Annotated in this window: 36 protein-coding genes, 2 pseudogenes and 1 riboswitch (1 of these 39 only partly in view); of the genes and pseudogenes, 25 read left to right on the top strand and 13 right to left on the bottom strand. The window is 60.3% G+C overall.

Annotated features, from left to right (window positions below; all coding sequences use genetic code 11):
* Positions 1 to 22: 22 nt before the first annotated feature.
* Entirely contained in the window at positions 23 to 1,486 is a 1,464-nt protein-coding gene (locus tag GFER_RS04525; RefSeq protein WP_040096438.1) for an FG-GAP repeat domain-containing protein, read from the bottom strand.
* A 359-nt stretch (positions 1,487 to 1,845) separates the two neighbouring features.
* Between GFER_RS04525 and GFER_RS04520 the strand changes: the two genes are divergently transcribed.
* From GFER_RS04520 to GFER_RS04475, 8 genes are all read left to right on the top strand, one after another.
* Entirely contained in the window at positions 1,846 to 2,871 is a 1,026-nt protein-coding gene (locus GFER_RS04520) for an ethylbenzene dehydrogenase-related protein (RefSeq protein WP_139172211.1), read from the top strand.
* Positions 2,872 to 3,125: 254 nt separating this feature from the next.
* Positions 3,126 to 3,866, top strand: coding sequence for a carboxypeptidase-like regulatory domain-containing protein (locus tag GFER_RS04515; RefSeq protein ID WP_040096436.1), 741 nt, complete (start codon positions 3,126 to 3,128; stop codon positions 3,864 to 3,866).
* On the top strand, positions 3,866 to 4,765 hold the full coding sequence (locus GFER_RS17480; RefSeq protein ID WP_052445956.1) for a HEAT repeat domain-containing protein: 900 nt from the start codon (positions 3,866 to 3,868) through the stop codon (positions 4,763 to 4,765). The genes GFER_RS04515 and GFER_RS17480 overlap by 1 nt, the downstream gene beginning before the upstream one ends.
* A 46-nt stretch (positions 4,766 to 4,811) precedes the next feature.
* Positions 4,812 to 6,314: a 4Fe-4S binding protein gene (locus tag GFER_RS04505; RefSeq protein WP_040096435.1), complete on the top strand. Its 1,503-nt coding sequence runs from the start codon at positions 4,812 to 4,814 to the stop codon at positions 6,312 to 6,314.
* Between the two features lie 5 nt (positions 6,315 to 6,319).
* Complete coding sequence (locus GFER_RS04500) at positions 6,320 to 7,636, top strand: hypothetical protein (protein ID WP_139172212.1); 1,317 nt, start codon at positions 6,320 to 6,322, stop codon at positions 7,634 to 7,636.
* Positions 7,637 to 7,660: 24 nt separating this feature from the next.
* Positions 7,661 to 8,146, top strand: coding sequence for a c-type cytochrome (locus GFER_RS04495; RefSeq protein ID WP_052445955.1), 486 nt, complete (start codon positions 7,661 to 7,663; stop codon positions 8,144 to 8,146).
* 153 nt (positions 8,147 to 8,299) lie between these two features.
* Entirely contained in the window at positions 8,300 to 10,834 is a 2,535-nt protein-coding gene (locus GFER_RS04490) for a fused MFS/spermidine synthase (RefSeq protein WP_040096433.1), read from the top strand.
* Positions 10,835 to 11,157: 323 nt separating this feature from the next.
* Entirely contained in the window at positions 11,158 to 14,241 is a 3,084-nt protein-coding gene (locus GFER_RS04475) for a galactose-binding domain-containing protein (protein ID WP_052445954.1), read from the top strand.
* A 383-nt stretch (positions 14,242 to 14,624) separates the two neighbouring features.
* Here the strand turns inward: GFER_RS04475 and GFER_RS04470 are convergent, their stop codons facing one another.
* The 3 genes and pseudogenes from GFER_RS04470 to GFER_RS19575 all read right to left on the bottom strand — a co-directional run.
* Positions 14,625 to 19,100, bottom strand: coding sequence for a hypothetical protein (locus tag GFER_RS04470; protein ID WP_152611414.1), 4,476 nt, complete (start codon positions 19,098 to 19,100; stop codon positions 14,625 to 14,627).
* Positions 19,078 to 19,497, bottom strand: a complete 420-nt coding sequence (locus tag GFER_RS19870; protein ID WP_327050331.1) for a fibronectin type III domain-containing protein — start codon at positions 19,495 to 19,497, stop codon at positions 19,078 to 19,080. The genes GFER_RS04470 and GFER_RS19870 overlap by 23 nt, the downstream gene beginning before the upstream one ends.
* A 1,192-nt stretch (positions 19,498 to 20,689) precedes the next feature.
* Positions 20,690 to 22,606, bottom strand: a pseudogene (locus GFER_RS19575) (cytochrome c3 family protein); the annotation flags it as partial.
* Between the two features lie 586 nt (positions 22,607 to 23,192).
* On the opposite strand from GFER_RS19575, the gene GFER_RS04455 reads away from it, so the two are divergent.
* From GFER_RS04455 to GFER_RS04445, 3 genes are all read left to right on the top strand, one after another.
* A complete protein-coding gene (locus GFER_RS04455; RefSeq protein WP_040096418.1) occupies positions 23,193 to 23,798 on the top strand; it encodes a trimeric intracellular cation channel family protein in 606 nt (201 codons plus the stop codon).
* Between the two features lie 169 nt (positions 23,799 to 23,967).
* Positions 23,968 to 25,047, top strand: coding sequence for a hypothetical protein (locus tag GFER_RS04450; protein WP_040096415.1), 1,080 nt, complete (start codon positions 23,968 to 23,970; stop codon positions 25,045 to 25,047).
* A 221-nt stretch (positions 25,048 to 25,268) separates the two neighbouring features.
* Entirely contained in the window at positions 25,269 to 27,533 is a 2,265-nt protein-coding gene (locus GFER_RS04445; protein WP_139172033.1) for a GspE/PulE family protein, read from the top strand.
* 55 nt (positions 27,534 to 27,588) lie between these two features.
* Here the strand turns inward: GFER_RS04445 and proC are convergent, their stop codons facing one another.
* Positions 27,589 to 28,398 carry a pyrroline-5-carboxylate reductase gene (gene proC / locus GFER_RS04440; protein ID WP_040096413.1) on the bottom strand — a complete coding sequence of 270 codons (810 nt, stop codon included), beginning with the start codon at positions 28,396 to 28,398 and terminating at the stop codon, positions 27,589 to 27,591.
* Between the two features lie 203 nt (positions 28,399 to 28,601).
* On the opposite strand from proC, the gene GFER_RS04435 reads away from it, so the two are divergent.
* From GFER_RS04435 to GFER_RS04400, 8 genes are all read left to right on the top strand, one after another.
* Positions 28,602 to 29,069, top strand: coding sequence for a pyruvoyl-dependent arginine decarboxylase (locus GFER_RS04435; protein WP_040096410.1), 468 nt, complete (start codon positions 28,602 to 28,604; stop codon positions 29,067 to 29,069).
* An 86-nt stretch (positions 29,070 to 29,155) separates the two neighbouring features.
* Positions 29,156 to 29,983, top strand: a complete 828-nt coding sequence (locus GFER_RS04430; RefSeq protein WP_040096407.1) for a mechanosensitive ion channel family protein — start codon at positions 29,156 to 29,158, stop codon at positions 29,981 to 29,983.
* Positions 29,984 to 30,035: 52 nt separating this feature from the next.
* Entirely contained in the window at positions 30,036 to 31,958 is a 1,923-nt protein-coding gene (gene speA, locus GFER_RS04425) for a biosynthetic arginine decarboxylase (RefSeq protein WP_040096405.1), read from the top strand.
* A gap of 139 nt (positions 31,959 to 32,097) precedes the next feature.
* Positions 32,098 to 32,676 carry a TetR/AcrR family transcriptional regulator gene (locus tag GFER_RS04420; protein WP_040096403.1) on the top strand — a complete coding sequence of 193 codons (579 nt, stop codon included), beginning with the start codon at positions 32,098 to 32,100 and terminating at the stop codon, positions 32,674 to 32,676.
* Between the two features lie 44 nt (positions 32,677 to 32,720).
* Positions 32,721 to 34,286, top strand: coding sequence for a TolC family protein (locus tag GFER_RS04415; protein ID WP_040096401.1), 1,566 nt, complete (start codon positions 32,721 to 32,723; stop codon positions 34,284 to 34,286).
* Positions 34,273 to 35,379: an efflux RND transporter periplasmic adaptor subunit gene (locus GFER_RS04410; protein WP_040096398.1), complete on the top strand. Its 1,107-nt coding sequence runs from the start codon at positions 34,273 to 34,275 to the stop codon at positions 35,377 to 35,379. The genes GFER_RS04415 and GFER_RS04410 overlap by 14 nt, the downstream gene beginning before the upstream one ends.
* A gap of 11 nt (positions 35,380 to 35,390) precedes the next feature.
* Positions 35,391 to 38,519 carry an efflux RND transporter permease subunit gene (locus tag GFER_RS04405; RefSeq protein WP_052445953.1) on the top strand — a complete coding sequence of 1,043 codons (3,129 nt, stop codon included), beginning with the start codon at positions 35,391 to 35,393 and terminating at the stop codon, positions 38,517 to 38,519.
* Between the two features lie 164 nt (positions 38,520 to 38,683).
* Positions 38,684 to 39,451, top strand: coding sequence for a porin family protein (locus GFER_RS04400; protein WP_052445952.1), 768 nt, complete (start codon positions 38,684 to 38,686; stop codon positions 39,449 to 39,451).
* Positions 39,452 to 39,513: 62 nt separating this feature from the next.
* Here the strand turns inward: GFER_RS04400 and GFER_RS04395 are convergent, their stop codons facing one another.
* Positions 39,514 to 40,482, bottom strand: a complete 969-nt coding sequence (locus GFER_RS04395; protein ID WP_040096396.1) for a transposase — start codon at positions 40,480 to 40,482, stop codon at positions 39,514 to 39,516.
* 138 nt (positions 40,483 to 40,620) lie between these two features.
* On the opposite strand from GFER_RS04395, the gene GFER_RS17475 reads away from it, so the two are divergent.
* The 3 genes from GFER_RS17475 to GFER_RS04380 are packed head-to-tail and all read left to right on the top strand — an operon-like array spanning position 40,621 to position 44,439.
* Positions 40,621 to 42,651, top strand: a complete 2,031-nt coding sequence (locus GFER_RS17475; protein WP_052445951.1) for an ATP-binding protein — start codon at positions 40,621 to 40,623, stop codon at positions 42,649 to 42,651.
* Positions 42,644 to 43,060 (top strand): response regulator, encoded by a 417-nt coding sequence (locus GFER_RS04385; RefSeq protein WP_052445950.1) that lies wholly within the window; start codon positions 42,644 to 42,646, stop codon positions 43,058 to 43,060. Before GFER_RS17475 ends, GFER_RS04385 begins: the two co-directional genes overlap by 8 nt.
* Positions 43,057 to 44,439: a sigma-54-dependent transcriptional regulator gene (locus GFER_RS04380; protein WP_052445949.1), complete on the top strand. Its 1,383-nt coding sequence runs from the start codon at positions 43,057 to 43,059 to the stop codon at positions 44,437 to 44,439. The genes GFER_RS04385 and GFER_RS04380 overlap by 4 nt, the downstream gene beginning before the upstream one ends.
* 116 nt (positions 44,440 to 44,555) lie before the next feature.
* On the opposite strand, the gene GFER_RS04375 is transcribed toward GFER_RS04380, so the two are convergent.
* On the bottom strand, positions 44,556 to 44,966 hold the full coding sequence (locus GFER_RS04375; protein WP_040096394.1) for an HI0074 family nucleotidyltransferase substrate-binding subunit: 411 nt from the start codon (positions 44,964 to 44,966) through the stop codon (positions 44,556 to 44,558).
* Positions 44,926 to 45,264 (bottom strand): type VII toxin-antitoxin system MntA family adenylyltransferase antitoxin, encoded by a 339-nt coding sequence (mntA, locus tag GFER_RS04370; protein WP_052445948.1) that lies wholly within the window; start codon positions 45,262 to 45,264, stop codon positions 44,926 to 44,928. The genes GFER_RS04375 and mntA overlap by 41 nt, the downstream gene beginning before the upstream one ends.
* 837 nt (positions 45,265 to 46,101) lie before the next feature.
* Between mntA and GFER_RS04365 the strand changes: the two genes are divergently transcribed.
* The gene (locus tag GFER_RS04365; protein ID WP_040096392.1) at positions 46,102 to 48,354 is read left to right on the top strand and encodes an OmcA/MtrC family decaheme c-type cytochrome; all 2,253 of its coding nucleotides are present in this window, start codon (positions 46,102 to 46,104) and stop codon (positions 48,352 to 48,354) included.
* Between the two features lie 727 nt (positions 48,355 to 49,081).
* On the opposite strand, the gene GFER_RS04360 is transcribed toward GFER_RS04365, so the two are convergent.
* The 5 genes from GFER_RS04360 to GFER_RS04330 form a co-directional block, all read right to left on the bottom strand.
* Positions 49,082 to 51,391 carry a hypothetical protein gene (locus tag GFER_RS04360; protein WP_040096389.1) on the bottom strand — a complete coding sequence of 770 codons (2,310 nt, stop codon included), beginning with the start codon at positions 51,389 to 51,391 and terminating at the stop codon, positions 49,082 to 49,084.
* Between the two features lie 38 nt (positions 51,392 to 51,429).
* Positions 51,430 to 52,434, bottom strand: a complete 1,005-nt coding sequence (locus GFER_RS17470) for a cytochrome c3 family protein (RefSeq protein WP_459542341.1) — start codon at positions 52,432 to 52,434, stop codon at positions 51,430 to 51,432.
* 317 nt (positions 52,435 to 52,751) lie between these two features.
* Positions 52,752 to 53,108 (bottom strand): hypothetical protein, encoded by a 357-nt coding sequence (locus tag GFER_RS04350; protein ID WP_040096386.1) that lies wholly within the window; start codon positions 53,106 to 53,108, stop codon positions 52,752 to 52,754.
* Positions 53,109 to 54,595: 1,487 nt separating this feature from the next.
* Positions 54,596 to 55,243, bottom strand: a complete 648-nt coding sequence (locus GFER_RS04335; protein ID WP_074669503.1) for a response regulator — start codon at positions 55,241 to 55,243, stop codon at positions 54,596 to 54,598.
* Position 55,244: 1 nt separating this feature from the next.
* Complete coding sequence (locus tag GFER_RS04330; protein WP_040096378.1) at positions 55,245 to 56,660, bottom strand: sensor histidine kinase; 1,416 nt, start codon at positions 56,658 to 56,660, stop codon at positions 55,245 to 55,247.
* Between the two features lie 142 nt (positions 56,661 to 56,802).
* Between GFER_RS04330 and GFER_RS04325 the strand changes: the two are divergent.
* Positions 56,803 to 57,198 (top strand): annotated as a pseudogene (locus tag GFER_RS04325) (winged helix-turn-helix domain-containing protein); the annotation flags it as partial.
* A 106-nt stretch (positions 57,199 to 57,304) separates the two neighbouring features.
* Positions 57,305 to 57,439, top strand: a riboswitch (SAM riboswitch).
* 103 nt (positions 57,440 to 57,542) lie between these two features.
* Positions 57,543 to 57,671, top strand: the beginning of a protein-coding gene (locus GFER_RS04320; RefSeq protein ID WP_040096376.1) for a trans-sulfuration enzyme family protein. 1,023 nt of this gene lie beyond the right edge of the window; the window shows 129 of its 1,152 coding nt (coding positions 1-129); its start codon is at positions 57,543 to 57,545; its stop codon lies off the right edge, out of view.

The following is a 57,671-nucleotide window of genomic DNA, read 5'->3' as shown; positions in this document are numbered from 1 at the left end:
ATGCCTCGCCCCTACAATCCCGTCATTGCGGTTCAACAATCTCCAGCACCTGCCCCGTTTTCACACCGTTTTTACGCACTTCGACGCCGCTCGGGAAACGCACCAACAGATCGTAACCGCGTCGTCCGTCGAGGCCGAAATGGGCGAGATTGGGCTCCTGGGCGCAAAAGCCGGTGGCGGAGCGCATTTCGCGCATGGCAATCAATTGACCCGAATCCGGGTCCAGAATTTTGACACGGGCACCATAGGCATCACGATTGGACTGGGTACCGGTGAGCTTGACCTTGAGCCAGTCGGCATTTTTCATCTGGTTTTCGAACAGGCGGTTGGGTGCGCCCCAGTTGACCACGTAGAGATCGAGAGCCCCGTTGTTGTTGACGTCGGCGAAAGCGGTGCCCTTGGTGCGCACGGTTTCGCACTTGACCACCGGCAGATCCTCGGCCACGTTGACCAGGTGACCCGCGCCGTCGTTGAGATAGAGCTGATTGGCCAACTTGCAGTCGCCCTCGTAGAGGTCGAGCAGGCCGTTGTGATTCACGTCGCCGAAAGTCGGCCCCTTGCCCCAGCCCTCGCCGCTACCTGTGAGTTGCGCGGAGGCATCGCGGAAAGTGCCGTCGCCGTTGTTCAAGTAGAGGCGGTTGCCGCCGACGTAGTTCGACACGAACAGATCGAGGGAGCCGTTATTGTTAATATCGGCAAAGGCCGCGCCCAGGCCCCAGTGAGGATCGGCGACCCCGGCCTCGCGCGAGCGCTCGGTGAAAGTACCGTCGCCGTTGTTGATATACAGGCGATTGGGCTCCCCCGCCGGATAACGGCCATTGACCACGTAGAGATCCTGCAGGCCGTTGTTGTTGACGTCGCCCCAGATGGCCATCCAACTCCAGCCGCGATCACCGACGCCGGCCTGATCCGTGACCTCGGTGAAGGTGCCGTCGCCGTTGTTGCGAAACAGCACATTCCTGGCACCTACGCCGTAATTGGCGCAGTAAATGTCGAGGAAACCGTCGTTGTCGAAATCGACAAAGGACGCCCCGTAGGTAAAAGCCCTGAGGCCGACACCGGCCTGCTCGGTGACATCGCTGAAGGTGCCGTCGCAGTTGCCCTTGAACAGGCGGTTGGCCTCGATATCGTGGCGCCCGCCGGTGGCCAGGTAGAGATCGACGCAGCCGTCGTTGTCGAAATCGCCGAACACGCTGCCCATGGTGAAACCGGGATGGTCGATGCCGGGTCCGGCCTGGGCGGTAAAGTCGGTGAAGGTGCCGTCGCCGTTGTTGAGATAAAGCTTGTTGGCACCGCCCTTGTTGGACACATAGAGGTCCATGTAGCCGTTATTGTTGACATCGGCAAAGGCCACGCCCTTGCCCAGACCCTCGTCGGCGACCCCGGCGAATTCGGAGACATCGGCAAAATCAGCCGCCCCCGCCGTTCCCAAGCCGCCCATGAGCAGAATCCCGACCATTGCCGCCTGTTTCAATCCTTTGAACATGATCACTCCTCTTAAAACGAGAAATCCCGTGAAATCACCACATGCGGCGGAAAAGTCCGGCCTTTTTGCCGGGCGGCAAAATCGCCCGCGCGCCGCATCAACCGTCCCAACCGTCCAGAGACCGGCAACGCCGGATCGTCCACCGCCAAGCGATTGGCCTGCAATCATGAAAATCATGCAATATCTGCACCCATTTCTGCGCGTGCTTCAGAAAAGATAACCGCCGCCTTGAGGTCAAAATACCGACACGCGCCGTAACGAAACCCGGAGCCTACCCCGCAACCGGGCATGGTACGTTCTTTGCTTTTCCAGGCTATTCGGAAAGAGAAGTCGAATTTTCCCTTAGACAGGACAAGACCTTGACCCGATGCATGTGGATAGCGGCGGCATTCCTGCTGATTGCGACGGCTTTGAACGGCTGCCGCGAGATTCCCGCCGATCGCCTCTACGCCCTCAAACTGGCGCAGCCGCCGTCGGACGCCGATTGGCAGCGCGCCCTGCCGCGCCAGGTGCAGGTCAAGGGCGGGCGCCTGCATGAACTGCGCGGCCAGATGAACCTCGACGAGGATACGGTGCATGCCTCCACGCCTTCGTGCCATCACGGCGCTTTGCCGCCGGCGCCGATCAGCGTCGACATGCGCGCCTTCTACACCGAAACCGACCTCTACCTGCGCCTGTCCTGGCCCGACGCCACCCGCGACGATCGTCTCATGCAATGGCGCTTCGACGGCGAAATCTGGCACAACGAAGGCGGTCAGGAGGACGGTCTGGGCCTGCTGTGGGCCGAGCGCCAAGATTTTCCGCGCTTTACCTGCGCCCAGGCCTGTCACCTCGCCGACTTCGCCGTTAGCGGCGCGGCCTTTCACGCCAGAAATCTCATGCGCCTGCGGGAAGAAGGCCCCTGGCTCGATCTCTGGCGCTGGCGCGCCGATCTCAGCGCGCGCCACGGCTTCGCTGATGATCTATGGCTCGATGCCCAGGGCATGCATCCCGATATTCCGGGCGAACTCTATCGGGAAAATTCCCGCGCCGCCCAGTCTCCGGCTGCGGGTCTGGAGCCCTTTGCCCCGGGAGATCAACCCCTGCGCGACGGCGACGGAAGACCGGCCTCGGGATTTCGCCCGCCCGGCAGCACCGCTCCCGGTTATCTGACCGAACGCCCGCGCGGCGGCCGCGCCGATGTCAGCGCCCGGAGCTCTCACGAAGGGGGACGCTGGACGCTGATTCTACGGCGCGCCCTGGATACGGGCGATCCCCGCGACATCGTTTTTCGCCCCGGCGACCCCCTGGGCACGGCTTTCGGCCTGGCCATCATGGATCACACCCCCGTCGATCATTATGCATCGACCTTGGAGGAGATCCTGGTGCTGCTGCCGGGGGAGTGAAAGTCGAGCCGCCATTTTTTCACCGCAGAGAACGCCGAGAGCGCAAAGAAATGCCATTGAGAAAGACTATATTTGCAATTATTCAGCAGTCGCCGCCGACCGTACCGCAGGGTGCGGCGGTTGAGTGCTGCGGCAAATGTTTGAGCCACAGGCGAGTTTTTGCCGCACACGATGCCGCCGCACCCTGCGGTGCAAGCTAAACAGTTACATATATTTTTGACTTTTTCACGCACCCCTAACCATGGATTGACGACATGTCCAGACTTCTGATTCTGATGGTCCTGCTTTTCGTTCTGCCCCTCGGCGGTTGCTCCGAAACCTCCACACCGGCCGGGGAAGATGGCCTGACGCGCATCGAAGGTCAGGTGGTCGCGCCCCTGGAGGGCGCCTATCTCTACGTTTATCGCCAGGGCATGGATCTGCACGGTCCGGCGTTTGCCGTCTCGCGGGCCACGGCCGAGGACGGTCGCTTCGAGTTGAGTCTGCCCGAGGGCGATTACATGGCGGTGGTGCGCAAGCGCCAGAACGGCGAGACCTCCGGCCCGGTGGTGGCCGGCGACTATCGCAGTGAAATGATGCCCCTCAAGGTGCGTGGCGGCCATTTGAGCCTCAACGTCGAGGCGCCCGTCAAAAGCGGCGATGAACGGCTTTTGACGCAGGATCAAATTCTTGCCCGCACCGGCCTGAGCGGAGCCGTTCTCGACAGCGAGGGACGGCCCGTGGAGGGTGCGCGGGTGCATGTCTATGACCATGTGCAGATGTCCGAGCGCCCCAAGTACGTGTCGGAGAAAACCGGCCCGGACGGCCGCTACTTGATCCACCTGCCCGAGGGCGGCACCTATTATCTCGCCGCCCGCGATAAATTCGGCGGCCCGCCGCAACTCGGCGATCTCTACGGGCGCTACGACCAGGGCACCATCGAGCCTTCAGCGGTGGTTCTCGAGGACGGCCGGCTTCTGGAAAACATCGACATTCGAGTGACCAAGGTCTGGTGATGAACAGCTTGCGAACAGGATTTTACCTGCTGACCCTGCTCCTCGTGCTAGGTTGCGGTCCGAGCGGCCCCATCGATCTTCCCGATCTCGAAGGGCGGGCACGCGGCGGCGATGCGGCAGCCATTGAACGCCTGGTCGGCCTGCTTGGCGATCCGGCCCTGGCCGACCGCGTCTACCCGGTGCTCATCGAAATCGGCGCCCCGGCGGCGTCGGCCCTGCTCGCCCAAGTCGACACCCGCGATGCCCGGCGCCGCGAGTATGTCATCGCCGCCTTGGGCACCCTGCGCGTCACCCAAGCCACGGCGCCCATCGCCGCGGTGCTTGCCGACCGGGCTTTGGAGCGACGTTACGTCGCCGCCCGCGCCCTGGGAGAAATCGGCGAACGGGCGGGAATTGCACCCCTTATCGCCGCCCTGGACGATCCCAACGACGAGGTCCGCCGCAACGCGGTGCGCGCCCTGATCCGTTTTCACCGAAATGCCGTCATGCCCCTGGTCCAAGCCCTGCCCGATGCCTCGCCGCAGGCCGCAGGCGGCATGATCCGCGCGCTGGGCGACATCGGCGACGAGCGCGCCTTCGCGGCTCTCAAAACCCAGGCCGAAGGGCCCAACCGCGCCGATGCCCTGCTCGCCCTCGGTCGCTTGCGCGATGCGCGGGCCGAAGATATTTTGCTGGCCGGACTCGTGGATTCCGACTGGCAGGTGCGCCTGAGCGCCGCCACGGCTCTGGGGCCTGTCGGAAGTCCCGCTGCCGCCGAAGCCCTGCGCAAAAACCTGGACGATGAGGTGGTTGCAGTACGGGTTTGGGCGGCGCGCAGCTTGGAAATGATTACCGGCACCCCGCAGCTTTACCGCAACGCGCGCGGCGAGATGGTGCCGCCGGAAAATCTGTACCGGTGAGCAGGAGAGTGGCTTTTGTCAACCTTATGAACGGTAGTTGGGACGGATGCTGAAGAACGTTTTTCATATACCGCTGCTCGGGCGGGTGCTGCGCTCGGCCTGGTTTTGGCGGATGCTGCGTTTGCTGTGCCTGGTCGTGCTGCTGGTGATGATCGCAGCGGGATGGCACCATCGCGACATCCCCGGCGTGAGCGTTCCCGACCCGCTCATGTACACCAATCTGGCCTCTCACCTGTTCTGGGTGTGGTGGATCATGGGCGTGGTCTTCGTGGCGCTGCTGTTCGGGCGGCTGTGGTGCGCCGTCTGCCCCCTGGGCTGGCTCAACGGACTGGCGACCCGCTTCGGCTTTTATCGCACCCTGCCCGCCTGGCTCAACAACTTCATCCCCGTCACCCTGGCGTTGCTGGGTGTGCAGTTGGCGGTGTATTTTCTTGCCGTTCATCGTTTTCCCGACTTGACCGCGCGCCTGCTGGCCCTGATGCTGATCCTGGCGGTGGCTTGCGGTCTGGTGTTTCGCGGCCATGCCTTCTGTCGTCTGCTGTGCCCGGCCGGAGCGGTGTTCGGTCTCTACGCGCGCATCGCTCCCTGGCAACTGCGCGTGGGCGATCAGAGCGCCTGTGCCGCCTGCACGGATCAGAACTGTATCTCCGACGGCCGCGTCTGGCGGCGCCTGGCCCTGGGACCGGCGGTACTCTACTGGCACGGACGGCGCAAGGGCTGCCCCGTCGATCTGGTGCCGGCGCAAATGACCGACAGCGCATCCTGCACCCTGTGTCTGCATTGCGCGCACAATTGCGGCAACGACAACCTGGTCATGGGCCGCCGCCCCTGGCCGGGCGATCTTGGCCGCGGCCGCCTGTCACCCTCGGAGACTCTGTTTTTCCTGGTGCTGCTCGGCCTGCTGACGGTCAATTTCACCAAGGTCTATCCCGACCTGCGGCACCTTTTGTGGGCCGCGCCCGAACAGGCCGCAGCGCTGCTCGGCTGGCAGAGCGCCGGCTTTTACCTGCTTGCCGCGCCCTGGGCGGCGTTGCTGCTGCCCCTGCTGCTACTGCTGCCGGGGTATCTCGTGTGGCACCTCGCCGAACTGCGGGTGGCGGCCGCGCCGCCTCCGCAAACCGGCGAGGCCCTGCCCGAGCCACCGACCGGGCCCGGTTTCTGGAACCGCCTCGGGCATCTCGCCTTGCCTCTAGTGCCGCTGCTGCTCACCGTGCACCTGATTCTGGCGGTGGTCAAAATCAACGCCAAGGGCGCCTTTTTGCCCCTCGCCCTGCGCGACCCAAGCGGGGTAAAAAGCTATCTCGCCATGAATACGATGCATACGGTGCCGACACCCGGCCTCTTCATCTCCCTCGACGTCCTCAAATGGCTGGTGGCCGTGCTGCTCGCCCTCGGCGCAGCGGTGAGCGTCCTGAGCATCCGTCCCTGCCTCGCCGCCCTGCCCGCCGCCCTGTCGCGCCGCGGCTTTGCGGCAGGTGTCCTGACCACCCTGGCGCTGCTGGCGGGCCTTTACGGCACGACCATCCTGCGCTGGCTTTTTATTCGGTGACTCTCATGCGAACACTCATGGTCCTCTTCATCGCCCTTGCTCTGACAACCTTCGGGTGTCAGCGGGACAACGAATCAACGCCCCCGCCGGTCGCCACTTCCGCCGTGCCGGACACCGCGCATCCGGAGCCGCCACCCACCGCGCCCGAGGTTACCGATCCGTCCGCGCTGCTGGAGTTCGCCAGCCTGGCCATACCCCAATGGCGTGCCCTCAACAACGAGCAGCCGACCCTGGTGCTGATCTCCCAAGATCCCTTTCTGCAACTGATTCCAGAATCCAGGCACGAGGCGGCCGCGACCCTGGTACGCAACGGCTCTGCCGAGGAGTTGCGCCGCCATGCCGCGCCGGATCGGCCCGACCCGCATCTGCTGCCGAGCCAAGTCCTGCGGGCGGCCCTTGATGCCGGTTTTTTCTCGCGGGTGATCTGGATTTTGCCGACCAAGGAATCGCCCCAAACCCTCGATGTCGAGATTTTTCGCCGGCAGCTTTTCGATAGCGGACTCCTTGATGAACAGGAAGTACAAACCCTGGCCGCCGACCCACGCGGATTTCGCCTGACCCTCGCGGGCATCCCCTTAGAGGCCGTCGTTCCCGGGCATTTTCCGGAAATCTCCGGTCCCGTGGCGCTGCATGTGGACCTCGGTTTTTTTCAGGCGCTCTACCGCAACGAGGTTAAAAGCCCGGTGTTCGAGCTGATGCGCGAGACCCTCAGCGAATTGCCCATGGAAGACTTGGATCTGCGCGCCGCCACTCTCTCGATGGGGCAAGGCGAGGGGCGGGTGAGTGTCGACATGCGCTTTCTCGGCCATCGCCTGGCGCGCATATTCACCGAGCCAGGCATGCTCACGCGCCCGCAGCCGCGCGCCTGGCACGAACACGGCGACATTCTCTATCTGGCCACCTTCCTGGAAATGGACCGGGTTCTCGAAACGGCGCGTGAGGCGGCTGCGCGCTGGACGGACGATGCGCCCCTGCAATTCGAACTCTACCGCGCCCTGCGCACGCGCCGCGCCGGCAGCGAAGCTCTCGAGGCCCTGGCCCGCACCGTGGCTCTCGACCCCGGCTACGCCGTGGAATATCTCAACCTGGCGGCCCTGGCCCGTACGCGGGAGTTGCCCGATCAGGAACTGCGCATGCTGGAAATGGCCGCCGCCGAGGATTCGCGCAATCCCTTCCTGCCTCTGCGCATGGCCGAAGTTTATCTGGAACTGGGCAAAGCGCTTGAGGCTGCGGAGCTTCTTCGGGAGTTGGCTGACCTTCCCTGGTCGGAAGTGCACTATCCCTGGATTCCTCAATACATTGCGTCCCTAATGGAAGACTAACCATTTCGCATTAAGGAGTATCCCATGATTCGCCCTCTGTTTTTGCTTTGCACCCTGTTGGTCTTTCTCGTCGCCTGTAGCCGCGAGGAGCCCGCACCGCCGGCACCCAAAGAGGAGCCGTCCGCGGTAAAGGCACCGGAAGCGCGGCCGACACCCTCGGGTCCCATCGTGACCAACAATCCTCAGGACTTGGCCGAAATGGGCGCACGCTATTATCACCGCGCCTGCGCTCAATGCCACAACGACGGCGAGGGCGGCGCGCCGCGCCTGGGCGATGTACCCGCCTGGCAACCGCGCCTGGACAAGGGCATGCACAAGCTGGTGGAAAATGCCATCCAAGGCTACCAGGGCGAAAGCGGCCTGATGCCGGCGCGCGGCGGCAACCCGCAACTGCGCGCCGAAGCCGTGTCCCTGGCGGTGCGTTTCATGGTCGAAATGGCCCAACCGGATGAGGACGACATGGAAGATCTGGAAGAAGACGGCTGGGACGAAAATTCCGAAGAGGAATAGGCCCTGAGGGAAAAGTCCCGCAAACAATGGGATATCACCCCAACAAAAGGATTTTTTATTTTTGGGCAGATTCCGGCGTTCATTTTGCAGAGTTTCCGAGGATATTTCGGGTAATCCCGCGCGCAGTGCCTCTTAAACACCCCCGGAGCCCTCATGGAGCCGCGCCCCTGCCAAAAGTTCGTCGTCTACCTGCTCTTCGCCCTGTCGGGATTTTGTGCCCTGATCTACGAGGTGCTGTGGAGCAAATACCTCGCCCTGACCTTTGGCACCACCATCGGGGCGGTGAGTATCGTCACCGCGACCTTCATGGCGGGCCTGGCGTTGGGCAGCTATGTGTTCGGCCGCTATACCGTCGACCACGACACCAACCTGCTGCGGGTCTATGCCTGGCTTGAAGTGGCCATCGCCGGAGCTGCTCTTACCTTTGCTCCCTTGCTGATGATGGTCGAGCGGGTTTACATTTTCTGGACCCACATGCTGCCCCAGGCGCCCTGGCTCACCACCAGCGTCAATATTCTGTTCTGCGCCCTGTTGTTGTTGCCGCCGGCGATCTTCATGGGCGGCACCCTGCCGGTCATGTGCCGGCTCTTCGCCCGCAGGAAATGCGGCGGTCAGATCGGACGCCTCTACGCTCTCAACACCCTGGGGGCGACCCTGGGCACCTTCTGCGCCGCCTTTGTCCTGATTCCGGCCCTGGGACTGTCACGCACCGGCTACCTCGCCGTGGCTCTCAACCTGGCGGTGGCCGCCGCGGCGTTCGCCCTGTCGCGCCAATTCAGCACCCCGCCCAGCGCCGAATCGTCCCCGCCCCGCCATCGCGACTGGAGCCTCGACCGCAAAATCCACCGGCCGCTACTCATCGCGGTGGGCCTGGTGGGCTTTTTTACCCTCGCCTACCAGATTCTCTGGACGCGGGTGCTCATGCTGTTCCTCGGCAATACGGTCTATGCCTTTGCCCTGATGCTGTCCACCTACCTGGTCGGCGTCGCCCTGGGCGCCGCACTTTATGCCCGTCTGGTCCATCCAAACATCAATGAAAAGCGCCTGTTCTGTCTACTGACCCTGCTCATGGGCCTGGCGGTGCTGGCGAGCGCCCCCTTCTATGATCAGCTCGCCCAGGCCTTCCAGTTCGCCCATGACGTATCAGGGGATCGCTGGTGGCACCTCTCCCTGCTTTCCTATCTCATCGTCTTTGCCGTGCTGGGCCTGCCCACCCTGCTGTCCGGCGCGCTGCTGCCCGCGGCGGTGGCGATTCTCGATCCCGGCCGGCGCCACACTGGCGAGGGCGTCGGTCTGGTGGTGCTGCACGACACCCTGGGCAGCGTGTTCGGCGCCCTGGCGGCAGGCTTTGTCCTTCTGCCCCTGCTCGGTCCACTCGACAGCTTCCGCCTGCTGGCACTGGCCAATCTGGTGCTCGGCCTGTGGCTGGTGTTTCACTTCCGACTCGGCCGTCCGCTGTTGCGGATCATACCCGTCACCGCCGCGGTCCTCGCGGCAGTGCTGTTTCTGCCCCTGGAATGGGACGCCAAGCTGATGAACAGCGGAGTCTACATCTATGCGCCCAAATACCGCGCCCTGGGTGGCATGCAGGGTGCTCTGGCCGATGAAACCATCCTGGAAGTCATCAAGGGACGCGACACCACCGTGGCGGTATTCGAAAGCGCCGACGGCGGGGTGCGCTTTTTCACCGTCAACGGCAAGACCGACGGTGGCACCGGACGCGACCGTTACACCCAGACTCTCATCGGGCAGTTGCCGCTTTTCGCCCATCCCGCGCCCCGAGAAGTGCTGGTTATCGGCCTGGGTACCGGCATCACCCTGCGCGGCCTGAGCGCCCATCCCACGGAGCGCATCGACTGCGTGGAGATCTCTCCCGAGGTGGTACGGGCCGAAAAATATTTCCGCGAAGCCAACGGTCAGGTTCTGGACGATCCCAAGATCCGCCTGTTCGTTCAGGATGGCCGCAACCTCTTGCTGACGCGCGACCAGAGCTATGATGTCATCGTCTCCCAGCCTTCCAACCCCTGGCAAAGCGGCAACGCCAACCTGTTTACCCTGGACTTCTATCGCCTCGCCGCCGCGCACCTCAATGAAGGCGGCATCTTCGGCCAATGGCTGGGGCTCTACGACATGACGCCCGACAATCTGCGATTGGCGGTGCGCACCCTCATGGAAGTGTTTCCCGAGGTACAGGTCTTTCACTCGGGCGCCGACCTGATCCTCATCGCCTCGCAAACGCCCGTAGAGTTTGATTACCAGGGCATGGCGCGGCGCTTCGCCCATCCCACCCTGGCCGCCGTCATGCGAACCATCGATTTAGGCTCGCCGGGCGATCTCATCGCCGGCCACTATCTCTACGGCAGTCAATCCCTGCGCTCCTTTGCCGGCAGCGGCGCGCCCTTCAACACCGACGACCGCCCGGTGCTGGAACATGCGGCACGCTACAATCTGGGACAAAACACCCTGGGCGAATTTCAGCAGGCCAACATGCAAGGCCTGCTCGCCGCGCGCGGCAGCAATTTGCTGCCTCTCACCAACTTCGGCACCACCCCGCAAGAATTCGCCGCAGCCCTGCATGACCTGGGCGACGGCTATGCACGGGTCGGCATGACGGCGGAAGCCGAACATTTCCATCGGCGCGCCGTGGAAATTCAACGGGAGCCACCTACCAATGGGCGCGGCGGCTGACCACATTTTTTTCCTTTCATTGCCAAATCTTAACCACACCCTTCAGGGCCCGTAAAATCGCGCTAATCCTTCAACTTAGCAGACAATCCCCAGCTTTTTCGCCTTGACAAGGCGTGCCAAAACACATTAAAAAGGAGCTTGGCACATTTTCCGTGAGGCGCGCTCCCTGCCCAGGCGTTTTTTTCTGCGCGCGCCTTACGGATCACCTTTCGCACCCTCCTGTCACGCCCAACAGACATCCGTGGGAGGTTGCATGCATTGCATTCAAGGGTCGGACACCAGGGAGTTCCTCGTCGTTTCAGAAAGAAGGGAGAGTCATCGTTATGGGGGTCGTTCAGCGGGATTTCGCGCGCCTTGCGCCGGTCTTTTTCATTTGTTGTCTGGTTGCCGCACTTTTGTGCCTGCCCACTGCAAGCTGGGCATCAAGCAACGGGGGAACATCACCCATAAATTGCTCCGATTGCCACGGTCAGGACGTGGCCGAGCGCCATCATGAAACATCCTGGTTCTTTGCCGGCGAATGCTTTCGCTGCCATGAAGGCTTCGATACCGAAGGCGACTGTTCCAGTTGTCACGGCTTCGGGCTGCAGAATGTTCACCACGAAACCCCCGACGCACTGGTCGGCAACTGCATTTCCTGTCACAGCGGCGTCGGCGATCTCGGTGACTGCCTGAGCTGCCATCAGGGCAAAACCCAGAACCGCCATCATGAAATTGCCGCCGCCGGCGTGTCCTGCGTGTCCTGCCATACCACCATGTCCGCCGATACCTCCTGCCAGAGCTGCCATGCCGGCTCGGTACGCGTGCGCCATCATGATCTGGTCGACAGCCAGGGCCTCTCCTGTGCCTCCTGCCACACCAATATCGTTGTCACCACCAGCTGCCAGAGCTGCCACCAGCCGGGCACGGCGCAAGACGCTCATCACGACTATGCGGCAACACAAAATGTCAGCTGCACCAGCTGCCACACTTCGCTGCAGCCCGAGACCGGCTGCCAGAGCTGTCATGGCGCCGAATCGAATCGCGACCAGCACCATCTGCTCGCCGACACCGGGGGCTTTGATTGCGTCAGCTGCCATACCCAGATGACATCGACCAGCGGCTGCGCGAGCTGCCACAGCTTCCCGACCTTTGAAGGCAACCGCCACCATGACGACGCCATTTTGGCGGAGTGGGGCCTGGGTTGCATGGATTGCCATGAATATCAATGGACCCCTGTCTTCGCCTTGACCATGCCCACGCCTGATGACTGTGTCGCCTGCCACACGACCCTGGTCGGCACCGGCGACATCGTTGAGGCGCACCACACCACCGACGCCTTTTTCGCCGACAATTGCACCCTGTGTCACGCCGGAGCCGATGTAGGCATCCAGTCATGCAACGATTGCCACGACTCGGCAAACGGCAGCGTCGGCGATCGCCACCACGCCTTTGATCTGGCCTTGCAAGGTCAGTGCACGGTCTGCCATGTCGGCGCCGATTACACCTTCCTGGATTGCCAGGGCTGCCACACCGGCGACGGGCAACCCGCCATCAACGACCTGCACCACATGACCATCCCCGCACAGATGGATGATTGCACCTCCTGTCATGTCGGCGCCGATGTCGATGGGCTGGATTGTTCGGCCTGCCATTTCGAGTCCGGCTCACCCCTGGCCAGTGAGCGCCACCACTCGACCCAGGCGTTTCTCATGGGTCAGTGCCTCTTCTGTCACACCGGCGCCGAGCCGGTCAATATAAGCTGTGCGGCCTGCCACAGCAGCCCCAATCACCACGGCCAGCCCGCGGCGATTAGCGGCGACTGCACCGCCTGCCACAGCACCATCAAGACTTCGGGCGACAGCTGCCAGGCCTGCCACACGGCGCCCATCCCCGAAATCCATCACGGTGATCCGCTCATGCAGGTCGGCGGCGATTGCAGCGTGTGCCACACCGCGGCCAGTTCGTCAACCTCCTGCGCGGATTGCCACATGTCCGATCCACACCACACGACCATGCAGTCCCAGACAGGCAATTGCGCCTTCTGCCACAGCGTTCCGCCCGAGGTTATGGATCGCCCGCATCAGGCCGCCTGCCGGGAATGTCATGGACAATACATGCATGACAAAGGCGGCCCCATCCAGAATTACGGCGCCTGCGCGGCCTGCCATGACACCAAGCCCTACCACGCCGCTCCCGCCAGCATTCCCGGCTACACCGGCTACGGCGCGGGCAAGGGCAAATTCAACCTGTTCTGGTCCATGTTCGCCATCAAGGAAGGTCCGGGGGAGGATATCCGCCCCAACGGCGAAGACATGAAGGACAAGGGCGGCTTCAAGATCGCCGCGACAACCATGCCTTTCAACGTCGCCACGATCGAATACGGCGGCAGAGCCTACCTGGTGCCGCATTTCGATGATGCTCAAAACCTGGGCGATCTTTCGAAATGTACCAGCTGCCATAGTTCGCGCGCCGACAAGGTCAAGTGCGATAGTAGCAGATGGCGCGATCATCTCAGCCGCAATCGCGTCGATCTGGCCACCTATCGCCTGGCCGAGGCGGTCTACCTCGGTTCGCTGTGCGATTCCGACGCCGGAATCATCGCACCCGTGCCTGACGGGCCGAACCTTGCTCTCAACAAAACGGCCAAAGCCTCGCGCCAGGAAAGCGGCTATCACGCCTCCAACGCGGTCGACGGCAATATCGACACCCGTTGGTGGACAAGAAGCACCAGCGACACGACATTTGAAGTTGACCTGGGTGCCACCTACCCTGTCGCCGCCTTCGCGTTTGATTGGTACAGCAACCTGCATGCGGAAGAATATCGGATTTACGTCTCTTCCAACGGCAGCAGCTGGGATCGCGTTCTGGAATTCAAGAACGGCACGGGCGGCTACGAGGTGCGCACGATCCCCACGCGCAACGCGCGCTATGTGCGCCTTGAAATGCGCCAGGCACGCTCGCGGGACGGCTACTCTTTGAGTGAATTCGAAGTTTACGCCGAAAGCGCTTTTTCCTCGCCCTCGGCGCCCGAGCCCGAAGGTGACAACCTGGCGCTGAACAAATCAACCAGCGCCACGCGTTCGGAGAGAGGCTACAGTCACCGCAACGCTGTCGACGGCAAGCTCGATACCCGTTGGTGGGCGAGAAGCACCAGCACTGAACGATTGGACGTTGATCTGGGCAGCCGCCAGAGCGTCAGCCGTGTGGTAATTCGCTGGCATGATGATTACGCACGCGAATTCCGGGTGCGGGTATCACGCGACGGCAGCAGTTGGTCGACGGTGCGTGAAATCAAGGACTTCAGCGGCGGCACTTCTGAGATCACCTTCAGCAGCCGCAGCGAGCGCTATGTGCGGATCGAGTGCAACAGGGCCAGAAGCTCCAACGGTTATTCCATCAACGAACTTGAGGTTTACGCACAGTAATTCGCGAAACACATCGAGGCAGAAAAAATCGGGTATCCCATCGGGGTACCCGATTTTTTTTGTTCTGCGGTATCGCGTTAGGCCACTGGGCGGATCAATGAAGAGGTCGCCGCCGCGCCCCCCCATGGATACTTGGGAAGCCCAGCACCAGACCGAGCCTGTCCAGATCATTGCGTAAAGGTTTTTACATTACGCTGACGCCGTTGTGACTGCGAGTGTTCCATATGATTAGTCGTGTCAGACAGTTCTGAGGCATTTTGGTGGTTCAGGCACAGCTAAAGCCAAGGCGAAGAGACACAAGACGAGAGCGCTGATGCGCAAGAGGCAGGACCATGGATACACCAAGGCCCGGATCTCTCCGGGCCTTGGTTTTCATCCTTTATTTAGTTGTTGTTATACCAGGTCGAGTTTTCTTCCCAGGGCGTGATGCGATTCCAGCCCGGTTCCTGCACGACGCCGTTGACCTGGACGAAGCGATGGCAGTTGATGGCGCTGGTGGCGTAGGCATACTGCCTGTTACGCGGTTTGCCGCTGACGTCGTTGCCGGTGTAGGGCATGACGTTGGAGGTCGACCAGTTGATGTTGTTGCCGTCATATCTGCCGGAGGTCCAGTCCGGATCATCCGCGTAGAGATCGTCCCACTTGTTGTGGCTGACGTCCAGACAGTTGGTGATCATCAATCGCGGCAGGCGCGAGGCATGGGGGTTGTGGCACTTGGAGCAACTGAAGCGATGATACATGGGCTCGGCAGCGCCGGGACCGGTTTCTCGACCCACCCCCCACGAAAACTCTTCGTAGGCGTACCGGTTTCTTCCGTCGGTGGTGCTCCAGGCATAGGGATAGACCCCGTAGCGATTGGCTGTCCCCGTGCGGTGAGTGTCGCTGATGTAGGTACTTCCTTCATCCTGGTTGCGCAGACCCCAGAGGCGTTCAGGCCGGTCGGAGCGGTAACCGTCGGTGTCCTGATAACCCATGCCGGGTTTATTGAAAGTATTGCCCTCCTTGCGCAGATCGGGGTCATAGACGTTGGCGCGATGGATGCCGCTGCCGCCGATGACGGCGTTGGAATGTCCGTTGACACCCAGCCAGGCGTTATCGGGATTGCCCTGCTCGTCCACGTCGAACTTGTTCATGTTGTTGACATCGGTGCCGTGACACAGGGTGCACAGGCCCGCCGAATCCTGCAGCGTCCAGGTCACCGTGGGATAATCGCTGTTCTGGTCGATCCAGTAGCCGCCCATCTTGTTCATACCGGTGGAGCCGCGCGGCACCATGCCGAAGTCGTCGCGCTCGCCGGTATAGTAATACTCGGCGCGATAGGTGTTGTTGGGCAGATCCATATAACCGGAGAATCGTCCCGGCGCGCCGTCCTCGAAGTAGGGGTTGCCCTTCCAACTGCCGCGCAGGTAAGGGCGGCCGCTGAATTCATCACCCGGCGCCAGGTTCAAATCGTGAACGTCGTGGCAGTAGCTGCAACGGATCTGAGCCACCTCGTCCACACCGGGGCGCATGACATCGGGATTCGCTGAATGGGTCGACTGCACTCCGCCTGTCTTGTAGGGGAAATAGGGGCTGTCCCAGGTGCCCGTGATCCAGTTGGATGTCGGCGTACGGTTCCCCCAGCTTCCGGAACCATTGTGCAGCAGACCGTAATCATAACTGCTCGCCAGCTTCCAGCGCGCGCCCGTGGAATTGAAGTTACCGGTTTGGCTGTTGCTGTCGATGCTGGCGGTATTGGTGTTGTCCAGCCTGAACGTATTGGCTCCGGTACGCGTGATGGTCCCGGCCCAGCCGTTGAGAATGGTGCGCCCTCTGGGCATGAAAATCACCACACTATCGCCGGTTTGCAGACCGTGATTGCTGCTGGTCACGGTCGTGGTGGTACCGAGGGAGACACCGCTGATGGCACCTTCGGTCTTTTTGTTTTTCGGCAGAGCGGAATAGCCCCACTCGGAAATACGCGGAGTCTGGGCGTCATGGCAGCCCCAGCAGATCTCGGCTTCGGTGTGGAAAGGACCACGCCCGTTGATCTCTTTGCGCAGATGAATGCCGCCCGAGCTGTAATCGATGCCGACCATGGGGAAGTTGGGGATGAAGACCGTCTCTTCGCCCTCGGGATTGCGCCCCTCGGCGGTCTCATCGCCTTGGGGATGGCCCTCGACATGACACCAGGTGCACTCGCGCACCACCCCGCCGTCGCTGGTATGCGGAATATGGCGGGTTTCGATGACATCGCCCGCGTAAAAGGTCATGCCGCCGGGGATAGGCCGGCTCAGGGTGAGCGACGTCGCGGTGGTCTGGGTGATGTAAAAAGCCCGACCGTTCTTGCTGAAACGATCGCCGGCCTGCATGCTGTGGCCGCTGTGCACGGGAACGACCGTCTGTGTGCCCGAGCCGTTGGTCGTGCTGCTTACCGTGGCTGAGTGCTCAGGAACGGGCGTCGCGGCGCCCACGCGGAAAACATTGCCCTCATGGCCGTGACATTCGTTGCAATTGACCAGCTTGGGTCCGTGGGGCTCGGGACTGCGCGGCGCCCATACGGGGTCGATGGGGCTGTCGCCATGACAGCGCATTTGCGAGGTGCCTAGGCAGGTGCCGGGATTGCCTCCCTGGGGCGGCACCCATTCGGCCTGACTGCCCGCCGCCGGATGCAGGCGCACATCCACTGTGCCATCGGCGTGATCGGCGTTCATGTGACACAGGGAACACTGATCACCGGTGAAACGATAAGAGAAATTGAGGTGGCGCAGGTGCTGGCCGACGGAATGGTCGTCGCTGTTGCCCAGCAGATTAATGGGCGGCGCCGCCTTGTAGATGGGCTCATTGTTGCCGTAGCGGGTATCGGTGGTCTGATCCTCCCAGGCGCGCCCATAGTAGTCCAGATTGGAGCGGTCCGGGTCGCCGTGGCACAGTGCGCAGGACACCGATTCGCGCTCACCCCATACCGGCGCGCCGCTGCCGTGGCAACCTGTCACACCCGTTTCATTAAACCCGAAACAGGTGCCGCTGTCGACGTTCTTCATTTCGATGGTCAGATCGTTGAAGCCGCCCGGACCCGTGGCGTCGCGATAGATCAGCACCCCGTCATCGTGATACTCCACCAGGTCGGTTGACAAAGTGGTGTGGGTGACGGCCTCATTGAAATAGCCTTTTTTGGGATTGTTCCAGGCGAGCTTGATACCACCGCCCGGATGTTGCAGGTCATAATGCTCGGCTGCGGCGCCGTGGCACTTGGCACAATCCGTCTGGGTATAGCCGTGCATCTCGTGGCTGCCCATGGTGGCGTAATCATCAGGTGGATTGCCGTGACAGACGCCGCAGCGCAAGCCCCCCTTGGCCGAGGGCGAGTTGGACAGACCCGACCAGTTGCCCGCTGCGTCGGCGGTCTTGACGGCGAAGAAATAGTCCTTACCGGGGTTCAGGCCCAGCACCTCGAAACCCTGACTGCTGCCCGGCTCGGCAGGAAGGGGCGGAGCGCCGACGACAGGGGTTGCCGCCATCCATTTGGCCTCGCTGTCGATGGCATCGGCAGAATTGTAGGGCACCGACTCCTGGTAGCGGATGTCGTACTGATGGGCGCGGCCCTCCATGCCGTCATCACCCGGCGCATGCCAGTAGAGCCACACCGTGCCGACCTTGGGCCGGTGCTCGGCCACCAGATCGGTGATGGGGGCGGGCGGGGTGACATCCACCGAGTTGTCCACGCTGAAGGTACCGGTCAGGGCGTAGCGCCGATCGTGGAAGCTGCCGACTTCAAGACCTCCGGGGTCGGTTTCCAGAATGCGGTGCATCAGACCGTCGCCGGCCCCCACCCGCACCCGCACGCTGTTGAGTGGCGCGGTCAGTGCCAGACCATCCTTTCTGGTATCCCACTGGGCGCTGGTGCCTTCCTCGTCCAGAGCGATGATATAAGGCCAGCTCTGTCCGCCGTCCACCGAACCATAGACGTCGTAGCGCACCTCATCGCCTTCAGGGTCCGTGGCCGCATTCCAGGTGATGGGCACAACCCCGCTCGCCGGCGAGCCCGGCGTCGTGACGCTGAAGGGATCGGGCAGCAGATTCTGCTCCTGCTCGTAGACAATGAGCATGCTGGTGCCGCGCTTGGAGCCGAACCAGATCTCCATCTCGCGCGAGCCGTCCTTGCGCACCCTGAGAGCCAGGCGCTTGCCTTCGGGCACGGTCACGACCTTGCCGTCCTCGGAGGGAAAATACGCCTTGACGCTGCCACGATGGCGACGCGGCAACACCCGCGTGTAGCTGTCGAGTTGCACAAAGCCGTTGTCCCAGTAACCCAGGTCGAAATAGACCCTGATGGTATTGGAGCTTTCACGATTGCGCATATACAGCGTGAAGGAGCCGCCGTGAATGTTGGTGTTGGTGGTATAGGCGCTGTCCAGCACCCAGGTGACGATATTGCCGCTGCTTTTGATATTGCGAAGGCGGTTGCGGTCGCGGTCGCGGCTGCATTTGTAGCCGCCCGGCTGCATGAGCGAGATACGGTGAGAGGTGAAATCCGTGGAACTGTCGCAGCTCAAGCTCAGGTTGGTGCTGGTGCCGCCGATGTTGGTGCCGCTGTCGGCCACCGCATAGTACATGCGCCCAAAGATGTCATTTTCACTGGGTGACTGCGGGATGGCGATGCGGATCACTGCATTGGTGTCGATGTTCTGCGCCGGTGAGGCATCGCGCGCGCGCACCGCGAACAGATAATCGAGCCCGTTCTGCAGTCCGGTGACATGAAAGGCCGTCGCCGTGGTGGTGGCCTGGGGATTGTTCCAGTCGATGGTCTGGCTTGACGGAACCCAGTACACCAGATAGGTGAGGGGCTCGGTGTCGTCAGTCGCCGGGCTCCACTGCAAATCCACNGCCGTCGATGTAGGCCGGACGTGCCGACTCCAGCCCCTGGAAGCGCGGCGCGAAGGTATCCACCAGCGCCTGGGCGCTCTGGCTGTTGGACACCGGCGAATGATTGATCATGGTTTCATCGAAGGCCTTGACCCCGAAATAGTAGGTGGTGCCGGGCTGCAGACCATGCACGGTCATGCTCTGGGTACGCGGGTCGTCCTCATAGTTGCGCACGGCCGAGGGCGGCCCCGCGGCAATGGTCGAGGAGGCCCAGTTGGCATCGGTCACCGGCCCGCCGGTGCGGTAGCGGATTTCGTAGCCGTAGACGCCCGGGCCCTTGGGGCCCAGGTAATCGGGCGGTAGATCGCCGTCGTTGTCCGGCGGCGTCCAGGAGAGCTTGACCGTGCCCACCAGATTGCCGGTGGCGGCCGCGAGATCCTCGATCTTGCCCGGGGCGATTTTGTCTTCGTACCAGGTCCAGGTGTAGTCGCCGTTGCTGTGACAGGCGATGTTGGAGCAGCGCTGAATCACCGGATTGTAGAAGCCGGTCACATCGACATTGCCGNTCGTACCAGGTCCAGGTGTAGTCGCCGTTGCTGTGACAGGCGATGTTGGAGCAGCGCTGAATCACCGGATTGTAGAAGCCGGTCACATCGACATTGCCGTACAGGTCGGTGAACTGGGAGTTGTTCCACACGTCGCCATGCACGTCGGCCACGCCGTCGGTGCGGCCCTCGACAGGCTCTGAGTGGGCACCGCCCGAGGCGTTGCGCCCGCCCGGATCGGGATGGCAGGTGATGCAGGCGGCGTTCTGGTAGGTCAGTTTGTTGCCATAGGCGGCCCAGGCCTCGTCGCTGAGCCCTGAAAGAGCCTGTCCGATAGCGTTGATATGGGGGGCGTGGGAGCCTGCGCGATCTGCGACATTGTAGCCGTCGCGCAGCTCGCCGTCGGGCCAGAAATTGTCCGTGGGCGGATCGTTGTTGCCGCCGCCGTGACAGCCATTGCAGCCCGTGGGTGCAAAGGCGAATTCCTCGCCGTCGTGCATGTGACAGCTGAGACATTCTCCGGCAAAGTGCGCCGGCGCCTCCACCGTGCGGTTGAAATAATTGACGCTGCCTGCGTCATGACAAACCTGACAAATGCCGTATTGATTGTTGCCGTCCTGGTTGGGCAACTCCAGATAGTAACTTGACCGCTCGTAGCGGTCGGCAAAACCCACCACCTGACGCCCGCCGATCTCGGCGCGCACCATGGCGTCAAGGCTTGCGCTCTGACCGTGAGGATCATGGCAGGCGATGCAGCTCGACGCGTCGTGGCTGGCGCCGCTGGTGGCGTAATGGACCTGCGCTTCGAAGGTGTGACAAACGCCGCAGAAACCGCTCGGGTCGCTGCTGAAGTCCTTGCCGTCGAGAGTAAGCAGGCGCGCGGTGTCGGCCGCGCCCATGTGGGCGGGGTCGAATTCGAAGCTGTGGCAGTCGTTGCACACCTGAGCGAAGGCGGCGGCGCCGTGGCCCGCGGAAAAATACACGCCCTTGGCCGAAGCGGTGCGTTGCACACCGTCGCGGTCGGTATATACGGTGGTCTGCGCACCGGTGTGGCAGGTGAGGCAGTCGGCACTTTCGGCATTGCCCCACACCAGAATGATCTCCGGCGATTCCACGCCGTGGCAGCTGTTGCAGGTTTCATGATCGACCGTGAGCGCCCCGTCGACGTGCCCGGCGTGGGCGCCCGTGTCGGCGCCTGCACCGTGACAGGCCGCGCAGCCGATGTTGGCGCCTTCCGCATTCACGTGCACAGCATGGCTGCCGCTCAAATCTTCCCCGGCCACGGCATGACAGCTGCCGCAAGCACCGCTTTCGGCATTGCCCCATTCCGGCGTGGCGTAGTTGCCCTGGCCGTCGGAATGGCAGAATACCGCGCAGCTGCCATCGACACTGTTATAGGTCGCCGCGCCGAGCAGCGCGTTGCCCAGGTTATAACCGCCGTCAAACACCACATCCACCACCCCGTCGACGTGGGTGGCGCCTTTGGCGCCATCCACCAGACCGATGGCGCTCGCGGCGGTGGCTACATGACAGACGTTGCAGGCATAGCCCGCGGCCAGATGCTTGAGATGGGCGCTCGAATTGCGCCCGTCCATGCTCGCCGCGTCGTTGCCGTGGCAGGCGTTGCAGCTGGTGATGGTGCCCTTGCCGCCGCCCCAGGAGACGCTGACCGTGGTGAAATCACTGAGAGTCTTGCCCGCTGGGTTGTGCTTGCCGCCGCTGCTGTGGCAGTAGAGGTTGCTGCAGGTACCCGCTCCGGAGGGGTCATAGGATGGGCTCAGAATGCCGCCTGCGGTGACCAGGGAGTCAAAGGAATTACCCGTCAGAAACACATCCTGAAAGCTGCCCTGATTGTGGGTGGCGGCGAAATCGTCGGCGTTGTGGCACAGATTGCAGGTGAAACCATAACCACTTGAAGAACCGGCGTGAGAGGTGTGGGCACTGAGGCTTTCATCCTTGTAATAGGGGTCGGCGGCGTAGTCGTGCCCGCCCTCCACGAAGGCATAGCCGTCGGGGCCGCCCGCAACATTGACTGACGGCGGAAAACCATGGCAGTCGGCGCAGTTGGCGCCGAAGGAAAACTCCATACCCGCCGCATTGTGGTTGTGGCAGGCCAGGCAGTTTTCCCCTTCGATATGCCCGCGCGCACTGTTGGGCATGGTGGTCAATTCACCGTGGCAGCGCTCGCAGAAACCGTCTGCCGCCCCGGGAGTGCCCGCCCACTGCGCGGCGATGGTCGAGGAGCCGCTGTGTACGTCGGGCAGCGTTGCGTAGCGCAGGCCGCCCACCGGCCCGTAGGTCAGGGTTTCCGTCTGGCTACGCAGCACGAAATAATTGACTTCGCCCGCGTTGTAGGAATGGCCGCTGTGACACACCAGGCAACTGATTTCTTCTGCGGCGCTGCCGTGAGGCTTGTAAGTATGGCAGGCCTGGCACAGGGGATAGGTCCCCGCCGACTGGGGTCCGTCGCCGCGCAGCAGCTTGCCATCGCCGACACCGGCCTGTCCCGGCGCGGTGGGCGTCTCGGAGCTGGAATCGGCGAAATGCACGCCGTGGCAGGACGCGCAGCCCACGCCGCCGTTATCGAGCAGCTGGATGTCGCCGGGCCAGGCCTCGACATCTTCCACGGACCGGTATTTGTCGGGCTGGGCGGCCGCCACCACCGCATAGCTCTCCACGGTGGGATGGGTGAGCAGGCCCCGGTCCTCGCTGCCCACCACCCAGGGCGCGTGGCACTCGATGCACATCTGGTCGCGGCTGCCCGCGCCGAGGCGTAGAATCTTGGTGTTTTCCGGATCGCGGCTGTGGGGGTCGTGGCAACGCTGACAAGTGAGTTTGCCGGTGGAGATGCCGTAGCGCCCATAAAAGCGTCGATCACTGGGCGCCTGGGCACCGGCGGCGGCGTTGACGTCGGGGCTCGCCCAAATATGCGAGGTCTGGGCGCCTTCGGCCAGTCCGTCCGGATAAGAACCCATGGCATTGCTGGCATCGCCTGGAGCAAAGCGGCCGCCGGGTGATTTGTAGCTGCCGTCGAGCATGAGGATGGAGCCGGCGCCTTCCTTGTGGCATTGCAGGCAGAGATTCGTGCTACCCTGGCCCAGATCGGTGAAGCTCACCCCGACTTTATGGCAGTTCTTGCAATCGAAATTATGCACCACCGTCGCCTGACCCGGCGACGCCAACAAGCAAAGTCCGAGCAACAGTCCCCAAAAAAGTTTTCCGTGAGCCAAATTCATTTTTTCTGACCTCCTGCCGGCCGAACCGATCACCGGATCCAGGCGCCGCCCTCTTGAGAAACAATTTCGGCCATATGGCCAAGGTGTCGGCAATTTCACGGTATCGCTTCCGTGCATTCGCGCAGGGCGAAAAATCGCCTGGTTTTCCTGCCTTGCATGCTCTGGAGCGACCCGCCGGGATTAAAATCATCAAACCTGCATGACTTCAATGCAAAAGACAATCCTAAGCCGATCAAATGTTCTCATTTTAATCTTTTTTCCAACTTGTTTCTTGATTTCAGCTTCGCCGCCGATTACCATCGAATTTTTCCATGGAGACTCGCCCATGAGCCTGCTTTACCTCCTCGATCTCATCGGTACCGCCGCCTTTGCCGCCTCGGGAGCCTGGGCCGGTGTGCGCCGGCGCATGGATCTGCTCGGCGTCCTGGTCCTGGGGGTGGTCACCGCCACCGGCGGCGGCACCCTGCGCGATATCCTGCTCGGTGACTTCCCGCCTTTTTCCTTTAAAGACGAAACCTACCTTTACATTTCCATTGTTGTGGCGCTGGTGGTGTTTTTCTGCCATCGACGCATGGAATTCATCCAGCATCCCCTGCTATATTTCGATGCGGTGGGACTGGGAACCTTTGTGGTCATCGGCACCAGCAAGGCGCTTGCCTTTGAGACAGGTTTTCTCGGGGCGGTGGTTCTGGGGGTGATGACCGCGACGGCGGGGGGCGTGGTCCGTGACGTGCTGTGCAACCAGGTACCGCTGATTCTGCGCAAGGAGGTCTATGCCTCGGCGTGCATCGCCGGGGCGGTGCTACTGGTGCTGCTGCACCGTTTCGAGGTTGCACCGACCTTTGCCGCACTGAGTTCGGCTTCGGTGGTGATTGTTGTCCGCCTGCTGGCGATCCGCTTCAATTGGGCGCTACCACGCGCCAAAGAATAAAATCCGGGTAACTGCTCAGCTTGCGCCGCAGACCGCGGCGGCATCGCTTGCGGTGAAAACTCGCCTGCGGCGCAAGCTGAACAGTTACGACCGTTTTTGGTTTTTCCATTGCGGAAATATTAGAACAATGTTACAAAATAGGACATTCTTCAACCAAAGGATGTCGCCTATGTCCATCGCTCCGCCTTCTGCAGACCTTCTCGACCAACCCGCCCTGGAGCTGATGGATCTTTTCGGCCGCATGCGCTCCCTGGCCGACAGGCACGGCTTCAGCGGCACCCTGCCGGCGGTGTGGCAGTGCTCCGATGAAACCCAGATGATCAAGAAAGCCCTGTTCGGCTATTTTTTCGACTGTCCGGTGTTCAATCTCGGCCGGGTCGGGGCCCTGCTCGACCCCTCTAAAGTAAGACCGGCGTCCGAACACGGGCGCGACCTGGTCATCCTCGGCGGCAGCCACCTCGGCGCTCACGAACACAACGGAATCGGCGTCGTGCAGCGCGTTCACGGCAAGATGGCGCATTGCTGCGGCAAACTGCTCCAGGTTCTCGACGGCTATCTGCGCGCCTACCGGCGTGCGGAGGACCTGATCACCCTGGAGCGCCGTGCGGGAGAACTGGTGCTGGACATCCCCTACAAATACCTGCTGCCCAAAGCCGCCGGAACCACGGCGCGTATCATGCTGCACCTGCCTGCCCTGGTCTCCGGCGAGCCCCTGGGCGAGAGCGGCCATGGTCATTTCTTTCGCCTCAACCCGGCCTTTGCCGCGCGCCACGCCGAATCTCTGGCCGGCTGGCCCGACACCCGCACGGCTATCGGCAACCTCCTCGATGCGCAAACCTTCAGTTTCCGCAAACTTCTCGATACCGGCAGCCGCGATCCCCTGACAATGCTCGAATTGTCCTTATTCCCACATCTGCCCGATGCGGTCAGCTCCCCCTACCCCCACCGCCGCATCGCCGACCTCAACACCTGGTGTCAGTTTCACCAACTGGCCGCTTATCTGACAGATCTTTTCAATGGCAGTGACCGCAACATTTTCGTGGTGGCGGGTCTGACCCTGGATCAAACCATCAAACACAACACCTTCATCCCCCAATTCGGCTTTAAACTGCTGCGCGGAAGGGCTCTCGACACCCGCTATTACGGACCGCGGGAAATCGCGGCGCTGCTGGCGGAGCAATCGGTCTACATCCCACCCCAGAGTTTTCTCGAATATGCCGGCATCGCCCCGTCAACCACCAACAGCTGACGGCGTTCCTTACGCCCCCCAGCTCCCAGGTTCTCCCGACAACGCCCTTTCAAACATCCCCTGACAAGGGGGGATCGCGGGGGGTTAGATCCTGGGCCGCACACCCTGGTGCGACTTTTGCATTAACCTTTTCACATTCCCTCTTTTTTCGTCCAGCGTCAACTTTTCGACTGGACGGCGGACGAGGTGCGTCCACCAAACAGGCTGAATGCGAGGTATCCATGGAGCAAAACCTGACACTGACATTCATGGACGGCGGCGAAACCGCGGCGCGGCTCGCCCGTCCTTTTCAACCGCGCGAAAATGAAATCGAAATCACGCTGCCCGATCAGGATCTGCGCCTGGCCTATCCATTGTATGATCTGTGCTGCATCAAATTGCACGGTAAGGCCGCATCAGCATCCGACGCCGGAGCGCACCCCGCCGAGGAGGTGGAAACCGCCACGGGAGAAAAATTCCGTGTTCAGGTCATGGGCCGGGAAAAATATCCCCTGGGCTTTTACGGCTTGCCCATTGACCGCGACAGCCCCTTCAAAAGCATTTTTTTCACTTTTCACGGCGTTCGCACCCAGCCCCAGGAACGGCCCATCGGCAATATCCTGCGCGACCAGGGTCTCATCGACGAACAGACCATGAACCTGACCCTGCTCGAACAGCAGAAACTGCGCACCCGTCGGGTCGGAGAGATTATCGCGGAGCAGCAGCACATCCCCCAGAGCACCATCGACCGCGAAGTCGATACAGTGCGCGGCGACATGGGTCGAGTCCCGAAGAATATACGGGTCGGCGACATCCTTGTCGCCGCCGGCCTGGTGACCCGCGAGCAGGTCGAAGAAGCCTTGTCCACCCAGGAAAAGGGCAAGAAAAAGCGCATCGGCACCCTGCTCATTGAAAAAGGCCTGATTACCGAAACGCAGTTGCTTTCGGCCCTCGCGACCAAATTCGGCCTGCGTTTCATCGATCTCGAAAACCTCGAGCCGAGCCCCGATGCCCTGGAGGCTCTGCCCCGCGAAGTGGCGGTGCGCATGCGGGTGCTGCCCGTCGAGGTGCGCGGTCGGGTACTGACGGTGGCGACCTCCCAGCCCACGGATCCCACCATCGGCGACAATCTGCGTTTCACCAGCGATCTGCAGATCGAGTTGGTGGTCGCGTGCAGCGAACAGATCACCCAGGCTCTGGAGAGTTTCTACGTCAAGACCGAAAGCCAGGTGCGTGACCTGATCGGCGAACTTTCCGAGGCCGCGGAAGTCGAGAATGAAGAGGGCGAGGATTCGCAGTTCAATGAGTCCGATTCGCAGATCATCAATCTGGTCAATAAGATTCTCATCGACGGGTACAAAAAGGGCGTCTCCGACATTCATTTCGAGCCGGGCCTGGGCAAGCAGCCTCTGGGAGTGCGCTACCGTATCGACGGCGTCTGCCAGGTGGTGCACAAGATTTCCCCGGCCTATCGTCACGCGGTCATCGCCCGCGTCAAGATCATGTCGCGGCTCGACATCGCGGAACATCGCCGTCCGCAAAGCGGAAAAATCCTGCTGCGCTATGAAGGTAAAAAAATCGAATACCGCGTCGAAATCACCCCCACGGTAGGCGGCAACGAAGACGCGGTGCTGCGCATCCTCGCCTCATCCAAACCCCTGCCTCTGAATCAGATGGGCTTCAGCGACAGCAACATCGAAGAGTTCGAGCGCATTCTAACCAAGCCCTACGGGATCATCCTGTGCGTCGGTCCCACCGGTTCGGGCAAGACCACCAGCCTGCACTCGGCCCTGGGTCATATAAACAAACCCGACCGCAAGATCTGGACGGCGGAAGACCCGGTGGAAATCACCCAGAGCGGACTGCGCCAGGTGCAGGTACACGCGAAAATCGGTTTCGGTTTCAAGGAGGCGCTGCGTTCCTTCCTGCGCGCCGACCCCGATGTCATCATGATCGGCGAAATGCGCGACGCGGAAACCGCGAAGACCGCCATTGAAGCATCCCTGACCGGCCATCTGGTATTCAGTACCCTGCACACCAACAGCGCCCCTGAGACCGTGGTGCGCCTCATCGAGATGGGCATGGACCCCTACAACTTCGCCGACGCCATGCTCGGCATTCTCGCCCAGCGTCTGGCGCGGCGCCTGTGCGTGCAGTGCCGCGCGCCCTATACCCCGAACCGCGCGGAATACGACAATCTGGTGCATGCCTACGGTGAAGAATGGTTCGCGGCCCGCGGGATGCCCGCCTACAGTGAAGACCTCACCCTGATGCGCGCCGTGGGTTGCCGCGACTGCCACCAGACCGGCTACAGCGGCCGCATCGCCATTCACGAACTGCTCACGACCAGCGAGGCGATCCGCGCCGGCATCAAAAAAGGCGTGATGGCCGAGGAGCTGCGCGACCAGGCCATCCGCGACGGCATGACGACTCTGCGCATGGACGGCATCCATAAGGTGTTCCAGGGAATCACCGATCTCAACCAAGTGCTGCGGGTGTGTCTCTAACGACAAAGGGGCGGCCGTCATCGGCCGCCCCTTTGCTTATGTTCTCTTTCCCCCTTTAGCCTCCCCCCAACTCCCGGGAGCGGCGGGTGGCGCGGCGCACCGCATCGAACAGGGCGGCGCGCAAGCCGCCTTCTTCCAGGGCCGCGACCCCGGCGATGGTGGTCCCACCGGGACTGCACACACGGTCACGCAACTGAGCGGGATGCTCGCCCGTTTCGAGGACCATGCGCGCGGCGCCGTGCACGGTCTGCGCGGCCAGCGCCAGGGCCGCTTCACGCGACAGGCCCTGCTCGACGCCGGCGTCGGCCAGCGCCTCGATGAAAGTATAGACATAAGCGGGCCCCGAACCCGAGAGTCCCGTGACGGCATCCATTTCTTTTTCGGAAACGACCCGCACCATGCCGACACATTCCAGTAAACGCTCGCTGAGCAAAAGATCATCCGGGGTGGCATAACGTCCCGCGCACAGCGCCGCCGCCCCTATCCCGACCAGCGCGGGGGTATTGGGCATGGCCCGCACCACCCGCGGCGAACCATCGAAGCAGGCCTCAAGGGCGGCCGTCGTAACACCGGCAAGAATGCTCAGCAGCAGCGTCTTGCTGCCCACGGCCATGGCCAGGGGCGGCAGAACCTCATCAAGCAGTTGCGGTTTGACAGCGAGGATCAGAACATCGCACGTCCGGGCAACCTCAAGGTTGTCGTCGCTCACCCGGACCCCGTATTTTTTTTCCAGGGCGCGGCGCTGCGATTCGCGCGGCTCCGCTACCAGGATGCGCTCCGCGGGGAAGGTGCCCGCCGTCAGCCCCTTGAGCAGGGCTTCGGCCATATTGCCGCCGCCGATAAAGCCGATCCTGTCCGGTTGCATAGGGTTTTTTCCTTTCTGGGTTGAATCGAGAAGTGAGGGGTGTATGGTTTTTGAGTAAAACCGCGATGGTCAGCGAAGTCAAGTCCTTGCACGTCGATCCAAGACGGCCGCCATTTTCTGTTGACTTCCGCGGGCCGTCGTCGTAGAAAGTCTGGTTCTGCCGCCCTTGCAACCCCAGTCTGTTCCCAGAAGGAGCCGACCCTATGTTCACTACGCCGAACCTTCACTTTTTCACCTGTGGTTCCGCCGAAGCCCCCACCCGGCTCAATTCCCTGGACGCTGCCCTGCTGACGGCCGGCCTCGGCCACGCCAACCTGCTTAAAATCAGCTCCGTTCTGCCTCCGGCCTGCCGTTTTTCCGCGCCCGCCGTGCTGCCCTCCGGGGCGCTGGTGCCGGCGGCCTACGCCGCCATCACCTCGGAGATGCCCGGCGAGGTGATTTCCGCAGCCGTGGCGGTCGCCTATCCCGCCGATGCCGCGCAGCCCGGGGTGATCATGGAATATTCCGCGCGCGGCCACAAGGAAGACATCGAAGCCATCGTGCGCCGCATGGCCGAAGAAGCCATGCGCCTGCGCGGGCTGGATATTCGCGAAATCCGCTCCCTTGCCGTTCAGCACCGCGTGGAAAAAATCGGCAGCGCCTTTGCCGCCGTGGTGCTATGGAACGCATAAATTTCTCATTCTCTTAACGGGCAACTCCCGCCGGAGGATTCGTCTTCGACGGTCAGGTTTTCCCAAAGCTTCCAGGAGAAAATGGAATGGAATTTTCGACGGATAAACTCATCGAACTGGTCCAGGCATGGGGTCTGATGGCCCTCATGGCCATCGTGATCTTCATCATCGGTCGCATTCTGGCGCGTGTGTTGCGCAATTCCCTGCGCGCCGGCATGCGGCGGGCCAAGGTTGAAGAGACCCTGGTGTCCTTCGCCGGCAACATGACCTACGCTCTGCTCATGGTGATGGTGATCATCGCCTCTCTCAATCAACTCGGCATCCAAACCACCTCATTCATCGCCATTCTCGGTGCCGCGGGTCTGGCCATCGGCCTGGCCTTGCAGGGTTCGCTGGCCAACTTTGCCGCCGGCATCCTGATGATCATCTTCAAACCTTTCAAAGTCGGTGACTTCATCGACGCCGGCGGGACCATGGGAACCGTTGAGGATATTGAGATCTTCACCACCAGGATGCGTACCCCCGACAACAAACAAATCATCATCCCCAACAACCAGATCACCAACGGCAGCATCACCAACTTTTCGGCCAAAGAAACCCGGCGCGTCGATCTGGTGGTGGGAGTCAGCTACAATGACGACCTGAACAAGGTCAAGGCCGTTCTCAAAGACATTTTGAGCCAGGACGAGCGCGTGCTCGAAGAGCCGGCGCCAACCATCGAGGTCTTGGCCCTGGGCGAAAGCAGTATCGATTTCGCGGTACGCCCCTGGGTGAAATCGGGCGATTACTGGCCCCTGTTTTTCCATCTCAACAAAACCATCAAGGAGCGCTTCGACGCGGAAGATATCTCCATTCCCTTCCCGCAGCGCGACGTCCATCTCTATCAGGTCAAAGGCGGCGACGCCGCCGCTTAATCCATAGTATCCGGCAATGCGGGCCGGCCCGCGCCGAAGGAGAGCTTTGCCCATGACCCCCAAAACCGCCCCTTCCTGGACCCATGAAGATTCCGCGCGGCTGTACCGCATCCATGATTGGAGCGCCGGCTATTTCGATGTGACGGAAAAGGGTGATGTCGCCGTCAAGGTGGCTTTTCCCTCCGGCGATGTTCGCGTGTCGCTCATGGATATTGTCGCCGGCGTCAACCAGCGCGACTTGCAGATGCCCGTGCTGCTGCGTATCGAAAACCTGCTCGACAGCCAGATCGCCCTGCTCAACGAATCCTTTCGCGCCGCCATCGCGCAACAGGGATACCGCGGCATCTACCAGGGGGTCTTTCCCATCAAGGTCAACCAGCAGCGCAACGTCATCGAGGAAATCGCCCGCTTCGGCGCGCGTTACAACCACGGGCTGGAAGCGGGCAGTAAAGCTGAACTCATCGTCGCGCTTTCGGCCCTCGCCGGCAGCGAAGGGCTGATCGTGTGCAACGGCTACAAGGATCCCGAATTTATCGATCTCGGCCTGCGCGCGCGCAAGCTCGGCTACCGCTGCGTGTTCGTCATCGAAACTCCGACGGAGTTGCCCATCATCCTTGAGCGCAGCCACGCCCTGGGCATCCGCCCGTTGATCGGTGTGCGCGCCAAGCTGGCCACCACCGTCGGCGGTCACTGGAACAAGACCAGCGGCGATCGCAGCATTTTCGGCTTAAGTACCAGCCAGCTCATCGAGATCGTCGATGCCCTCAAGGAACACAACCTCCTCGACTGCCTGCAACTGCTGCACTGCCATCTGGGCTCGCAGATTCCCAACATCCGCGATATCCGCCAGGCGGTCATGGAAGCCTGCCGTTATTACATCAACCTGGTGCAGGAAGGCGCGCCCATGGGCTTTCTCGACCTCGGGGGCGGTCTCGCGGTCGACTATCTTGGCTCAAAAACCAACAACGTACTGTCCATGAACTACAGCATGGATGAATACTGCGCCGACGTCGTCGAGGTCATCATGCAGAGTCTCGACGCCCAGGAAGTCGCCCACCCGACCATCGTCACCGAGTCGGGGCGTTCCACGGTCGCCTATTATTCGCTGTTGTTGTTCAACATTTTCGATGTCACCTACTTCGAACCCGCACCTCTGGAACAGGCCCCGGCAGAAGAAGAGCACACCCTGGTCCACAGCCTGTACAGCGTGCTGGAGCGCTTCAAACCCGCCAAAATCCAGCAAAGCTACAACAACACGGTTTTTTATCGCGATGAAATTCGCGAACTGTTCAAGCGCGGCCAGATTTCTCTGCGGTCGCGCGCCCTGGCGGAAAACCTGGTGCTGGAAATCTTCCGGCGCATCGTGGTCTCCCTCGAAGATGCCGACGAAATGCCGCCGGAACTCGAAGGCCTGCGTGAGCAGTTGGCCGATATCTATTACGGCAACCTGAGCATCTTCCAGTCGCTGCCCGACGCCTGGGCCATCGATCAGGTGTTTCCCGTGATGCCCATTCACCGCCTCAACGAACGACCGACGCGCGAAGCCATCATCGCCGATATCACCTGCGACAGCGACGGGCGCATCGACCATTTCATCGACCTTCACGGCACCCGCAACACCCTGCCCCTGCACCCCATCAAGGCTGATGAAGATTACTATCTCGGCGCTTTTCTGGTCGGCGCTTACCAGGAAACCCTGGGCGATCTGCACAACCTCTTCGGCGACACCAACGTCGTGAGCATTCGTGTCAATGAGGACGGCAGCTTCGATGTCACCCGCGAAATCCAGGGGGACAGCATCGCCGATATTCTCGGCTACGTGCAGTACAATCCCAAAGACATCTTCGAGCGTTTTCGCGATACCGCGGAAAAGGCGGTGCGCCGTGGCGCCATCAGCGTGCGCGAGCGCCAGGAGATTCTCGAACGCTTCTCTGCCAGCCTGCGCGGCTACACCTATTACGAAACCGACGCCTGAGCCGCTCTGTGCCGGCAATTCTCAGGGCCCGCCTCTATAGAGAGGCGGGCTTTTTTTATCGGCGGACCGGAAATTGTTGACAGGAACGGTATCCATTCACCATACTGACTGACCAGTCACTCAGTCCAAGAGGCCCCTCATGTCACGCAAAAGCGCCATCCTCCTCGCAGCGACCGATCTCTTTGCCGAAAAAGGTTTCAACGAAACCTGCACCGCCGAAATAGCCGCGCGCGCCGGCGTCGCTCAGGGCACCCTGTTCTATCACTTCAAATCCAAAGAGGGGGTACTGCTGGAAGTTTTCACGGACATCATGACTCCCTATCTGGCGGGACTGGAAAAGGCCCTGGACGCTGCCGAAAGCGGTCGGATCACCCTTGAGAAGATGCTGCGCTTTCACTTTCGTTTTCTCGGCGACAACACCCAACAACTGCTGGTGCTGATCCGCGATTTTCCCTGCCATCTGCTGCGGGACGACTGCCCGCAACGCATCCTGGTCAGAGAGCAAATATTGCGCATGATTGCGCTCTTGCAGGACTGTCTGGCCCGCGGCGCCCGCGATGGCTCCTTGCAGGTCGGCGACCCCGGGGCCACTGCCTTGCTGCTGCGCGGACTGCTCTCCGGATTGACCCGCCAGCAACTGCTCAGTCCCCTCGACGTACCCGATCTCAGCGAGGCGGCGGTGGCTTTTTGCCTGCGTGCCCTCGATCCGACCGGCTGAAGGCGGGCGGTTTTGACCTTTTCATCACACAGGGATTTTGGTTCATGCTGCGAATACTCACGATTCTGTTGATCCTGCTGGGCAGCCCGAGCCTGGCCGCGACCGCTGAGGTCACCGCGGAGCACCTGTCTTTGCAGGAGGCTTTGACGCGCGGCCTGGAGCGCAACTTCAACCTGCTCATGGAGCAGCTCAACATCCCCATCGGCGAACAGGACGTCATCACCGAGGATGCGCGCTTTGACCCCGTGACCCAGGCACGGCTCAGCACCAGTTCGCAGCGCACCCCCAACGCCTCGGCTCTGGCCGGCGACGACTATGCACGGCGCCGCGATCACGGCGCCGCAGCCTCGCTGAGCAAGGAATTCCATAGCGGCCTGGATGCACGCCTGAGCCTGGAGACTGCGCGCCTGAGCACCAATTCAACGGTGGAAGGCCTCAATCCCCAGTACCGCTCCTTTCTCTTTCTCGACCTCAACCAACCGCTGTTGCGCGATTTCGGCACCAAGGTGAACACGACCGACCTGCGTCTCGCCGACAACCGTCTGCGCCAGGCACGTCTCGACTATCTCGATCAGGCCCAGCGGCTGGTTGAGCAGATTGAGCTTGCCTACTTCGACCTGAGCCGCACTCTGGAGATTCTGCAACTGCGCATCGAAGCCCGCGAACTTGCACGCGAGCTGCTTGAGGCCAACCGGGAGCGATTCGAAGCGGGCATTGTCCCGGTCACCGAGGTGCAGGAAGCCGAAACAGCCATTGCCGGGCGCGATGAGCAGGTGGTGTTTGCCCGCCAGCAGGCTGAAGCGGCGGCCCATCGGCTCAGACAGCTTCTGGCCATTGGTCGCGGCGATCCTCTGGCCATGATCGAGCCCGCCACCGACCCCCTGGAGGCCATCGACCATGACTGGCCCGAGGCCGATGAAGCACTGGCCACGGCCCTGGCGGCACGACCGGATTTCAAGCGCCAACAACTCGAGGTCACCGACCGCAACATCCGCCTGGAATTTTTTGCCAACCAGAAACTGCCGCGCCTTGATTTGGAGGCGACCTTCGGCATCAATGGCCTCTCGGGTGAAGAACGCGCCGTCGCCTTTACCGACGGCAACCAAGGCAATCCCAATCGCGGCGACTACTGGCAATCCCTCGACCGCATGAGCCGGGGCGACGGCTATGAATGGTTCACCGGAGTGCGTCTGATCTACCCCCTGGGCAACCGCGCCGCCGAAGCACGGCATCGGCGCGCCGGCCATGAACAGCGGCAGGCCATCTACGGCCTGAAGGACCTGGAGAACACCATGGAGGCCGAAATCCGCAATGCGCTCACCGCCGTGGTACGCAGCTTTGAACGGGTGCAGGTAGCCGATCGCTTCCAGCAACTGGCCGACACCACGCTATCCCAGGAAACGGAGCGGCTGCGAGAAGGGCTCTCGGACACCTTCCGCATTCTTGATTTTCAAGACAATGTCATCGAAGCGCGGGTGCGCAAGACCAATGCGCGGATCGACTATCACCAGGGGCTGGCCGGTCTCTACCGCGCCATGGGGACCAACCTCGAACGTCACGGCATTCTGCACGACCCTGCGTTGAAGGAGATGGTTCATGTTCAAAACTGATCGAATCCGGCTGCCCCTGTTGCTCCTCGTCGCTGTGGCAGTTCTGTCGACCGGCTGCAGCGACAGTGACACCCAGGACGTGCGGCAAGAATCACCTGCGGTGCCGGTGATACTCGGCGAAGCGCAGACCCGCAGGGTTGAACTGATCCTGGAGCAGGTCGGTACCCTGGCGGCAAACCAGGACGTGACTCTGCGCGCTGAGAGCGAAGGGCGCGTGGTCAACATCGCATTTCAGGAAGGCCGCGAGGTGGCACGCGGCGATTTGCTGGTGCAACTCGACAGCGAGCGTATCGAAGCCGCCATCCTCAGCCTGCAGGCGCGCATGGCCGAACTCAACGCACGCCTGCACAACCAGCTTCGCACCCTGGAGCGCAATCGCCCCCTGGTTGAGCGCAACCTGATTTCGCAACTGCAATTCGACAACCTCGAAACGGAAATCCTCGAAACGCGCTCACAGATCGACGGCGTGCAGGCCAATCTCGCCCAGGAACGCACCCGCTTGGCCGACACTCGTATTCGCGCACCCTTTGCCGGGGTGGTCGGCGCGCGCACCCTGGGGGTCGGCGACTACCTGCGCCCCGGCGATGCGGTGGTGAGCGTGGTCGATCTCGACCCTCTGGAGATCTCCTTCCAGGTGCCCGAGGCACTCAAACCCAAACTCTCCCTCGGCCAGGGGGTCAGTCTGCGCGTCGCCGCCTATCCGCAGCAAGTGTTTGAAGGTGTTATCAGCTTTATCGCCCCGCGGATCGACATCAGCACACGCACCTTTCAGGTCAAAGCCCAGATCGACAACGCCGAGCGCCTGCTCAGTCCCGGCATGTTCGCGCGGGTCGAAGTGATCACCGACGTCTTCGAGCAGGCTCTTACTGTGCCCTGGGAGAGCGTCATCCGCACCGAGGAAGACACCTACGTATATACCGTAGAGGACAACCTGGCGCGACGTGTTCCGATTCGCCTGGGGCGCATCACCGCCAATTGGGCACAGGTGCTTGAAGGCGATCTGGCGCCTGGCGCGCCGGTGATCCTCGAAGGCAAGTTCGCGGCGCGCGACGGCATGCGCGTCGCTCCACAAACCGTGACACCCCGGCAGTAAAAGGATCGTTTATGTTCCTGTCCCACATCTCCATCAAGCGGCCGGTGACCGCGACCATGCTGGTCGCCGCCCTGGTGATTTTCGGCCTCATCGGCCTCTCGCGGCTCGGCGTGTCTCTGTTTCCCGATGTCGACTATCCCATGGTCACCGTGACCACGGTGTGGGACAACGCGCGCCCCGAGGAAGTCGACAATGAAATAACCGATCAGCTCGAAGACGCCATCGCCGGCGTGAGCGGCATCAAGCACATTATCTCGCAGAGCATGGAAGGCCGTTCACGGATTACCGTGGAATTCGAGTTGCACAAGGATCTCGATATCGCCGCCCAGGAGGTGCGCGACAAGGTCTCCGCGCGCCTGCGGCGCCTGCCGAGCGATGCCGACGTGCCGGTGGTGGACAAGCTCGACATCAACGCCCAGCCCATCATGTGGCTGGCGGTAACGGGCCAGCGCGCCATCGAGGATCTGACCCTGTTGGCCAACGAGCAGGTACGCCCGATCCTGCAGAAAATCGACGGCGTGGGCGAGGTGCGCCTTGGCGGCGCCCGCGAAAAACAGGTTCATGTCCGCCTTCTGCGCGAGCGATTGGCGGCTTACGGCATCGGCGTCGACGAAGTGATCGATGCCATTCGCCGCCAGCATGTGGAAGTGCCGGGCGGCAAGATCGAATCGGCCGAAAAAGAATTTTTGATTCGCACCGTCGGCGAATTCGAAACGCCCGAGGAATTCAACAACGTCATTGTCGCTCATCGCGGCGGCACCCCGGTGCGTCTCGGCCAACTCGGCTACGCCGAAGCAGGCCGCACCGAAGACCGTCCAGCGGGACGCTTCACCAATCGTGATGGCGTCGAGCGTACCGCAGCCCTGGGCATCACCCCGCGCTCGGGCGCCAACGAGGTGGCCATCGCCCGCGAGGTGCGCGCCCTGCTGCCCGAAATCCGCGCCGGACTGCCCGAGGGCATGGCCATTCATGTGGCCACCGACACCACGCGCTTCATCGAGCAATCCATCGACGAGATTAAATTTCAACTGGTGCTCGGCGGACTCGCCGCGGCGTTTGTCATCCTACTGTTTTTGCAGAACATCCGCACCACCATCATCAGCGCCATCGCCATACCGACCTCTATCATTGCCACCTTCGCCTGCATGTACGCCATGGGCTTTACCATGAACAACATGAGCATGCTCGCCCTGGTGCTTGCGGTGGGTCTGGTCATCGACGACGCCATTGTCATGGTGGAAAACATCTTCCGCCACCGCACGGCCTTGGACAAAGGGCCGATGCTCGCCGCATACGATGGCTCAAAGGAGATCGGCTTCGCCATCATCTCCACGACCCTGGCCATGGCCGGCGTTTTTCTTCCAGTCGCCTTCATGGGCGGAATGATCGGCCGCTTCTTCTTTGAATTCTCCGTCACCGTGGCCTTTGCCATCGCCTGCTCGACCTTTGTCGCCCTGACCCTGGTGCCCATGCTCAGTTCGCGTTTCCTCAAGCGCGGGTCGCCCAACCTGCAGGTTTTCCGTGTATTCGATCGCGTCATGGCCTGGGCGGCGGATTTTTACCGGCGCTGGATGCGCCGCTTTCTCGCCCATCGGGTGCTGGTGATGCTGATGGCCCTGGTCGCCCTGGTCGCCGGTGGCTGGATGTTCAACATCCTCGGCAAGGAATTCATCACCGAAGAGGATCAGAGCCGCTTCGTGGTGCGCCTGCAAACGCCCCTGTCCTACGCCGTCGACAAGACCGACGAGGTCATGCAGCGGGCCGAAGAGCGCATGCGCGAAATTCCCGAGATCAGCCATTTCTTTAGCTTCACCGGTTGGGGCGGTGCCAACCGCGCCACCGCCTTCGTCACCCTGGTGCCGAAAAGCGAACGTGAGCGCACGCAGCGCGAGATTCAGACCGAAGTACGCCAGATCCTGCGCCAGATGCCCGATGTGCGCGGCAGCGCCACGCCCATCTCGCCCCTGGGCGGCGGTCAGCGCAACGAGGACATCCAGTTCGTCATCCAAGGCCCTGATCTCGGCGAGATTGACCGCATATCGCGCGAGGTCATGAATCGTCTCGAAGAAACCGCAGGGTATTCGGGCATCACCCGCGACCTGGAAATCGGAAAACCCGAAGTGCGGGTGCGCATCGACCGGGAAAAGGCCGCTGAAGCCGGTATCAGCGCGCGCGACATTGCCACCGCCGTCGGTGCGCTGCTCGGCGGCGTCGACGTCGCGACCTATCGCGAAGGCGGTCGCAGTTACGACGTACGTCTGCGCCTGCTGGCCGAACAACGCGTGCTGCCCACCGACATCGAACGCATTTTCCTTCGCGGCGGCGACGGCACGCTGCGCGACATCAGCAATTTCGCCAGCATCGAGGAAGGTGTCGGCCCCAGCGTTATCAACCGCCTCGACCGCCAGCGCTCAGCCACCGTCTATGCCAACCTCGAAGGCGGCAAAGTCCTTGGCGCCGCCATGCCCGAGGTCATGGCCATCGCCGGCGAAATTCTCCCCGAAGGCTACACCACCAAATTCTCCGGCGCCGCCGAAACCTTTCAGGAAACCGGCCAGTACATCCTGTTCGCCTTTCTGCTGGCAATCCTGCTCACCTACATGGTGCTGGCCGCTCAATTCGAAAGTTTCTCTCAGCCCTTTGCCATCATGATGGGCCTGCCCCTGTCCTTCCTCGGCGCTTTCGGGCTGCTCTGGATCATGGGCAACACCTTCAACCTGTTTTCCATGATCGGTCTGGTGCTGCTCATTGGTCTGGTCACCAAAAACGGCATCCTGCTCATCGACTACACCAACCAGTTGCGGCGTAAAGGCATGGACGTTCACGACGCCCTGGTCGAAGCCGGCGCCACGCGCCTGAGGCCGATTCTCATGACCGCCATCTCCACCATTGCCGGGGTGCTGCCCGTCGCCATCGGCTTTGGCGAAGGCAGCGAAAGCCGCCAACCCATGGCCGTCGCCATTACCGGCGGGCTGCTTTCCTCCACCTTTCTCACCCTGGCGGTGCTGCCGGTGATGTACTCCTATCTGGATCAGGCGGGACGCTGGTCACTGCTGGAGAAGTTTAAGGGATGGCTGATTGCGCGGGATGAAGGGGAAAAAGATAAGCCTGCCGAAAAAGGGCACGGGAAAAGGATTTAACCGTCATATAGCCAAACCGCCTCTGACTGAAACGCGAGCGCCTCCCACAGAGCCTCGGTTTTCTCCCAAGACTTCAAGAGCCTGCCCAATTGCGCAGGCTCTTTTTTTATGGTGCGAGTATTGCAGATCAACGCTGCAATTCACTGATGACAAGGAGACGACCCATGATGCGCTTCGCTTATTCCACGCTCGCCTTGAGCCTGGTCTTGCTGTTGGCGGCAATCCCCGCTACGGCCGATGAATTAATTTCCGTCAAAGGCGGCTACCTGGTCCTGAGTCCCAGCGGACAGTTCGCCGGAAACACCGGCGGTACCGGCACCCGCATCGACATGGAAAAGGATCTCAATCTCGACGACAGCAAAAACATCACCCTTGAAGCGGCCCTGCAACTGGGCAACTTTCGCCTGTCGGCCGGCTATATGCCCTTGAGATTCAGCGGCGATGGCGTTTTACAGCGCGACATCGTCTTCAATAACACGCTCTTTGAAGAAAACGTCCAAGCACGCAGTGACGTGGACATCGATTTTTATGATGTCGGATTGACCTGGTACCTGATCAATTTCGACAACCTGCCGGTGCGCATCCAACTCGGTCCGGAAATCGCCGTCAAGGTTGTGGACGCCGACCTGTCCCTGACCTCTCCGCAGGCCGGACAAAGCGAGAGAGTTTCCGTCACGGCGCCACTGCCGACCATTGGCGCTCGCGCGCGCATCGCGCTGGCCGACTTTCTTGGCGTAGCCGCCAGAATCGGCTATATCGAATACGCCGACAACAGCTTTCTTGATGCCGATGTCCAGGTCGAATTTTCACCGGTGCCCTTTTTCGGTGCATTCGCCGGCTATCGCCACTTCGAACTGCAGATCGACGAAAACGACGTCTATCTCGACACCCAACTCGTCGGACCCTACGCAGGCCTGTTTCTCAGATTCTGAACCAACAATCGCCTCCGCCAATCAGGCCCGAGGCGATTACCCGACGATCCCGGGGACGTTGTTTACCCGTCAACTAATCCCAAGAGACCCAAATTTTTCCGCACAACCTCGGCGCCCCGTACCGCCGCGCGACTCACCCCGGCCCGTCCCAGGTTGACTTGCTCACCAACCCGGACGCCACTGTGCCCCGCCTCACGGACGGCAAGAAAACAAACGACGCTGCGCGCTTTGGCGATCTGCGTTGTCCGGATGTTTTTCCCAATATCCGCTGGATCGACACCGTAATACTCACAGACCCGCCGCACAATGTCCTCGACAGGTGCGCGCGCGACCGGTTGAACGGCAAAAGCCTTTTGTTCACGCAGCTTTTCCAGAAATTTCTCATCGCCAAGGATTCGTTGATCCTTGAGGACGTCGCCTTCCGCGCGCTCATCACCGCCAGCCCGTTTGCCGACCAACTCCGCGCGCCGCCCCATGTCGAGCCCATCGGCGACAAACTCACGATACTTCTCGCGCCCCCGCGACCGTTCCTCGGCAAACAACCCCAGCACTTCATCAACCACCTGACCGGCGAATTCGCCCTGCCCCATCAGAATCCTGTGCCCCGTCCAAGGATAGAGATCCAAGGCTTCCAGATCATTGACCACTGCCGCACGCAGAGGGTTGAGATGAATATAGCGGATGAGTTCAAGCAGGTAGGCGTTTTCGTCGCAGACGATAGACTGGTAGCGATTCTGGAACAAATGCCCCGAACGCTCATGCCGACGATTAAAATAGATGGCGTAACCGGTCAAAAGCCGCCGCATGAGATGCGAAAGACCGCGCGCGCCCGGACGCAGCAACAGGTGAAGATGGTTGGGCATAAGCGCCCAGGCAAAACACACCGTCTGCGTCTCCACCAGCAATTGCGAAAGACGGTTGAGGAATTTTCGCCGGTCATCATCGTCGACGAAAATATCGCCGCGATTGACACCGCGCACCATGACGTGCTGGAGGATATCTGGAATATCTAATCGCGCAGTTCTCGGCATGCGGATACAGTTAGCACAAATATGTTTTAAGCGCAACAGATAAACAACGTCCCTGGAGATGCCTTGACAAAGGGAGCGCTGCTGACTTAAATTTGTTCAACATTCGAACAACTTTCGTTATGTCAACAGGCCTCCCCTATGCTCGAAAAAAATATCCGAAGACAGGTTCTGGTCCCCCTCACCCTCACTTTCATCATTCTCATCAGTGCATTTCTCTATACCAGCTACCGCATCCGCGCGCAGGACTACGCCAGCGGGTTAGCCCACCGCCATCAACGGGTGCAAAATCTTCTGGACGGCCTTGTAGCCTCGCGTGCTCAGGCGATGACGTCCACGGCGGGATTCATCGCCGAGCAACGACGGTTTCAAGACGCGATGTTCGCCAGGGATCGCCAGCGCCTTCTAGAGCATGGCGCGGCGCTTCTCCCGCGCCTCCATAACCAACAGCAGATCACGCATTTTTATTTCCATGATGTGCAGGGACAAAACTTTTTACGCGTCTACCAGCCCGACAACATCGCGGACACCCCCCAGCGCTTTACCTTGCGACGTGCCATGGAGCAAGGGACACCTGAGGCGGGTCTGGAGCTGGGCGGCAACGGGACGTTTACCCTGCGTCTGGTTTTCCCCTGGCTGGTCGAGAACGAATTGCTCGGCTACATCGAGCTTGGCCAGGAAATCGACCCCATCCTCCAGGAGCTTAAGGATATTACCGAAATCGACTTCATCCTCGCCCTCGATAAACAATATCTGGACCGCACGTCCTGGGAGGAAGGCATGGCACTGTTGGGCCGGCGCGCCGACTGGGATCTGCTCGCCGACAGAGTCCTCATCGACCAAACGGTTCCAGTGACTCCGGCGGTCGCAGCCGAGATGCTGTCCGGCGATGCGATCTACCAGGCGCAAGGCGCACAAATCAACGCCAACGGCCGCATCTTTCGCGGGCGCGCCTTTCCCCTGGCCGATGCGGCGCAGCACACCGTCGGCGACTTTATCCTGCTTAAGGACATGACCGGAGAAATCGCCGCCTTTCGCACCTTCGTCGCGCAGATCACCTCCTTCAGCCTGCTGTTGAGCATCGCCCTGTTTGCCTTTTCCTACCGGGTGCTGGGGCGCGTTGATGTGCGCTTGACGGAATCGCGTCGCAGGCTGCGCGAAGAGTTCGACAACCAGACGCGCACCAACGCGCAACTGGAGAAGGAAGTGGCCGAGCGACGCCGCGCCGAGGCGGACTTGACACGCCTGAACGAACACCTGGAACACCGCGTAAACGAGCGCACCAGCGAACTGCGCGCCATGAATCTCGAACTCGAAACCGGCCGCAAAGCCCTCGAGGACGCCTACAAGAACCTTCAGGCGCAACAGGCGACTATTCTGCAGCAGGACAAAATGGCCAGCATCGGCCAGCTTGCAGCCGGCGTCGCCCATGACATCAACAACCCCATCGGCTTTGTTGCGGGAAACATCGAGGTGCTTGCCGACTTCTGGCAAAAAGTTTCCGCGTATCTCGCCATTCTGGATCGCGCCCTGCGCGAGGCGGCCACGCCCGAAGAGCTTGGGCGGGTCGCGGCCGAACGTGAGTCGCTCAAAGTCGACTACGTGTTCGAGGAATTGCCTGCGGTCCTGGCCGAGTGCCGGGAAGGCACCGAGCGCGTCAATAAAATCGTTCTCAACCTCAAGGGCTTCTCACGCCACGATGCGCCCGAGGGACGCCTTGCCGACCTTCACGAATGTCTGGACAGCACCCTCGGCATCATCCGCAATGAATTGCGCTACAAGGCCGATGTCACAAAGGAGTACGGCGACATCCCTGAAATCTTCTGCTATCCCCAGCAACTCAACCAGGTTTTCATGAATCTGCTCATCAACGCCGCCCAGTCCATCGAGCACTGGGGCGAAATCACCATCCGCACCTGGGCCGACGACGCTCAGGTCTGCGTTGCCATCGGCGATACGGGCGCCGGCATCCCCAAGGAACAATTAAGCAAGGTCTTCGAGCCGTTTTTCACCACCAAGGAGGTCGGCGTCGGCACCGGTCTGGGTCTGAGCATCGTCTACGACATCGTTAAGCACCACGGAGGCGATATTTCCGTGGAGAGCGAACCCGGCAAGGGCAGCGTCTTCACCATCCGTCTGCCGCGCCGCGCACAGAGGCCCGCGCATGCCTGAGACGCTGCGCCTGCTCTGCGTGGATGATGAGGCCAACATCCTCAATGTCCTCAAGCGGCAACTCTTCGCGTCGGACATGGAGATCCACACCGCGCTGAGCGCAAGCGAGGGGCTTGAACTCTTGCGCAGTCTGCCGCCCGTCCACATCATCCTGTCGGACGAGCGCATGCCCGGCATGGGCGGCACTGAATTCCTGCGCGAAGCGCGGCGCATTCGCCCTGATGCCGTGCGCATCATGCTGTCGGGATTCGCCGATGCCGCAAGGGTCCGGCAGTCCCTAGAAGACAACCACCTGCACCTGTTTTTGCGCAAGCCCTGGCGCGCCGAGGAACTTCACCAGGCCCTGACCCAAGCGAGAAAACTTTTGGCCGATGGCCGGAAGCACCCCTCCCTGAAAGGCGACTCATGAGCGACAAGAAGGCCACTGAGCCACATCCCGACAAAACCCACATTCTTTACGTGGATGATGAACCGGCCTACTGTCGCCTATTTCGCCGCGCCCTGAGCGACGACACCCGCTTTCTCGTCACCACCGCGGAAAGCGGCGAGGAAGCCTTGCGACTGCTGCACGAAACAACCGCCGACATCGTCATCACCGATCTTCTCATGCCGCGCATGGACGGGATGGAGTTGCTGCGCCGCATCCGCAAAAGCAGCCCCGAGACATTCGTGCTGATCCTCACCGGGGTCGATTCGACAAGCGAGGCGGTCAAAGCCATCAAGGCCGGCGCCTACGACTACATCCTCAAGCCGCTGGACATGACCATGCTGCGGCGCCAACTGGACAAAATCCTTCAGCACAAACAGCTGCTGCGTGAATCGTCCCTGGTGCCCGACAAGAAATTTCGCTTCGAAAACCTGGTCGGCCGCGATGCGGCCATGTACGAGATTTTCGAAAAGATCGGTCACCTGGCGCAAACCGACACCACGGTTTTGATCCACGGTGAAAGCGGCACCGGCAAGGAACTGATCGCCGAGGCCATTCACGCCCGCGGCGTGCGCCGTGACAAGCCCTTCATTCGCGTCAACTGCGCCGCCCTCACCGAAACCCTCATCAACAGCGCCCTGTTCGGGCATGAAAAAGGCGCCTTTACCGGAGCCACCGCACGCAAATCGGGCTTTTTCGAAGCCGCTTCAGGCGGCACCATCTTTCTCGACGAAATCGGCGACATTCCCATCCAAACGCAGGTCGCGCTACTGCGCGTGTTGGAACTGGGCAACTTTCAACGCGTCGGCGGCACGGACACCATCCAGGTCGACACGCGTATCATCTGCGCCACCAACCGCGACCTGAGTTCGGCCATCAAGGACAAATCCTTCCGCGAGGATCTCTACTACCGCATCAATGTCGTCTCACTGACCGCGCCCCCGCTGCGCGCCCGCAAGTCCGACATTCCCCTGCTGGCTAATTTCTTTCTCGACAAGTACCGCCGCGAAACCGGCAAAAACGTCACCGGCATCTCCAAGGCCGCCCTGGCGCTGCTCTGCGACCACGACTGGCCGGGCAACGTGCGCGAGCTCGCCAACACCCTGGAGCATGCCGTGGTGTTCTGCCAGGGTCGTCAAATCCTGCCCGCGCACCTGCCCGAAAGCATCCGAATCGCCGACCAGGGCCAATTCAGCCTGACCCTTCACGACAGCTCCCTGGCCGGCGCCGAGGCCGCCCTGATTCGCCGCGTCCTCGAATCAAAGGATTGGCACCTCTCCCACGCCGCGCAAGCTCTGGGTATCGCGCGCGGCACCCTGTACAGCAAAATGGAAAAGCTCGGCATCCGCAAACCGCACTAAGGAATCAGAAGGAAGGGGATACAGAACGCCACGCACAGAAAATCAGCAATTAAACAACGTCCCTTTTTCTCATGCCATCTTCGGTTCCAGAAAATCCGCCACGCGTAGGTTCCCCCCTACGCTTCCCCATCCCGATAAGAGAAACGATCAGCCAAAAACCTGAAAGTTTTCTGCAACTCGGGGAAATATTGGCGGATATGCGCGTAGATGCGACGTGCCGCAGCCTCATCATATAGATGCGAGGTTCCATTTCGATCGCGCAGCATTTGCAGCCAAGCGGTCTCGTCATTGATCCAGTGCGCAGCGAAGGCCTTTTGCAAAGCCTCGCGTGGTGTATTGGCGGTTATCCCATCAACAGCCAAAAGCCGCTTCAGTGTTTTCCAGTAGAGTTCGATGACAAATTCAAAGCGCTGGATGGTACCGTCGACAACCAAGGAGTTGGTGTCCGGTTCACGCAAGGCTTCGTCAAGCCGCTTGAGCGCCTTCTCAAGATTTGCCAGTCCCTGAATCGCTTTCTGATCGTTCATAGAGAACCTTTCCCTCCTTGCGAATTTGCGCTTGCAAACCCTCTCCGGCCTCATCCAGCCTGACCAGGTCAATTGACAGGAGTGATTCAGCCTCTTCCATCAGATCAACGATCTCAAGCCATCGGCGGCGAGTCATCGTGGGCGCGCTAATGGCCAGATCGATATCGGAGCGGCTTTGCGCATCACCGCGCGCCCGCGATCCGAAAAGGATAATACGTTCAACTTCCGGCACCTGCGCAATCCGGGCGACCCGTTCCGTTAAAGCTTTCGGCAAGACTGGGGGTATGCTCTGCGGCATAGATGATCCTTAACCAGCGCAACGCGTTTCAACAATTAAACACCGTGCCGATTTCGGCACGATTCACAGTGGTTTTCCTGTCACCGTAGTACAGAGTCCCGGGACTGCCCTTGCCCTATTTCTGGTTAAAGCGAACAGTAGCGTTGTTATTTTTGCCGCACTTCTTACCCCTTTTGACGAATTCGTAGCCATTCATACTTTAAGTTTTCGGACAAAACAGTTGGAATGTCAAACGATAGAATTATCAGTGCATCCAATCTGTGAGATTAACGCAAAACGCCCCTCTTGTCATTTACTGAAGGGAAGGGAAAGTCAACAGTTTAACAACGTCCTTAGCTTCTCCAGGGGGGGCCAGGTCTCCTGCCGTCGCCGGATCTTGAACAATCCTAACTTCTTCGCGTCATGCGTTTGTGCGCACCTGGATGGTGTGCACAAACGCTGTCGGATTCTGAACAAAAGCCCAAAAGCCGCCTGACACGGAAAGGTTAAGGTTTTTTCCTGAATTTGCAATAATGCGCTCGCCTCTCCCGCCCATTTCTGAACATTCTAATCAGCCATCCCTGCCCAAATGTCTCTAAACTACTGGTTTTGTGGGGTTTTTTCTTTGGCACCCCACTTGCTTTTCTAATTTTAGTTCTATCATAAACGCTATTTACCTGACCGCTGGCTTAAAGGTAAACAACCTGACTGTCAAACAAAAGGAGGTGAGTCGCGACTGCTTTTCCCCCAACCACCCCGCGTGTTCGGACCATTCTCACAACTGCGCGGGTTGCACGCTGATTTGTCAGCTTTTGAAGAGGACAAAAAGAGATTCAACCCACACATGGAGGCAAGTGCATGAAGAAGTATTGGACATTGAATCGCTATTTGCTGATCCCGTTTTTCGCGCTCAGCCTGGCGTTGGCCGGCTGCTCGGGCGATGATGGGTCCATGGGGCCGCAAGGACCGCAGGGTGAACCCGGCGAAGATGCGACCACCATTCTCCCCGGGCCTGGCATCCCGCAAGCATTTGACGTACCCGCGCACGCTCTTAGCATCACCGCGCCCATTCCTGCAACCGTTGAAGAAATCACAATTAACAACGGTGAATTCACCCTTGACTTCACAGTCGATGGCTTGGCGGATCCCAGCCGCGTGCAGGCCGAATTCACCATTGCAAAATGGGTTGAAGCTGAGAATTCCTGGATCAGCATGCTGCAGCGCAATCGGATTTATGCCACCGGCGATACGAATGTGGTTCGCGCCGGCAATCTGCGGGTGGAAGGTGCCAATTTTATTTCTGCAAACCCTGATGGGTCGTTCAGCTATACCTTCGTCCATGGTGGCAACAACATAGACTTTACCGCTGGCGCCTACTGGACCCACAATCCTCCCCCCACAGACACTCCTGACACTGCCTACAACGCGTTTGTTCAGGGAATTCTAACTAGCATCGCCACCAATGGTGACTGGGATGAAGACGCCGTCTATCGCGTCGGCGTCACCAGCCGCCAAGGCGAACGATTCACCGCCATTGCTTATGTAACCGGTGACGGCACACCGATAGCAGTTGAAGATGCCCCCCAACAGATCAGCGCAGATACGCTTCTTTCATGCCTGGACTGCCACGGTGATCGCGGCAATGACCAGACAACATTCAGTGCGCACAGCAACCGTCGCCACGATCCGCAACTGTGCACCAGCTGCCACAACGCCTACACCTATGACAGCCACAACTCTGAATCCGTGGTCAATGGCTGGGCCCATGCCGACATGATGAGCATCGTCCACAAGATCCATGCCGGAATCGATGGCTACATGATCGCCGTCACCGATTACAGCGGCGCAAACTTTCCCGACTGGCTTTTCGGCCGCTCCGGGAGTGGCGTCAATGGCACACAAAACTGCACCGCCTGCCATAAGGGCGCTGTGCCTGCGGATGGCCAGGAGTGGAACATAACGCATTCGGTGTTCACATGCGCATCGTGTCATGTTGGTGACACTCTGGCGGAAGCTTACCCGAGTTTGGTCGGCAGCGGCCCCCATGGCGACGATGACGTCCATAACTGTGCCGACTGCCATAGCACATGGACGGCCGACACATATCATGGCATTTCGCCGCGCATTGATGCTTTGGATACGGCCCGCAGCTATCTCATGGAAATTGTCAGCGTGGAAAACGCCGTCGCCGGCCAAGCCGCTCAGGTAACCTGGCGCGTACAAAAAGACGGTGACTACCAAAACCTTTTCACTGGCGGCGACACCTATCTCCAAGACGCCGTTCGCCTCGGTATCGGCTGGGGCTATGGCGACGACTGGACCAATGATGGGTCCGGGGCCATCAGCAACGGCGATGCGGGCCGTCCCTTCCAGGCCACTGCGAACGCTACGAATACCGCCCAGGGTACCGACAACACCTATGCGGTCACAACCTTTCCTGCACTTCCAGCGGCAGCATCCGAAGGACGCAACGGCTTTGCCGTGGTGGAACGTGGGCCGTCAGGCATCAACGCCAGCAGCGCCGTGAAAACCTTCATCCTAGGCGCGGGCGATGCGGAACTTGGCAACCGCCGCGAAATCGTATCCACCGAAAGCTGCTTGGCCTGCCACGCCACCATTGGCCGACACGGCACCTACGCCGATGTCGCCTCTGGCGTCACCTCATGCGTCACCTGCCACAACGCCGGCTCTCTCAGCCGCGACGCCAGTGTGGAACAGGGCACGGTTGATTTCATGTACATCGTGCATGCCATCCACGGCGTCGGGGAAAAGCGCAGCAAGTTCGACCGCCGCAGAGACCATGGCTACGATTATGTCACCTACCCCAGCACGGTGACCGACTGCACAGCGTGCCATGTCGGCGACAGCCATAAAGAGGTTGATTATGCTAAACGTCTTGGCGTCATTGCCAACGAAGGCAAAGACCTCTTCCTGGATGGCCAGGGTGTTAATTCACCCTATGCATCCGTATGCTACTCTTGCCACCAGGATGACAACGAAACCTACCGTGCGCACTTCCTGAGTATGTCGGCAAATATGCTCGGCAACGCAAATCACGCCGAGTACTTCGAAGGCCAGCGTGCCGAAACCTGTAGCCTTTGCCACTGGTAAGCTGACACCTAAAAACCGCGAGCCCGCATCGAAGGGGCAGCGAGACCAGTGCAGTAAAAAGCCCCGCTTCCTAGGAAGTGGGGCTTTTATTTTCCAGCCATATACCGAGGGGCAATCGATTGCCTACAATTGAAAACGCGCATCTCATCGTTTGGCTGCATACCAGACCCATTTGGCCGCATTCACCACTGGGTATCGCCTTGGCTAAGCTGCAGTGAATTGGCGGAGAACGGTGTAGGGTTGATAAGCATTCCGGTCATAAGAAGTGGTTTTCATTCAATATGGCGAAACAACTCTACCGAATGTTAGCAATCTCGGCATTGCTGAAAGGCAAAGCAGGTTATATTACGCAATGAGAAGGACACTTCTTGCTGCGCCCTTCAGACCCTGCCGTTGCCTGTAACAACTTGCGGTTCAGATTGCATTCCCCCTGGTCGAGGTGAAAAAAGACGCGTGCCCAAAAGTTCTTCCCTTGTATGCTCAGGTCGTATCAGGGCATAACTGGCAAACGCCCTGACAATATATACAACTCTCTTGCCCAGCAAAAAATTATTTGTATACGAAAGAGTTCCGGCAAGAAGCACTTCTCTTTTGATTTCACCATTCCCCGGCGCACAAAAAAACCCGCCTATAAAGCGGGTTGATTTTGCAATCTTTCATTTCAGGAGGAGGGAGGCTCCCTCCTCCTGAAATTCCTAACAATTATTAAGTTTAGCTTGTTTTTTCTTTAATTGATCGGTTCAGGCCTGTCCAAGCTTGTCCAACTTGAGAAACTGCCGAGGTTAAATCCGGGTGGGTCTTGATACTCAACCCCCAGACTTTCAATGGCATCGCGGAACATCTGATAGGCAAAGTTGCGGTTGTGCGCCCAGGAAGCCCTATCTTCATAGTAAAAAACCTTCCAGGTGGTTACCGCGTGCGCCAGTTCCCTGGTCGGCCAACCGCCCGCAATGGTGCGCTCTTTGATGCGGCTTTTGACCATGTCCTTACCGACAACCTCATCGAGTTCCGCATGAAGGGCGTCCAGGAACGCTGTCAAATTGGCATTGAACCCTGCGTTGACGGTGGCCATCAGCTCGTCATAAACCACGTCAATCAGCAGATCTGCCAAGGCCGTCACATTGCCTTTGGCGGCACGCTGGTTCCAGTCCTCGCCATGACAGGTCACGCAGGTGATGCCGTTGCGAATGTTCGGATTGCTCTCGCGGATGCTGTTGGTATGCACGTCATGGCAATCAAGACAGGTCGCACCGCCTTCAACTCCATAGGTAAACCCGCCGCCTACATCATTCGCCGGGTTGGCGCTGTGGGTGGTGCTCTTACCGCGGTAGGTCACACCTTCGAGAATGCCCTCATAGGTGGCCACCATCCCCGACTCATCCCCATAATATGTCGCAAAAATGGGGCTGTAGTGCAGATAAGAAATGTTGAAGTGGTTGGTCGGGCCTTCGGGCAGTGACGACACATCCACGCCAGGTGTGCGCCCTTTGTGACATTCGAAGCAAACCTGGTTTCTACCAAGTTCTTCAACCGGAACAACCTCACCGCTGTTGAACGCGAACTCATAGTTGGCGACAAATTCGCGTGGTGCGGTATCAGCAACGGTTGCCGGCCCCTCAATCTCAGTCATCGGGTGACAGGTCACGCAGCCTAGAGGATTCCAGCGTACACTGCCTAGGTCAGCTCTGCTGAGCCCGTTAACCACATTCGGCAATTGACGGCCTGTGTGGCAAGGAGTACAGCTATTTGCCGACTGCTCACGTGAGAAAGAGTCAGAAATATAATTGCCGTGGGTTTCTCCAACACCCTGAGCATAGGCAACAGCCTGGAAAAAGCTGTCTGCGTCTGTCAGAAAATTCTCGCCGAACTTGCTCGCGCTGTGCGGGTCATGGCAAGCAGTACAGGCATTTTCACTGGCGGGGTTGATATTGTAACCGGGGACAACGTAATTCAGGCCGTCCTCATCCTCTTCGTACATCGCAAACAAAGGCAGGTCGGCAGCGTTAGTGAAAATCTCTTTGTTGAGCAGTCCCTGGAAATGGGTGTCGACAATTGAGCGCTGCACCCTGACCGCACCGCCTGCGTGAAAGTTGTTGGCATCGGCATCATAAGTCTCACCGGCGTGATAGGTGTCGGCCAAGGTGTAGACATACATGCCGCCCTCGTTGTAACCAATGCCTGGGACGAACTCAAAATCAAGATTCACCTGATGGCATGCGGTGCAAAGATTGAATTCAGCAGAAAAAACAGTGCGTTGTGCTGGACCAGTGCCGCTAGTGGCCCCAGCCGGTGTGGCAATGACCTCGCCCAGGCCCAACAATTCACCGCTATGGGCATCATGGCAGGAGGTACAGGTCTTTACGCTAAGGTCAGTTGCAGTTCCTAGAGCGGTAAGCCGGCTTTCCAACCCCAGAACACCACTCCGTACCATCAGGTCGCGGGAGCCATCCTGTGCGATAGCATTCAAATAAAGCACAGCGCCTTCATGGCTATGGCAGGCGGCGCAGCTATTGGCCCGAGTCTGGGTATTGACGTTCGTTCCCGCATGGCGACTATCCAGAAACCGCTCAGAAATCAGGTTCGAAAATGGATTGTTCGCAAGATGACCTGCCAAACGCGGTGACAGTTCGGTGTGACACTGCGCGCACTGAGCCACGCCCGGCTCCGGAAAGGGCAAAGGCCCTAAGCCGCGATGAGCGCTGCCACCACCGTGACAGGCTTCGCAACCTACGACATTGGTTCCGGCAAGGCCAAATGCCTGCATGACTTCGGCGCCATCACCATCGGGATCATGGCAAGCCAGGCAGGCTCCGGTGGAACCTCCATAGCTGCCCGCCGCATGCTTGCTATCCAGCCACTTGGCAACCTGCGGCCCGCCGGCATGGCAGGTCGAACAGTTGAAAATACCAACTGTCTGCACATCCGCCGGATCAATAGGCTGAACATCCGTCCCCCCCGACCCGCTGCTGCCGCAGCCCCAGAGCATTGCCGCGCTGAGCAGCAATGCGGTGAGAAAAGCGAGTTTCCTTGTTTGCATTGTGTTACCTCCTCTGTGTGTGTGGCGGGAAAATCCCTCTAGTGGCAAATTCTGCAGGTTTTGCCGTTGCTTGCTCTATCGAGTCGGTTCTTGCGATCATCCCAATCCTTGCCGTGGGGGTTGAAGCCCACCGCGCCGCCCTTGGCGCTGTGGCAGCTGATACAGACATCGCCGCTGGGGTGGCAGGCCTGGCAGGTGGCGAGATTTCTGCGCGCCTCGCGCGCGTGATCCACCGACCAGTCGTGGAAACTGGAGGCCACCGAGCCCTGCAGGTGGCAGGCGTCGCAGTTGGTTCCGGCGGTCATGCCGGCGTGGATGGCGTCGATGTCGCCGTTGAAGCCCAGGCCGAAGGTACGCGCGTGGGAAGGCCCACCGGCGCGTCCCGAACGGCCGCGGAAATCCCCGTGGCAGTCGCTGCAAAAGCTCGGCTCATGGCAGCTGGCGCACAACTGCTGGTTGGTGCGCGCGGCGATGGGATGGGTGATGTGGAAATCGCTGCTGTGCACGTTGATCAGGTNGAAGCTCGGCTCATGGCAGCTGGCGCACAACTGCTGGTTGGTGCGCGCGGCGATGGGATGGGTGATGTGGAAATCGCTGCTGTGCACGTTGATCAGGTTGTTGCCGAAATCGCCCTGCTCGTCGGCAAAGCCCGAGACGTGACACTCCAGACAGTAGTCCTGAGCGTGACAGGCGGCGCAGTCCATGGCGCCGCTCTTGGCCTCGGAGCGGTGGTTGAGGGCCCACACCGGGCCGTGGGTCTTGATACGCCCCAGACTCGTCATATCGGCATAATCCTGGTCGTGACAATCCAGACATACGGCCTTATCCGGGATGATGCTCGGGGCGTCGGGCAGATGGCAGGCATCGCAGGAGATGCCCGGCAGATAATCCTCGAGATGGGCGCGATGGTCGAAACGCATGCCCCAGGCAAGNTAGTCCTGAGCGTGACAGGCGGCGCAGTCCATGGCGCCGCTCTTGGCCTCGGAGCGGTGGTTGAGGGCCCACACCGGGCCGTGGGTCTTGATACGCCCCAGACTCGTCATATCGGCATAATCCTGGTCGTGACAATCCAGACATACGGCCTTATCCGGGACGATGCTCGGGGCGTCGGGCAGATGGCAGGCATCGCAGGAGATGCCCGGCAGATAATCCTCGAGATGGGCGCGATGGTCGAAACGCATGCCCCAGGCAAGCGTCGTTCCCACCAGCAGCAGCACGAGGCTCAAAAGTACTTTACGCGTCATATCGAAACTCCTTGCCTTTAAAAGAGGACGTTCAGGCGNCCAGGCAAGCGTCGTTCCCACCAGCAGCAGCACGAGGCTCAAAAGTACTTTACGCGTCATATCGAAACTCCTTGCCTTTAAAAGAGGACGTTCAGGCGAATGCGACCGCGGTTGTAGTAATCCCACAGATCGCTCTCGATGCGCTCCACCTTGGCCTGCACGTTGACGGCGCGCGTGATGAACACGGTGCCGTCGACCCAGAAGCGCTTGGCGGTGGTCTCATCCTTGGTGGAGTCGATGTCGAAGAAGTTGATCTGGCGATCGAACACATCGACCTCAACGCCGGCACCGGCCAGCAACTGCTTGGTGAACAGATAGGAGCCGCGCGCCTTGAAGCCGCGCAGATCCTGCCCGTCGCTGTCGCTGCGGTAGACCCCGGAGAGATAGCCGGCCCAACGATCGGTGCGCAGCTTCTCGATGCCTGCCTCAAACACATTGGCGTTGGAGAATTCCTGGTAGATCTCGTGGGTGTAGCGACCAAAAGCGCGCCANGATCGGTGCGCAGCTTCTCGATGCCTGCCTCAAACACATTGGCGTTGGAGAATTCCTGGTAGATCTCGTGGGTGTAGCGACCAAAAGCGCGCCAGCCCGGCGCGATGTTGTAGGACAGCTCGGCAAGGATTTCTTCGTACTCATCCACCGCGAATACCGAGTAAATCGATTGCGCGGAGAACACCGGCAGCGAGTAGAGATATTCGAGCCGCGCGTTCCATTCGGCGAACTGATAGTACTTGGCGCCGATCAGAAAGTAGCTCACGCGATCGGAGAGATAGTCGTATTGGGTTTCGTTGTAGAGGTAGAGGGCATTGAACAGGTCGAGTTCGGCATCAAAGCCGAAGAGTTCCTGGGCGAGATTGCCGCCCTCCCATTTGGAAACATAGGAGAGACCCAGGTTNGAGGGCATTGAACAGGTCGAGTTCGGCATCAAAGCCGAAGAGTTCCTGGGCGAGATTGCCGCCCTCCCATTTGGAAACATAGGAGAGACCCAGGTTAAGATTGCGGTCAAGGAAGGCGCCTGCGATCTCGCCGCCGACGATGGCGTCCTTGGCGTTGTAGCCCTCGTAATAGGTGACATCACCGCCGCCGAACAGCGTGAAGCGGTAGTTGTCGAGAAAGCCGTAGTCGNCCGCCGACGATGGCGTCCTTGGCGTTGTAGCCCTCGTAATAGGTGACATCACCGCCGCCGAACAGCGTGAAGCGGTAGTTGTCGAGAAAGCCGTAGTCGAGCCGCAGACCGTCCATGAGCGAGGCGCCCGCGGTGGTGGTGATGAACTGACGTCCCAAGCGCGCATCCAGGTTGTCGAGGAAAAAGCCGCGCTTCTCGACGTAGGCGAAATAGAGCCGGCTTTTGGCCGATGCGCTGCGCTCGCCGGCCAGGTCATCGCCCAGGCGACCGTACATGCGAAAGTCATAGCCCTGATCGGCGATGTCGAGCACGTTGAGCTGCAAATACTGAAAGACCGGAACGATGGTGTGCTCGTTGGCGCTGTCAAACCATTCGACGACCGTACTGGCGCGGCCTGAAACCTTGGCCCCCAGGGCATCGCCTACCGGCCACAGGGCCAGGGTGGCCAATGCCAGACCGCATGTGAGCCCTTGCCAAATTTTCATGGTGCCTCCTTCCCTCTCGTGCAAAATTAGTAAACGCCGGGCCGGTCCAAGGGCTGATCGTTGCGAAGCCAAACATCAAATCGCCGGGCTTCCCAGGCGAAACACCTTCAGTCCGGCGCAGCAACTCCCTTCAACGGTGGCAGAGAAAGAGAGCCGCTTAAACCAGGATTTATTAACTCACATTTTAGAGAGAAGGCTAATTTCATCTCCAGATAAATAAAACTTACAAATTAAATTGATGTTGTGAATTTTTTTTCACACTTTGGGCAGAAAGATATCGGGGGAGGGGCGGGGGGTGGGCAGGGAAAGCTCAGGAACCCAGACGGCGCATGAGGAATTGCACGCATTCCAGAATCTGTCGGCCGCGTGCGGTGAGTTGGTAGAGTTTCTCATCCTGCTCGATAAAACCGGCCTCGCGCAGAATTTTGAGGTGAAAATTGACTTTGGTGTGGTCGGCGATGTTCAAGTGACGGCAGATTTCCATGAACCGCAAGGGGCCGCAGGTTTTAAGGCCGAAAAGAATCTGCCGGCGCAGGGTATTGGCCAGACAGTTCAGGGCGGATTCGGCATCCAAAGCGGCGCCACACGCTTCAAACCTGGCCTCTTCAAGCACGCGCTTGCTTGCAGCGAGCAACTCCTCGTTGCGAAAGGGCTTGACCAGGTAGTCGCTGGCACCCTGGCGCATGGCGGCGACGGCGTTTTCCGTCGTGGAGAAGGCGGTGACCATGATGACCTTGGTTGCCGGGGCCAGCGCGCGGATGCGCGAAAGCGCCTCCATGCCGCCCATGCCCGGCATGACCAGATCGAGCAGCACCAGAGCGAAAGAATCGGATTCCAGCAGCACCAAGGCCTTGTCGGCCCTTTCACACCCCGTCACCGCGAGCCCCGCGTCCTGCAGAATTTCCACCATGCTTTCGCGCAAGTCCTGATCGTCATCCACCACCAATATCTTCTGCACGCTAATCTCCTTGTCGGAATACGGGAAAATACAGGGTCACCTCGGTGCCGGCGGCGGTGGCGGCCAATTCCATGCGGCCGCCGTGCAGTTCCATGATGCCGTAGCAGATGGAGAGCCCGAGCCCGGTACCCTGGCCGACCTCTTTGGTGGTAAAAAAGGGCTCCATGACGCGTCCGAGGTTTTCCGGCGGAATGCCCTTTCCCTGGTCAGTAACCTTAACAATTACCTCATTATGCACCACCAAACTCTCTGTGGCAATGACGGCGCCGGGCGCGGAGGCGTCCATGGCATTGATGAAAAGGTTGAGAAACACCTCTTCGATCTTCCAGGGCACACCCCACACCGGCTGCAAGGATCCCCTGGCCACCCGAAAATCGAAGTCCAGGCGCCGTGAGCCGAGCAGGGTCAGGCTCGTGTCAATCAGTTCGTTAATGTCGACCTGCTCGAACTGATCTTCCTTTTCGCGCGAAAAACTCAGCAATTCTCGCGCAATGTTTGAGGCGCGCTCGATGTTGCGTTCGATAAACGCAAACCGCTTGTGCAACTTGGGCGAGCTATCGTCATTTAATACCTCACTCTTGAGCATCTCCACGTTGAGGACGATGTTAGTCAAGGGATTGTTGATCTCATGGACGATGCCCGCGGCCAATTTGCCGATGGCATTGAGTTTTTCCGCTTGGGCGAGACGATGCAGACGCTCTTCCAGAAGGGCGGTCTGCTCAAGGTCGAAAATGTGCAGGGCCGACATGAGAAAGTGCAGGATGACAAAGGCGGAGAGGCCACGCAACAGCTCGATGGGAATGGAGAGGGGCTGAAGAACCGTGCCTGAGGGGATCAGCCCGGTCAGGATGGCATAGGCGACGAGGGCAAGGCCGGCGCCGCGAAATCCTCGGGCGGCGCGCGCACTGGTCGAGGTTGTGGAACGGGCAAAGACAAACAACCCCACCCCCGCCGCAACCGCGCCGGGAAACCCGACCAGATTGCGACCACGCACGTCGCTATAGTGAAGGAACTCGGCAACAGAACCTACATCGTGCAACCACAGAGAAACCAGCATACCCGCCAAAAGCACCAGGGGCACGGCAAACAGCGCGGAACGCAGGCGCGGACGATACGACGCCAGAAGACTCAGGCCGAAAGCCATCAGAAAGAGATAAGAGGTTAGCTTGACCACCAGCTTGAGGCCGCTGAAAAAAACCAGGGTGGCCCTCGAAAGTTCAGTGGCCTCAAGAATCAGAAACAGTTCAAGCCATTCGTTGCCGGCGTGCAGAAAGGCAAACACTGCGAACAGCCACAGCAGGCGCGCGACCTCAAGACGGCTGGACCGCGTTTTGACGGAAATGACGGCCACGCCCATGCTGTAGAAGGCCAAGCCGTAGAAAAGGTAGAGAAGAAAATAGTAAAGATCGTCGCCCATGGCTGGATGTCGCTTTGCGATGCAGGCTTTTGGCCCTGCCCCGAAACGATTCGCCTTTCCGGTGGATGGTTACGGACGGGTAATAAATCCGCCTTCATGCATCATAACGGAAAGGTCCGGCTTGCGTCCAGCACTGTGACCTGGCGCCGACGACTACATCTGCAGACCTTTCAGCCCGCGCGAGGTCGTGGCGCGGGTCAAGGCGGTGCTGCGCCGCGCCGGTGCGCCTTCCGTTCAGGCCGCCGGGCTGGTGCTCGACGAGGGACGCTCCATAGCAACCTTGCACGGTCGCGACCTCGATTTGACGGCGGTGGAATTCAAGCTGCTGAGTTTTCTCACGGCCAATCCGGGACGTATTTACTCCCGCACCCAACTCATGGATCGCATCTACCCCGCCCAGCGCACCGTCGGCGATCGCACCATCGACAGCCATATCAAGAAATTACGCAAAAAAATTGCCCTTGCGGCGCCCGATGAAGACCTCATTCATTCGGTGTACGGCGTCGGCTATAAGTTCGAAGCCGAGACGATGATTTGACTTTTAGGATTCTTGATAATTTTAGTTTGACAACGACCCCGGTTTGCCTTAGTGTTTGACGAGGCTTACTTAAGTCGAACTTGTTTATTCTTCGGAAAATCAGCGTCTATCATCGAGAGTGGCGGAGGGACAGGCCCTGCGAAGCCACAGCAACCGATCCGTCGAAGCCGACAGGCAAAGGGGGATGTCAGGTGCTAATTCCTGCTCGTCGGAAAACGATCTTCGGCGGGAAAGATGAGGACGGAGCCCGCATCGCTATCAGGTATCCTGTATTTTGCGCGCGGCCCCTTCCCCATCTTGCGGGAAGGGGCCGTTTTCGTCACCGCAGGCAACAGGAGACCGCCATGAGCAAACCCATTCCGCACACCCTGGAAACCCGCCTGGTACAGGTCGGGGTCGGCAAGGACGAGCAGACCGGCGCCATCAGCTTTCCTATCTACCCCAGCGCCACCTATCGTCACCCCGGCGTGGGG

Origin of the sequence: Geoalkalibacter ferrihydriticus DSM 17813 (genome assembly GCF_000820505.1) — a bacterium.
Taxonomy (GTDB): domain Bacteria; phylum Desulfobacterota; class Desulfuromonadia; order Desulfuromonadales; family Geoalkalibacteraceae; genus Geoalkalibacter; species Geoalkalibacter ferrihydriticus.
Note: the sequence above shows the minus strand (reverse complement) of the source record. Positions and strands in the feature narration are given on the sequence as shown.

Excerpts from the sequence above, each read along its gene's own strand:
- GFER_RS04490 (WP_040096433.1), top strand. The coding sequence starts at position 8,300 with ATGGAGCCGCGCCCCTGCCAAAAGTTCGTCGTCTACCTGCTCTTCGCC.
- GFER_RS04360 (WP_040096389.1), bottom strand. The coding sequence starts at position 51,391 with ATGCAAACAAGGAAACTCGCTTTTCTCACCGCATTGCTGCTCAGCGCG.
- mntA (WP_052445948.1), bottom strand. The coding sequence starts at position 45,264 with ATGCCGCAGAGCATACCCCCAGTCTTGCCGAAAGCTTTAACGGAACGG.
- GFER_RS04400 (WP_052445952.1), top strand. The coding sequence starts at position 38,684 with ATGATGCGCTTCGCTTATTCCACGCTCGCCTTGAGCCTGGTCTTGCTG.
- GFER_RS04365 (WP_040096392.1), top strand. The coding sequence starts at position 46,102 with ATGAAGAAGTATTGGACATTGAATCGCTATTTGCTGATCCCGTTTTTC.
- GFER_RS04415 (WP_040096401.1), top strand. The coding sequence starts at position 32,721 with ATGCTGCGAATACTCACGATTCTGTTGATCCTGCTGGGCAGCCCGAGC.
- GFER_RS04495 (WP_052445955.1), top strand. The coding sequence starts at position 7,661 with ATGATTCGCCCTCTGTTTTTGCTTTGCACCCTGTTGGTCTTTCTCGTC.
- GFER_RS04420 (WP_040096403.1), top strand. The coding sequence starts at position 32,098 with ATGTCACGCAAAAGCGCCATCCTCCTCGCAGCGACCGATCTCTTTGCC.
- proC (WP_040096413.1), bottom strand. The coding sequence starts at position 28,398 with ATGCAACCGGACAGGATCGGCTTTATCGGCGGCGGCAATATGGCCGAA.
- GFER_RS04435 (WP_040096410.1), top strand. The coding sequence starts at position 28,602 with ATGTTCACTACGCCGAACCTTCACTTTTTCACCTGTGGTTCCGCCGAA.
- GFER_RS04380 (WP_052445949.1), top strand. The coding sequence starts at position 43,057 with ATGAGCGACAAGAAGGCCACTGAGCCACATCCCGACAAAACCCACATT.
- GFER_RS04500 (WP_139172212.1), top strand. The coding sequence starts at position 6,320 with ATGCGAACACTCATGGTCCTCTTCATCGCCCTTGCTCTGACAACCTTC.
- GFER_RS17475 (WP_052445951.1), top strand. The coding sequence starts at position 40,621 with ATGCTCGAAAAAAATATCCGAAGACAGGTTCTGGTCCCCCTCACCCTC.
- GFER_RS04405 (WP_052445953.1), top strand. The coding sequence starts at position 35,391 with ATGTTCCTGTCCCACATCTCCATCAAGCGGCCGGTGACCGCGACCATG.
- GFER_RS04450 (WP_040096415.1), top strand. The coding sequence starts at position 23,968 with ATGTCCATCGCTCCGCCTTCTGCAGACCTTCTCGACCAACCCGCCCTG.
- GFER_RS04395 (WP_040096396.1), bottom strand. The coding sequence starts at position 40,482 with ATGCCGAGAACTGCGCGATTAGATATTCCAGATATCCTCCAGCACGTC.
- GFER_RS04515 (WP_040096436.1), top strand. The coding sequence starts at position 3,126 with ATGTCCAGACTTCTGATTCTGATGGTCCTGCTTTTCGTTCTGCCCCTC.
- speA (WP_040096405.1), top strand. The coding sequence starts at position 30,036 with ATGACCCCCAAAACCGCCCCTTCCTGGACCCATGAAGATTCCGCGCGG.
- GFER_RS04385 (WP_052445950.1), top strand. The coding sequence starts at position 42,644 with ATGCCTGAGACGCTGCGCCTGCTCTGCGTGGATGATGAGGCCAACATC.
- GFER_RS04505 (WP_040096435.1), top strand. The coding sequence starts at position 4,812 with ATGCTGAAGAACGTTTTTCATATACCGCTGCTCGGGCGGGTGCTGCGC.
- GFER_RS04410 (WP_040096398.1), top strand. The coding sequence starts at position 34,273 with ATGTTCAAAACTGATCGAATCCGGCTGCCCCTGTTGCTCCTCGTCGCT.
- GFER_RS04525 (WP_040096438.1), bottom strand. The coding sequence starts at position 1,486 with ATGTTCAAAGGATTGAAACAGGCGGCAATGGTCGGGATTCTGCTCATG.
- GFER_RS04455 (WP_040096418.1), top strand. The coding sequence starts at position 23,193 with ATGAGCCTGCTTTACCTCCTCGATCTCATCGGTACCGCCGCCTTTGCC.
- GFER_RS04430 (WP_040096407.1), top strand. The coding sequence starts at position 29,156 with ATGGAATTTTCGACGGATAAACTCATCGAACTGGTCCAGGCATGGGGT.
- GFER_RS17480 (WP_052445956.1), top strand. The coding sequence starts at position 3,866 with ATGAACAGCTTGCGAACAGGATTTTACCTGCTGACCCTGCTCCTCGTG.
- GFER_RS04475 (WP_052445954.1), top strand. The coding sequence starts at position 11,158 with ATGGGGGTCGTTCAGCGGGATTTCGCGCGCCTTGCGCCGGTCTTTTTC.
- GFER_RS04375 (WP_040096394.1), bottom strand. The coding sequence starts at position 44,966 with ATGAACGATCAGAAAGCGATTCAGGGACTGGCAAATCTTGAGAAGGCG.
- GFER_RS04445 (WP_139172033.1), top strand. The coding sequence starts at position 25,269 with ATGGAGCAAAACCTGACACTGACATTCATGGACGGCGGCGAAACCGCG.
- GFER_RS04330 (WP_040096378.1), bottom strand. The coding sequence starts at position 56,660 with ATGGGCGACGATCTTTACTATTTTCTTCTCTACCTTTTCTACGGCTTG.